44 protein-coding genes and 2 pseudogenes are annotated in these 52,010 nt (G+C 73.8%); 22 read left to right on the top strand and 24 right to left on the bottom strand.

The window, feature by feature from the left end; all coding sequences use genetic code 11:
* Positions 1–608: 608 nt before the first annotated feature.
* The 6 genes from pgl to tkt form a co-directional block, all read right to left on the bottom strand.
* Positions 609–1,388 (bottom strand): 6-phosphogluconolactonase, encoded by a 780-nt coding sequence (pgl, locus tag KME75_RS10955; RefSeq protein ID WP_219414482.1) that lies wholly within the window; start codon positions 1,386–1,388, stop codon positions 609–611.
* A complete protein-coding gene (gene opcA, locus KME75_RS10950) occupies positions 1,388–2,353 on the bottom strand; it encodes a glucose-6-phosphate dehydrogenase assembly protein OpcA (RefSeq protein WP_219414481.1) in 966 nt (321 codons plus the stop codon). The genes pgl and opcA overlap by 1 nt, the downstream gene beginning before the upstream one ends.
* A gap of 28 nt (positions 2,354–2,381) precedes the next feature.
* On the bottom strand, positions 2,382–3,962 hold the full coding sequence (gene zwf, locus KME75_RS10945) for a glucose-6-phosphate dehydrogenase (RefSeq protein WP_219414480.1): 1,581 nt from the start codon (positions 3,960–3,962) through the stop codon (positions 2,382–2,384).
* Positions 3,963–4,047: 85 nt separating this feature from the next.
* Positions 4,048–5,583, bottom strand: coding sequence for a glucose-6-phosphate isomerase (locus KME75_RS10940; RefSeq protein ID WP_219414479.1), 1,536 nt, complete (start codon positions 5,581–5,583; stop codon positions 4,048–4,050).
* A 34-nt stretch (positions 5,584–5,617) separates the two neighbouring features.
* Positions 5,618–6,727 (bottom strand): transaldolase, encoded by a 1,110-nt coding sequence (tal, locus tag KME75_RS10935; protein ID WP_219414478.1) that lies wholly within the window; start codon positions 6,725–6,727, stop codon positions 5,618–5,620.
* 8 nt (positions 6,728–6,735) lie between these two features.
* Positions 6,736–8,826 (bottom strand): transketolase, encoded by a 2,091-nt coding sequence (gene tkt / locus KME75_RS10930; RefSeq protein WP_219414477.1) that lies wholly within the window; start codon positions 8,824–8,826, stop codon positions 6,736–6,738.
* Positions 8,827–9,100: 274 nt separating this feature from the next.
* Between tkt and KME75_RS10925 the strand changes: the two genes are divergently transcribed.
* The gene (locus tag KME75_RS10925; RefSeq protein ID WP_308282690.1) at positions 9,101–10,024 is read left to right on the top strand and encodes a heme o synthase; all 924 of its coding nucleotides are present in this window, start codon (positions 9,101–9,103) and stop codon (positions 10,022–10,024) included.
* 6 nt (positions 10,025–10,030) lie between these two features.
* Here the strand turns inward: KME75_RS10925 and fdhA are convergent, their stop codons facing one another.
* From fdhA to mptB, 7 genes are all read right to left on the bottom strand, one after another.
* Entirely contained in the window at positions 10,031–11,251 is a 1,221-nt protein-coding gene (gene fdhA / locus KME75_RS10920) for a formaldehyde dehydrogenase, glutathione-independent (protein ID WP_219414476.1), read from the bottom strand.
* Positions 11,252–11,631: 380 nt separating this feature from the next.
* Complete coding sequence (locus tag KME75_RS10915; protein WP_308282689.1) at positions 11,632–13,698, bottom strand: S9 family peptidase; 2,067 nt, start codon at positions 13,696–13,698, stop codon at positions 11,632–11,634.
* Positions 13,699–13,721: 23 nt separating this feature from the next.
* Complete coding sequence (locus KME75_RS10910; RefSeq protein WP_219414475.1) at positions 13,722–14,693, bottom strand: quinone oxidoreductase family protein; 972 nt, start codon at positions 14,691–14,693, stop codon at positions 13,722–13,724.
* A 42-nt stretch (positions 14,694–14,735) separates the two neighbouring features.
* The gene (locus tag KME75_RS10905) at positions 14,736–15,698 is read right to left on the bottom strand and encodes a COX15/CtaA family protein (RefSeq protein ID WP_308282688.1); all 963 of its coding nucleotides are present in this window, start codon (positions 15,696–15,698) and stop codon (positions 14,736–14,738) included.
* 288 nt (positions 15,699–15,986) lie between these two features.
* Complete coding sequence (locus KME75_RS10900) at positions 15,987–16,703, bottom strand: ABC transporter permease (RefSeq protein WP_219414487.1); 717 nt, start codon at positions 16,701–16,703, stop codon at positions 15,987–15,989.
* A 56-nt stretch (positions 16,704–16,759) separates the two neighbouring features.
* A complete protein-coding gene (locus KME75_RS10895) occupies positions 16,760–17,689 on the bottom strand; it encodes an ABC transporter ATP-binding protein (RefSeq protein ID WP_219414474.1) in 930 nt (309 codons plus the stop codon).
* An 11-nt stretch (positions 17,690–17,700) separates the two neighbouring features.
* Complete coding sequence (gene mptB, locus KME75_RS10890; protein WP_219414473.1) at positions 17,701–19,299, bottom strand: polyprenol phosphomannose-dependent alpha 1,6 mannosyltransferase MptB; 1,599 nt, start codon at positions 19,297–19,299, stop codon at positions 17,701–17,703.
* A 199-nt stretch (positions 19,300–19,498) separates the two neighbouring features.
* Between mptB and KME75_RS10885 the strand changes: the two genes are divergently transcribed.
* Genes KME75_RS10885 through KME75_RS10850 form a run of 8 tightly spaced genes read left to right on the top strand, consistent with a single transcriptional unit; the run spans position 19,499 to position 26,757 of the window.
* A complete protein-coding gene (locus KME75_RS10885; protein ID WP_372452582.1) occupies positions 19,499–20,257 on the top strand; it encodes a helix-turn-helix transcriptional regulator in 759 nt (252 codons plus the stop codon).
* Positions 20,254–21,681, top strand: a complete 1,428-nt coding sequence (gene sufB, locus KME75_RS10880) for a Fe-S cluster assembly protein SufB (RefSeq protein WP_219414472.1) — start codon at positions 20,254–20,256, stop codon at positions 21,679–21,681. Before KME75_RS10885 ends, sufB begins: the two co-directional genes overlap by 4 nt.
* Entirely contained in the window at positions 21,678–22,859 is a 1,182-nt protein-coding gene (gene sufD / locus KME75_RS10875) for a Fe-S cluster assembly protein SufD (RefSeq protein ID WP_219414471.1), read from the top strand. Before sufB ends, sufD begins: the two co-directional genes overlap by 4 nt.
* A gap of 31 nt (positions 22,860–22,890) precedes the next feature.
* Complete coding sequence (gene sufC, locus KME75_RS10870) at positions 22,891–23,661, top strand: Fe-S cluster assembly ATPase SufC (protein WP_219414470.1); 771 nt, start codon at positions 22,891–22,893, stop codon at positions 23,659–23,661.
* The gene (locus tag KME75_RS10865) at positions 23,661–24,953 is read left to right on the top strand and encodes a cysteine desulfurase (RefSeq protein WP_219414469.1); all 1,293 of its coding nucleotides are present in this window, start codon (positions 23,661–23,663) and stop codon (positions 24,951–24,953) included. The genes sufC and KME75_RS10865 overlap by 1 nt, the downstream gene beginning before the upstream one ends.
* 2 nt (positions 24,954–24,955) lie before the next feature.
* Complete coding sequence (gene sufU, locus KME75_RS10860; protein ID WP_219414468.1) at positions 24,956–25,414, top strand: Fe-S cluster assembly sulfur transfer protein SufU; 459 nt, start codon at positions 24,956–24,958, stop codon at positions 25,412–25,414.
* Positions 25,407–25,799, top strand: a complete 393-nt coding sequence (locus KME75_RS10855; protein WP_219414467.1) for a metal-sulfur cluster assembly factor — start codon at positions 25,407–25,409, stop codon at positions 25,797–25,799. The genes sufU and KME75_RS10855 overlap by 8 nt, the downstream gene beginning before the upstream one ends.
* Positions 25,800–25,833: 34 nt before the next feature.
* Positions 25,834–26,757 (top strand): MmyB family transcriptional regulator, encoded by a 924-nt coding sequence (locus KME75_RS10850; RefSeq protein ID WP_219414466.1) that lies wholly within the window; start codon positions 25,834–25,836, stop codon positions 26,755–26,757.
* A 73-nt stretch (positions 26,758–26,830) separates the two neighbouring features.
* On the opposite strand, the gene KME75_RS10845 is transcribed toward KME75_RS10850, so the two are convergent.
* Positions 26,831–27,796, bottom strand: a complete 966-nt coding sequence (locus KME75_RS10845; RefSeq protein ID WP_219414465.1) for a helix-turn-helix transcriptional regulator — start codon at positions 27,794–27,796, stop codon at positions 26,831–26,833.
* Positions 27,797–27,860: 64 nt separating this feature from the next.
* On the opposite strand from KME75_RS10845, the gene KME75_RS10840 reads away from it, so the two are divergent.
* Positions 27,861–28,367, top strand: a complete 507-nt coding sequence (locus tag KME75_RS10840) for a VOC family protein (protein ID WP_219414464.1) — start codon at positions 27,861–27,863, stop codon at positions 28,365–28,367.
* Here the strand turns inward: KME75_RS10840 and KME75_RS10835 are convergent.
* From KME75_RS10835 to KME75_RS10820, 4 genes and pseudogenes are all read right to left on the bottom strand, one after another.
* A complete protein-coding gene (locus tag KME75_RS10835) occupies positions 28,351–28,914 on the bottom strand; it encodes an arylamine N-acetyltransferase family protein (protein WP_308282691.1) in 564 nt (187 codons plus the stop codon). The genes KME75_RS10840 and KME75_RS10835 overlap by 17 nt on opposite strands.
* A gap of 16 nt (positions 28,915–28,930) precedes the next feature.
* Positions 28,931–29,122: pseudogene (locus KME75_RS46695) on the bottom strand (arylamine N-acetyltransferase); the annotation flags it as partial.
* A gap of 110 nt (positions 29,123–29,232) precedes the next feature.
* A complete protein-coding gene (locus KME75_RS10825; RefSeq protein WP_219414462.1) occupies positions 29,233–29,682 on the bottom strand; it encodes a universal stress protein in 450 nt (149 codons plus the stop codon).
* Positions 29,683–29,749: 67 nt separating this feature from the next.
* On the bottom strand, positions 29,750–31,012 hold the full coding sequence (locus KME75_RS10820; protein WP_219414461.1) for a lycopene cyclase family protein: 1,263 nt from the start codon (positions 31,010–31,012) through the stop codon (positions 29,750–29,752).
* An 11-nt stretch (positions 31,013–31,023) separates the two neighbouring features.
* On the opposite strand from KME75_RS10820, the gene KME75_RS10815 reads away from it, so the two are divergent.
* Positions 31,024–32,547: a deoxyguanosinetriphosphate triphosphohydrolase family protein gene (locus tag KME75_RS10815; protein ID WP_219414460.1), complete on the top strand. Its 1,524-nt coding sequence runs from the start codon at positions 31,024–31,026 to the stop codon at positions 32,545–32,547.
* Positions 32,548–32,600: 53 nt separating this feature from the next.
* Here KME75_RS10815 and KME75_RS10810 read toward each other — a convergent pair whose 3' ends face one another.
* The gene (locus KME75_RS10810) at positions 32,601–33,410 is read right to left on the bottom strand and encodes an SDR family oxidoreductase (RefSeq protein WP_219414459.1); all 810 of its coding nucleotides are present in this window, start codon (positions 33,408–33,410) and stop codon (positions 32,601–32,603) included.
* Between the two features lie 126 nt (positions 33,411–33,536).
* On the opposite strand from KME75_RS10810, the gene KME75_RS10805 reads away from it, so the two are divergent.
* The 4 genes from KME75_RS10805 (at position 33,537) to KME75_RS10790 (ending at position 38,681) form a co-directional block, all read left to right on the top strand.
* Entirely contained in the window at positions 33,537–35,159 is a 1,623-nt protein-coding gene (locus tag KME75_RS10805; protein WP_219414458.1) for an ABC-F family ATP-binding cassette domain-containing protein, read from the top strand.
* Between the two features lie 321 nt (positions 35,160–35,480).
* On the top strand, positions 35,481–35,690 hold the full coding sequence (locus tag KME75_RS10800) for a helix-turn-helix domain-containing protein (RefSeq protein WP_028932228.1): 210 nt from the start codon (positions 35,481–35,483) through the stop codon (positions 35,688–35,690).
* Positions 35,691–35,715: 25 nt separating this feature from the next.
* On the top strand, positions 35,716–36,522 hold the full coding sequence (locus KME75_RS10795) for an enoyl-CoA hydratase/isomerase family protein (protein WP_308282687.1): 807 nt from the start codon (positions 35,716–35,718) through the stop codon (positions 36,520–36,522).
* 212 nt (positions 36,523–36,734) lie between these two features.
* Positions 36,735–38,681: an ABC transporter ATP-binding protein gene (locus KME75_RS10790; protein ID WP_219414457.1), complete on the top strand. Its 1,947-nt coding sequence runs from the start codon at positions 36,735–36,737 to the stop codon at positions 38,679–38,681.
* A gap of 92 nt (positions 38,682–38,773) precedes the next feature.
* Here KME75_RS10790 and KME75_RS10785 read toward each other — a convergent pair whose 3' ends face one another.
* A complete protein-coding gene (locus tag KME75_RS10785) occupies positions 38,774–39,355 on the bottom strand; it encodes a TetR/AcrR family transcriptional regulator (protein WP_219414456.1) in 582 nt (193 codons plus the stop codon).
* Between the two features lie 98 nt (positions 39,356–39,453).
* Between KME75_RS10785 and egtA the strand changes: the two genes are divergently transcribed.
* From egtA to KME75_RS10760, 5 genes are read left to right on the top strand one after another with little or no spacing between them, the layout of a single operon-like run.
* Complete coding sequence (egtA, locus tag KME75_RS10780; RefSeq protein ID WP_246631857.1) at positions 39,454–40,836, top strand: ergothioneine biosynthesis glutamate--cysteine ligase EgtA; 1,383 nt, start codon at positions 39,454–39,456, stop codon at positions 40,834–40,836.
* The gene (gene egtB, locus KME75_RS10775; RefSeq protein WP_219414455.1) at positions 40,833–42,224 is read left to right on the top strand and encodes an ergothioneine biosynthesis protein EgtB; all 1,392 of its coding nucleotides are present in this window, start codon (positions 40,833–40,835) and stop codon (positions 42,222–42,224) included. The genes egtA and egtB overlap by 4 nt, the downstream gene beginning before the upstream one ends.
* Positions 42,225–42,230: 6 nt before the next feature.
* Positions 42,231–42,992, top strand: coding sequence for an ergothioneine biosynthesis protein EgtC (egtC, locus tag KME75_RS10770; RefSeq protein ID WP_219414454.1), 762 nt, complete (start codon positions 42,231–42,233; stop codon positions 42,990–42,992).
* Positions 42,989–43,963 carry an L-histidine N(alpha)-methyltransferase gene (gene egtD / locus KME75_RS10765; protein ID WP_219414453.1) on the top strand — a complete coding sequence of 325 codons (975 nt, stop codon included), beginning with the start codon at positions 42,989–42,991 and terminating at the stop codon, positions 43,961–43,963. The genes egtC and egtD overlap by 4 nt, the downstream gene beginning before the upstream one ends.
* A 10-nt stretch (positions 43,964–43,973) precedes the next feature.
* On the top strand, positions 43,974–44,441 hold the full coding sequence (locus tag KME75_RS10760; RefSeq protein ID WP_308282686.1) for a cupin domain-containing protein: 468 nt from the start codon (positions 43,974–43,976) through the stop codon (positions 44,439–44,441).
* On the opposite strand, the gene KME75_RS10755 is transcribed toward KME75_RS10760, so the two are convergent.
* From KME75_RS10755 to KME75_RS10745, 3 genes are all read right to left on the bottom strand, one after another.
* Positions 44,438–44,815 carry a PH domain-containing protein gene (locus KME75_RS10755; protein ID WP_219414452.1) on the bottom strand — a complete coding sequence of 126 codons (378 nt, stop codon included), beginning with the start codon at positions 44,813–44,815 and terminating at the stop codon, positions 44,438–44,440. The two genes, KME75_RS10760 and KME75_RS10755, sit on opposite strands and share 4 nt — an antisense overlap.
* 64 nt (positions 44,816–44,879) lie before the next feature.
* Positions 44,880–45,590: a sulfite exporter TauE/SafE family protein gene (locus KME75_RS10750; protein ID WP_219414451.1), complete on the bottom strand. Its 711-nt coding sequence runs from the start codon at positions 45,588–45,590 to the stop codon at positions 44,880–44,882.
* Between the two features lie 73 nt (positions 45,591–45,663).
* Complete coding sequence (locus KME75_RS10745) at positions 45,664–48,552, bottom strand: aconitate hydratase (protein ID WP_219414483.1); 2,889 nt, start codon at positions 48,550–48,552, stop codon at positions 45,664–45,666.
* Between the two features lie 327 nt (positions 48,553–48,879).
* On the opposite strand from KME75_RS10745, the gene KME75_RS10735 reads away from it, so the two are divergent.
* The gene (locus tag KME75_RS10735; RefSeq protein WP_504739506.1) at positions 48,880–49,956 is read left to right on the top strand and encodes a ScyD/ScyE family protein; all 1,077 of its coding nucleotides are present in this window, start codon (positions 48,880–48,882) and stop codon (positions 49,954–49,956) included.
* Between the two features lie 48 nt (positions 49,957–50,004).
* On the opposite strand, the gene KME75_RS10730 is transcribed toward KME75_RS10735, so the two are convergent.
* On the bottom strand, positions 50,005–51,210 hold the full coding sequence (locus KME75_RS10730) for a flagellar basal body protein FliL (RefSeq protein WP_219414449.1): 1,206 nt from the start codon (positions 51,208–51,210) through the stop codon (positions 50,005–50,007).
* A 404-nt stretch (positions 51,211–51,614) separates the two neighbouring features.
* Here KME75_RS10730 and KME75_RS10725 point away from each other — a divergent pair.
* A pseudogene (locus KME75_RS10725) lies at positions 51,615–52,010 on the top strand (hypothetical protein); the annotation flags it as partial.

Here is a 52,010-nt window from a genome sequence, read left to right as displayed (position 1 = left end):
CTCCGGCTCGGACACCCCAAGATCACACCGCAGACCAGCCGATCATTCGTGATCGACACGCCACTGCCGCCAAGATCACACTGACCCCGACACGAGGTCACGCTCAAGATCGGGCTGAATGCTTACCTGGCCGCGATTCAGCGTCACACCATCACGCTGCCGCTCGGCATCGGATCGGGATACGTGCTCAACAACTGTTGGTGGCTACACGGCCGCTGCGCATTCGAGGGGCCGCGAGTGATGTACCGCGTGACGGCGGATCCGGTTCGCGGAACCGTTGCTCCAGGCTTCCGCACGAAGCGAGATGTGTCCGGCAGGCGAGTAGCGCTCGGCACGGAAAAGCAATGCGAACCGACCCGGTGAGCACGCCCGGTGAGCCCGCACCAGGCAACGAAGGGGTCTCGAGCATCGAGATGGCCATCCGATTCGTGGCAGCGCAGCCCGGCGGAGCGAGGAAGATTCTTTCCCTACACCATTCGCGACCGAACGGCAGCTGTGGCGGGTGCACGACCACTCCGACCCGATGGCCCTGCACGGTCGGCCGGATTGCCGCGGACGCGCTCGCACGACCCAACGGCAGGCGGACCGAGTAGGCGACGTGGCGGTGTCTAGGCGATCGGCGGCACCAGGTCCCGAGGGAGCTTCGCCGCGGCCGCCCGGTCGAGCAGCCACCGGGTGCGTCGCCTGCCCTGCGCCCCGGCCACCGGAACGGCGACCTCCCCGGCCCCGGACAGTGCCATCGCCACGGCCGCGGCCTTCGCCTCGCCGGTGGTGACGATCCAGACCTCCGCGGCGCGGCGGATCGCCGGCAGCGTGAGCGACACCCGGGTGGGCGGGGGCTTCGGGCAGCCGTGCACGGCCACCACGGAGCGCTCGGTCTCGTAGACGGCGGGGGAGTGCGGGAAGACCGAAGCGGTGTGGCCCTCGCCGCCCATGCCCAGCATCAGCACGTCGAACGCCGGTACCGGCCCGTGGTCCTCGGGGCGGGCCTTGCTCGCCAGCAGTTCCGCGTAGGCCTCGGCGGCCGCCTCGGCGCCCGCCGGGCCGGTGCCGGTGTCGGCACCCATCGGGAACACCTTGGCCGGGTCGATGCGCACGTGGTCGAGCAGCGCGGCGCGGGCCTGCGTCTCGTTGCGCTCGGGGTCACCGGGCGGCAGGAACCGCTCGTCGCCCCAGTAGAACTCGACTTCACCCCAGTCGACGGCGTCGCGGGCGACGGTCTCGCGGATCTGCTCCAGCAGGGCGATCCCGACGCCGCCGCCGGTGAGCACGATCTTCGGGACGGTGCCGGCCGCCTGCAGGTCGACGAGCCGGGTGAGCAACCGCGCCGCGGCCGCGGCCGCGAGGACGTCCGGCCGGGAGTGCACGGCGATGTCGGGAGCCGCCATCAGGCGATCTCCGCCGGCGCCGGCACCTTGATCGGCGTGCGGCCGCGCGCCAGCCGACCCACCCCCTCGATCGCGGCCCCGTAGATCTCGTCGGGGTCGAGCCTGCGCAGCTCCTCGGCGAGGCAGTCCCGCACCTCCCGGCGGGAGAGGGCCACGAGCCGGTCCGGCTGGCCGGGCTGGCGCAACCGGCCCACCTTGCCGTCCGGGCGCACGAGCTCCACCGGGCCCGACGGGCGGTCCAGACGCACCGACACCAGGCCCGGCCCGTGCTCGGCGGGGGAGCGCTTCACCCGCGTGTCGAGCCGGACGGCGAGCCAGCCGGCCAGCAGGTCGGTGGACGGGGAGACCGCCTCGCCCGCGACCACGGCCCCGGTGACGCGCTCGTGCGGCGGGGCGTCGAGCGCGGTGGCGAGCAGCGCCCGCCACGACGTCAGCCGGGTCCAGGTGAGGTCGGTGTCGCCCGCGACGTAGTGCGTCCGCCGCTGCTCGAACGAGCGCAGCGGGTTGCGTGACGACAGCGCGTCGGTGATGCGCCGCTGGGCGAGCCTGCCCACCGCGTCCTGCGACGGCACGACCGGCGCCTCGCCCGGCCACCAGGCGACGACGGGCGCGTCGGGCAGCAGCAGCGGCATCACCATGCCGGCGCCCGCCTGGTCCTCGGCGAGCGCGCCGTACCCGCGGAGCACGATGACCTCGCTCGCGCCCGCGTCGCCGCCGACGCGGATCTGTGCGTCCATCCGCGGCGCGGCCTTGCGCTGCCCGCGGGCCAGCACGATGACCCGGCAGGGGTGCTCACGGCTGGCCGAGTTGGCGGCCTCGATGGCCCCTTCGATGTCGCTGCCGTCGTCGGTGACGATCACGAGCGTCAGCACGCGGCCCAGCGCGAGCACGCCGCCGCGCTCGCGCAGCTCGATGATCTTCTTGTTGACCGCGGAGCTGGTGCTCGACGGAAGGTCAACAATCATGCTCGCCTCGCAGGCTCGACGGGGCCGATCACGGGCGCCTCCAGGTGCGGCCGGTGCGGGCGAGCATGGCGTTGGCCGACTCGGGGCCCCAGCTGCCCGCGGGATAGGGGTCGGGCCCGGACTCCTGCGCCGCCCAGTGCTCCAGCACCGGGTCGAGGATCTGCCAGGACCGCTCGACCTCCTCGTTGACGGGGAACAGCGACGGCTCGCCGAGCAGGACGTCGAGGATCAGCCGCTCGTAGGCCTCCGGTGACGCCTCGGTGAACGAGGTGCCGTAGCCGAAGTCCATCGTGACGTCGCGGACCTCCATCTGGCTGCCCGGCACCTTCGACCCGAACCGCATCGTGACGCCCTCGTCGGGCTGCACCCGGACGACGAAGGCGTTCTGCCCGAGCTCCTCGGTCATCGTCGCGTCGAACGGCAGGTGCGGGGCCCGCTTGAAGATCACGGCGATCTCGGTGACGCGGCGACCGAGCCGCTTGCCGGTGCGCAGGTAGAACGGGACGCCCGCCCACCGGCGGGTGTCGACCTCGCAGGTGATCGCGGCGAACGTCTCGGTGCGGGAGTTCGGGTCGAAGCCCTCCTCCTCCTTGAGCCCGCGCACGCGCTCGCCGCCCTGCCAGCCACCGCTGTACTGCCCGCGCGCGGTGGTCTCGTCCAGCGGGCCGACGAGCTTGGTCGCGTTCAGCACCTTGATCTTCTCGGCCCGCAGCTCGTTCGAGGAGAACGAGACCGGCTCCTCCATGGCGGTGAACGCGAGCAGCTGCAGCAGGTGGTTCTGGATGACGTCGCGCGCCGCGCCGATGCCGTCGTAGTACCCGGCGCGCCCGCCCAGGCCGATGTCCTCGGCCATCGTGATCTGCACGCTGTCGACGTAGTGGCTGTTCCAGATCGGCTCGAACAGCTGGTTGGCGAACCGCATCGCCAGGATGTTCTGCACCGTCTCCTTGCCGAGGTAGTGGTCGATGCGGAACACCGAGTCCTCGGGGAAGACGTCGCTGACGATCGTGTTCAGCTCCTGCGCCGACTTCAGGTCGTGCCCGAACGGCTTCTCGATCACCACCCGGCGCCAGCGCTCGCCGCCCTGGCTGGCCAGGCCGGACCGGGCCAGCTGCTTGAGCACCACCGGGAACGCGCCCGGCGGGATCGACAGGTAGAACGCGTGGTTGCCGTTGGTGCCGCGGAGCCGGTCGAGCTCCTTCACGCAGTGCTCGAGCCGGTCGAACGCGTCGTCGTCGTCGAAGCTGCCGGGGACGAACCGGAACCCCTCGGCCAACCGGTCCCAGACCGTCTGGCGGAACGGGGTGCGGGCGTACTTGCGCACGGCGTCGTACACGACCTGCCCGAAGTCCTGGTCGGCCCAGTCGCGCCGGGCGAACCCCGTGAGCGCGAAGCCCGGGGGCAGAAGGCCGCGGTTGGCCAGGTCGTAGATCGCCGGCATGAGCTTCTTGCGCGACAGGTCGCCGGTGACCCCGAAGATCACCAGGCCGGACGGCCCGGCGATCCGGGGGAGGCGCTTGTCGCGTGGGTCCCGGAGCGGGTTGCTCCACTGACCCGGGTCGGATTGCCCCGAGCCCGATTGTGCAGCCCCGATCGTGCTGGTGCCCATCGATCTCACTCCCAGTCGTCGGTGGTGGTGCCAGAGGTCGGGACGCCCGGGCACCCGCCGTTCCCACACGATCCTTCCAGCACCGCTACAGCTGCTGCACGGCCCGGGCCAGGGTGACCAGCCCGGCCACCCGGTCGGTGAAGTGCAACCGCAGCACCGGACGTCCGCGCTGGGCGAGCGCCGCGGCGTCGGTGCGCGCCTGCGCCTGCTGGTAGGCCTCGAGCGCCGGTGGCAGGTCCGGTGGCAGGTCCGGTTCGGCCGTGCCCGTGAGCTGGCAGACGACGGTGTCCGCGGGCCCGCCCTTGTCGCGCTGCCCGGTGCCCGGCAGGCAGCGCGGCGCCCAGCCGAACGCGACGGCGCGGCCGGTGCGCCGGGCCAGCTCGGCCCGCAGCACGGCCGCCGAGGCGTCCTCGAGGCGGTCGAGGTAGGCGTGCACGCTCAGGCACGCGCCGCCGTCGAGCAGGGCCCGCAGCGCGTCGCCGACCGTGGCCGTCCCGGACGGCAGCCAGGAGCCGGCGTGGACGTCGATGCCGCCGTCGCGGAAGGCGAGCCGCTCGCCGGTGCCGTCATCGGTGCCGGTGCCGGTGTCGATGTCGGTGCCGGTGCCGCCCGCGTCGGGGCGGTCGGTGGGGTCGACGCCCAGCAGGTGCGCCGCCACGGCCGTGGCGTGCTGCCAGAGCACCATCTGCGCGGCGGGGGAGCCCGTGCCGGCGACGGCGGCGCCGGGGACGGCGCCCAGGCCGGCGGCCAGCACCCCGGCCGCGGTCCACTCCGGTGCGTCCGGGCCCTCGACGACCACCGGCAGCGGGCCCCGCCCGTGCTTGCCCAGGCCGGCCGCCACGAGCTGCGCCGCCCACTCGGCCATGCCGGGAGCGTCGTCCCCGGCGAGCGCCACGACCTGGGCCTGCGCGAGCAGCGCGCCCAGCCGCAGCGCGGGGTTGTCCGGGTCGTCGGACGCCAGGTCGTCGGCCGCCGGGATCGCGTCGGCGAGCACGGCGGCGACGTCGGTGCCCGCCAGCCCGGCGGGCACCAGTGCGTACGCGGTGAGTGCCGCCCACGGCCCGTCGACGTCGGGCGGGCCGAGCACCACCGTGGCCCGGCCCGCCGAGCGCAGCAGCGGCCCGTCCGGGGCCGTGACGACGACCGTGTGCTCGGCCGGGTCGAGCCCGTCGGCGCGCAGCGCATCGTGCACGGTGTCGCGCACCAGCTCGACCGCCGCGGTGTCCTCGCCGGCGGGCGCGGACACCACGAGCACCGTGGCGGCCAGGTCACCGGCGACCGCGTCGGCCACCTGGGCCGGGTCGGTGGTGTCGAGCACGATCAGCCGGGAGGCGCCCAGCTGCGGGTCCACCCCGGCCAGGGCCTCGGCGGCGATCCCCACGCCGCCGGCCGCGGCGACGACGACCCGCACCCGCCCCGCGACGCGGTGGCGCTCGCGCAGCCCCTCGATCTCCCCGACCAGCGGCCGGGCCGCACGGGCCGCCGCGACCCAGCCCGGGCGGGCCGCGGTGGGCCAGACCGTGGGGTCACGGTCGGCGATCCGGGACGCGACCGCCTCGCCGATCAGCCGTTCGACGACCTCCGGCCGCGGCGGGTCGGACGACAGCGGTCGCGCACCCATCGAGGTCAGTGCTCCCCGTCTTCCCCGCGGGCCCTCAGCGGGCCTGCTCGAGCTGCCCGGTGACGGTGTCGCCCAGCTCCGACCAGGACTTCTCGAACTTCTCCACGCCCTCGTCCTCCAGGACGAGGAACACGTCGCTGAGGTCGACGCCGACCCGCTCGAGCGCGTCGAACACCTCCTGGGCCTCCTGCGCGGTGCCCGTGACGCGGTCGCCGTGCACCTCGCCGTGGTCGGCGAAGGCCAGCAGCGTCTTCTCCGGCATCGTGTTCACGGTGTCGGCGACGACGAGCTCGGTGACGTAGAGCGTGTCGGAGTAGTCGGGGTTCTTCACCCCGGTGGACGCCCACAGCGGGCGCTGCGGCCTCGCACCCAGCTTCACCAGGTTGTCCCAGCGGGCGCCGGTGAACACCTCCTGGAAGGCGGCGTAGGCGAGCCGGGAGTTCGCGACGCCCGCCTTGCCGAGCAGCGCGCGGGCCTCGTCGGTGCCGATCGCCTCGAGCCGCTTGTCGATCTCGGTGTCGACGCGGGAGACGAAGAAGCTCGCCACCGACTCGATCCGGGAGATCTCCTGGCCGTTGGCCGCGGCCTGCTCGAGCCCGTCGAGGTAGGCGCCCATCACCGCGCGGTAGCGCTCCACCGAGAAGATCAGTGTGACGTTGACGCTGACGCCCTCGGCGAGCGCGCGGGTGATCGCCGGCAGACCGGCCTCGGTGGCCGGGATCTTCACGAACAGGTTCGGCCGGTCGACGGCCTTCCACAGGTCCAGCGCCTCGGCGACGGTGCCCTCCGTGTCGCGGGCGAGGCCGGGGTCGACCTCCAGCGAGACGCGCCCGTCCACGCCGCCGGTGGTCTCCCAGGTGCCGCTGAACACGTCGCAGGCCTGCTGGACGTCGGCCACGGTGATCTCGCGGACCGCTTCCTGGACGGAGGCGCCCCGGGCGGCGAGCTCACGGACCTGCGCGTCGTAGGCGTCGCCCTTCGACAGCGCCCCCGCGAAGATCGTGGGGTTGGTGGTGACGCCGACAACGTGCTTGTCGGTGATGAGCTCCTGCAGGTTGCCGCTGTTCAGGCGCTCGCGGGACAGGTCGTCGAGCCAGATGGAGACGCCGGCGTCGGCGAGGCGCCCGAGTCGTTCGTTGCTCATCGTTCCTCCTAGTGGGAGACGTTGGCCAGGCTGCGCCGGGCGGCCGCGACCACGTTCTCGGTGGTGAAACCGAACTCCCGGAACAGGGTCTGGTAGTCCGCGCTGGCGCCGAAGTGCTCGATGGAGACGTTCTCGCCCGCGTCGCCGGTGAACCGGTGCCACGGCTGCGCGACGCCGGCCTCGACGCTGACCCTGGCTTTCACCGCCGCCGGCAGCACCGACTCGCGGTAGGCCTCGTCCTGCGCGTCGAACCACTCGACGCAAGGCATCGACACCACCCTCGTGGGAACGCCGTCGGCCTCCAGGACCTTCCGGGCCTCGGCCGCGATCTGCAGTTCCGACCCCGTCGCGATGAGGATCAGCTGCGGCTCGCCCGACGAGGCGTCGGCGAGCACGTAGCCGCCGCGCGCGACGCCCTCGGCCGAGGTGCCCTCGAGCACGGGCAGGTTCTGCCGGGTGAGCGCCAGGCCCTTGGGGCCTTCCGGCCGCTCCAGGACCGCCCGCCACGCGTGCGCGGTCTCGTTCGCGTCGCCCGGGCGGACCATGGCGAGGCCCGGGATCGCCCGCAGCGCCGCCAGGTGCTCGATCGGCTGGTGGGTCGGGCCGTCCTCGCCGAGGCCGATCGAGTCGTGCGTCCAGACGTAGACGACGCTCGACTTCATCAGCGCCGCGAGCCGCACGGCGGGCCGCATGTAGTCGCTGAACACGAGGAACGTGCCGCCGTACGGGCGAGTGGGCCCGTGCAGCGCGATGCCGTTGAGGATCGAGCCCATCGCGTGCTCGCGGACACCGAAGTGCAGCGTGCGGCCGTACGGCGTGGCCTTGAACATCTTGGTGGAGGTGGACGCGGGCCCGAACGAGCCCTCGTTCTCCATCGTGGTGTTGTTGCTCTCCGCGAGGTCGGCCGAGCCGCCCCACAGCTCGGGCAGCACCGGCGCCAAGGCGTTCAGTACCTCGCCCGAGGCCTTGCGGGTGGCGATGCCCTTCGCGTCCGGCTCCCAGCTCGGGAGCGCCTTCTCCCAGCCGACCGGCAGATCGCGCCCGAGCACCCGGTCGAACAGCTCCTTGCGCTCCGGCTCCCGGCCCGTCCAGTCCTCGAAGGTGGACTGCCAGGCCTGCTTCGCCTCCCGGCCGCGGTCGACGACCTTGCGGGCGTGCGCCAGCACCTCGTCGTCGACCTGGAACGTCTGCTCCGGGTCGAAGCCGAGGATCTTCTTGACCTCGGCGACCTCCGCGTCGCCCAGTGCCGCGCCGTGCGCCTTGCCGGTGTTCATCTTCTCCGGAGCCGGGAAGCCGATGACGGTGCGCAGCAGGATGAACGACGGCCGGCTCGTCTCCGCACGGGCGGCCTCGAGCGCGCCGAGGATCCCGGTGACGTTCTCCCCACCCTCGACGACCTGCACGTGCCAGCCGTAGGCCTCGTACCGCTTCGCGGTGTCCTCCGACAGCGCGATCGTGGTGTCGTCCTCGATGGAGATCTTGTTGTCGTCGTAGATCACCGTGAGGTTGCCCAGCTGCTGGTGCCCGGCGAGCGAGGACGCCTCCGAGGTGACGCCCTCCTCGATGTCACCGTCGGAGGCGATCACGTAGATCTGGTGGTCGAAGGGGCTCTCACCCGGCGCGGCGTCCGGGTCGAACAGGCCGCGCTCGCGGCGGGCGCCCATCGCCATGCCGACCGCGGAGGCGAGCCCCTGGCCGAGCGGACCGGTGGTGATCTCCACGCCGGGGGTGTGGCGGTGCTCCGGGTGACCCGGGGTCTTGGAGCCCCAGGTGCGCAGCGCCTTGAGGTCGTCGAGCTCCAGCCCGTAGCCGGACAGGAACAGCTGGATGTAGAGCGTGAGGCTGGAGTGCCCCGCCGACAGCACGAACCGGTCGCGGCCGATCCACTCGGCGTCGGCGGGGTCGTGGCGCATCACGCGCTGGAACAGCGTGTACGCCAGCGGCGCCAGGCTCATCGCCGTGCCGGGGTGACCGTTGCCGACCTTCTGCACCGCATCCGCGGCCAGCACCCGGACGGTGTCGACCGCCCGCCGGTCCAGGTCGCTCCAGTCGTCGGGCACGCTGGCCCGGGTGAGGGCCTCGATCTCGTTGTCGGCCACAGAACTTCCCTCGTCATGTCGGGTAGGGGCGGCAGCGGCACGCCTCGACGCGTCCGGCTCTGCGGGCCAGCCTAGCCGGGTACGAGGCGCGCACTGATCTCCGCTCGTGCGTCATGTGGCGGCTACCCGCGGACGCGTTGCCGTATGCCCCGGGCTACCATCGACAAGCCGTAGAAAGAACGCTGTAAGGCGCTCCCCACCACACGCGGATAAGAGGTTGCCGGTGACTGTGCCCCTGTCCAGGAAGCGGACAGCCCAGCACGGGGCGACACCGGTGCCGCCCGCCCCCCGGTCCCGGGGTGCGCTGGACCGGGCCCGTGACACCGTGCGGGCCTACCTGGGGCTCACCAAGACCCGCATCATCGAGCAGCTGCTCGTCGTCACGGTGCCTGCGATATTCCTCGCCGAACGCGGCGTGCCGTCCGTCTGGCTGATCATCGCCACCCTGCTGGGTGGTGCGATGGCCGCGGCGAGTGCCCACGCGCTGAACTGCGTCGTCGACGCCGACATCGACGCGGTCATGAAGCGGACGGCGCGGCGGCCGCTGGCGAAGGGCCAGGTCCCCACCCGGCACGCGCTCGTCTTCGGCCTGGTGCTCGGCGCGGTCAGCTCGGTGTGGCTGGGGCTCACCACGAACTGGCTCGCCGCCGGCCTGGCCGTCGCGGCGATCGCGTTCTACGTGCTCGTCTACACGCTGCTGCTCAAGCGCCGCACCTCGCAGAACATCGTCTGGGGCGGCGCGGCGGGCTGCATGCCCGTGGTGATCGGGTGGGCCGCCGTCACCGGCACCGTGGAGTGGCCCGCGCTGGTGATGTTCGGAGTCATCTTCTTCTGGACGCCCCCGCACTTCTGGGCGCTCGCCATGCGCTACCGCGACGACTACGCCGCGGCAGGCGTGCCGATGCTCCCGGTGGTCGCCACCCCCGTGCAGGTCTCCCGCCGGATCGTCGCCTACTCGTGGGTGATGGCGGCCTGGACGCTGCTGCTGGCGCCCGCCACCTCGTGGATCTACGCCTCGGTGGCGGTGCTGGGCGGGGCGTGGTTCGTGTTCCAGGCCCACCGGCTGCACCGCGGGGTCGTCGCCGGCCGCGAGGCGCGGCCGATGCGCCTGTTCCACCTGTCGAACATGTACCTCTGCGTGCTGTTCGCCGCGATCGCCGTGGACGCGGCGATCGGGCTGCCGGTCCTGCTGCCCTAGCGCGCGCTACGCCGCGCGGGCGACCATTCCGTGCGGGTCCAGCACGTACTTGCGGGCCGCGCCCTCGTCGAACTCCCGGTAGCCGCGCGGGGCGTCGTCCAGCCCGATGACGGTGGCGTTCACCGCGTCGGCGATGTGCGCCTTGTCGTGCAGGATGCTCATCATCAGCCTCCGGTTGTACCTCAGCACCGGGCACTGGCCCGTGGCGAACGAGTGGCTCTTCGCCCAGCCCAGACCCAGGCGCACCTTGAGCGTCCCCTCCCGGGCGTCCTCGTCCGACGCGCCGGGGTCGCCGGTGACGTAGAGGCCGGGGATGCCGAGCCGTCCGCCCGCCCGCGTCACCGCCATCACGGAGTTGAGGACGGCGGCGGGCGCCTCGCCGCCGGCCGAGCCGTGCCCGGTGGCCTCGAAGCCCACCGCGTCGACGGCGCAGTCGACCTCGTTCGTGCCGAGGATCTGCGCGATCTGGTCCTCCAGGGTGGCGTCCTGGGAGATGTCGACGGTCTCGCAGCCGAACGAGCGGGCCTGGGCGAGGCGGTCGGCGTTGAGGTCGCCGACGATGACGACGGCGGCCCCGAGCAGGTGCGCGGAGTAGGCCGCGGCCAGCCCGACCGGCCCGGCGCCCGCCACGTACACCGTGGAGCCGGTCGTCACGCCGGCGGTGTAGGCGCCGTGGTAGCCGGTGGGGAAGATGTCCGACAGCATCGTCAGGTCGAGGATCTTCTCCAGCGCCTGCTCGCGGTCGGGGAACTTCAACAGGTTGAAGTCGGCGAACGGCACCATCACGTACTCGGCCTGGCCGCCCTCCCAGCCGCCCATGTCCACGTACCCGTAGGCGGACCCCGCGCGGCCGGGGTTGACGTTGAGGCAGATGCCGGTGTGGCCCTCGCGGCAGTTGCGGCACCGGCCGCAGGCGATGTTGAACGGCACCGAGCAGATGTCGCCGACGTCGACGAACTGCACGTCGCTGCCCTTCTCCACCACCTCACCGGTGATCTCGTGGCCGAGCGTCTGCCCGGGCGGGGCGGTGGTGCGCCCGCGCACCATGTGCTGGTCCGAGCCGCAGATGTTGGTGGAGACGCACCGCAGGATCACGCCGTGCTCGGCCTTGCGGCTCATCCCCATCGCGTCGGCGACCTCGGCGGGTACCTCGAGCTTCGGGGCGTCATGGTCCTCGACCGCGACGACACCCGGCTCCTTGTAGACGACGATCTTGTTGCCACTCATGCGCTCCTCCTCATGTGTCCCGTGCCACGGGCCTACACCCGGGAGGGAGGGGACGCAACCGGGGTGACGGGCGGGACGGGACTCGGGCGCGCGGGACGATCGCCGCGAGCGCGCCCTTCTCGACGGCCGCGGTGCGCGGACGCGCATCTCGCGGGGATCATGACAAGCCGGCCGCCCCGCCGTCGCCGGGAATCGCCGCGAGTGTGCGGTCCTTGCAGATTCCCGTGCACGGATGTGGATCTCGCGGCGATCATGGCGACGGTGGTCGCCGCGAGAGCGTCGTCATCGCACTGCCGGGTGCGCAGGTGCGCATCTCGCGGCGATCAGCGGCGGGAGCCGGCCGGGCGCGTGGACGCCCCGGGCCGGCCCCCGGCGTCACCTCAGCGCAGCAGGTCGGGCGTCTCCCACTCCTTGCCGAGCAGGTGCTGGTCGAGGAACGCCGTGACCGTCTCGTACCAGACCGCCGCGTTCTGCGGCTTGAGCACCCAGTGGTTCTCGTCCGGGAAGTACAGGAACCGGTGGGGCAGGTTGGCCGGGTCCCCGGTGTGCCGCGACACGAGGTCCCACCACAGCCGCAGGCCCTCGCCGACCGGCACGCGGTAGTCCTTGTCGCCGTGGATCACCAGCATCGGCGTGTCGATCGCGTCGGCGAACCGGTGCGGGCTGTTCTCCGCGGCCATCGCCAGGGTCATCTCGCGACTCCAGTAGTAGGACGCGTCGGTGGTGGGGCCGAACTGGTCCAGGGCCCAGAGGCTCGCGTGGGTGACGATCGCGCGGAAGCGGTCGGTGTGCCCGGCGATCCAGTTGGCCATGTAGCCGCCGAACGACCCGCCCATCGCCGCCGTCCGCTCGGCGTCGACGTCCGGACGCTCGAGCGCCACGTCGGTGATCGCCATGACGTCGGCGTACGGGGCGCCGCCCCACTGCCCCCAGCCGCGGGCGATGAAGTCGAGCCCGTACCCGGTGGACAGCGCCGGGTCCGGCAGCAGCACCGCGTACCCGCGCGCGGCCATCAGCCACGGGTTCCAGCGCCACTGCCAGGCGTTCCAGCTGCTGAGCGGGCCGCCGTGCACCCACAGCAGCAGCGGGGCGGGGGAGGACTCGGCGGCGCCGGGCGGCAGCACCAGCCAGGCGCGCAGCGGGCTGCCGTCGGCGGCGGTGGCGTGCACTTCCGTGAGGCTCCCGGGCAGGGCGGGCCGCTCGGCGGGACCCAGGAGCAGGACGGGCCGCTGGTCCGGCGTCGTCGCGTCGAGCCGGACCGGCGCGGGCGGCGCGTCGACGGCGCTGCGCAACGCGTAGATCGTGGACCCGTCGGGGGAGACCCGCGGGTCGCCGTAGGCGCCGTCGTCGCCCGTGAGCCGGGCGACCGAGCCGGTCTCCAGCTCGATGCGGAAGACCGGCGAGCGGCCGCCCTCGTCGGCGGTGACGATCAGGGCGGCGCCATCGGGGGTCCACCGGGCCGCGGCGCCCCAGCGGTCCCAGCCCGGGGCGACCTCGCGGGCTGGGACCGTTGGGCCGCCCGCGAGCGGCAGCACGACCAGGCGGACGTCGGGCGGGGAGGAGGGCGTGGAACGCCCGTCCCGGGCACACACCACCTGCGTGCCGTCCGGGCTGACGACCGGCGCGCCGAAGTCGTGGTCGGGGTCGTCGGCGAGCACCCGCCGCTCCCCGGTGGCCACGTCGACCGCCACGAGCGCGGTGCGGGTGGCCCCGGCCGGCTCCGGTACGCGCCACTCGGTGACGACGGTGGCGCCGTCCGGTGTGACGTCGTAGGAGGCCTCGAGCAGCGCACCCGCCGGCACCGGGGTGAGGTCGCGCCACTCCACGGGCCCGTCCTCGCGGACGCTCCCCGCGACCAGCCGCGGTTCGTCCGGGCCGAGGTCGTGGTCCCAGTACCGGACGGGATATCCGGCGTGCAGGATCGCGCTGACCTTCTTCTCGCGCCGCTGCTTGCGCCGCGCCTCGTCGTCGTCGGCCGACTCGGCGGCGGGCAGCGTCATCGACGTGGCCACCACGGTCCCCGCCTCGCGCGCCACGACGGGCCCGCCGATGCCGCCGGGCCGGGCCCCGACCACGTGGGCCTCCCCGCCCGCGGGGAGCCGCCACAACGCGGCGGGGGCCTCCTCCGGCTGGTCCTTCGCGTCCGGGTCCGGGCGCGCCGAGGTGAACAGCAGTTCCCCGTCGGGGGTGAACACCGGGGAGGACTCGCCGGTGGCGCCGCGGGTGAGCCGCCGGGCCGGGCGCTCCCCGGCCGGGTCGATCTCCCACAGCGCCGTGCGGAACCCGTTGCGCTCGGGGTTCAGCGCCGCCACCGTGGTGACGAGGCGGGTGCCGTCGGGGGAGAGCGCCAGCCCGGACAGGCGGGGTAGCGCCACGTAGGCCTGCAGGTCGTGGAACGTGCGCTGGGCCGAGTCGTTCGGGGGCGGGTCGATCGGGGTCTCCGTCACGCCTGCGTGTCTAGCACGTGCCCTCAGGGGAGCAGCACGAGCTTTCCGGTGGTGCGCCTGGCCTGCAGGTCCTCGTGCGCGGCGCGGGCGTCCGCAAGGGGGTACCGGTGCCCGATCCGGACGTCCAGGGTGCCGCCGGCGACGGCACCGAGCACCGCGGCCGCCGTCGCGGTGAGCTCCTCGCGGGTGGCGATGTAGTCGAACAGCTTCGGGCGGGTGAGGTACACCGAGCCGGCGGCGTTGAGCCGCTGCGGGTCGACCGGCGGCACCGGCCCGCTCGCGGCGCCGAACAGGACGAGCATCCCGCGGGGGCGCAGGCTCGCGAGGCTGGCGTCGAACGTCGTGCGCCCCACGCTGTCGTAGGCCACGGCGACGCCCGCCCCGCCGGTGCGGGCCCTGACCTCGGCGGCCAGGTCGTCCACCTCGGTGTAGCGGATGACGTCGGCCGCCCCGGCCGCGCGCGCCAGCTCCTCCTTCTCGGCGGTGGACACCGTCGCGACGACGCGGCCGCCGCACGCGGTCGCGAGCTGGGTGAGCAGCAGCCCGACCCCGCCCGCCGCGGCGTGCACGAGGACGTGCTCGCCGGGCTGCACGCGGTAGGCGTCGTGCACGAGGAAATGGGCGGTCATGCCCTGCAGCAGCGCACCGACGGCGACCTCGTCGGACACGCCGTCCGGCACCGCCACGGCCTTCGCGGCGGGCACGGCGACGAGCTCGGCGTAGCTGCCCAGCACCTCGGCCCACCCGACACGGTCGCCGACAGCGAACCCGTCGACGCGGTCGCCGACCGCGCGCACCCGCCCGACGCCCTCCATGCCGGGGACGTAGGGCAGCGGCATGGGATAGATGCCCTCGCGCTGATAGGTGTCGATGTAGTTGACGCCCGCCGCGGCGACCTCGACGAGGAGCTCACCGGGCCCGGGTTCGGGATCCGGCACCTCCGCTGGGGTCAGGACGTCGGGACCGCCTGCAGTGCTGATCTGGATGGCGCGCACGCCCCGATCCTCTCCCGTGCCCCGGCACCGGGACGTGGCGGGTCAGCTGCTGCGCACGAGTGCGGGCGGGTCCGCCACCGGAGCGGGGGTGACGTGCGGACGCTCCACGGTGCCCGCCCACACCGCGCCCGCCGCGACCGTCACCAGCGCCGCGCCGAGGACGTGCAGCGACACGAGCACCTCCGGCACCCCGAGGGCGTACTGCACGCCGCCGAGGGCGCCCTGGGCGAGCACGACGGCGACGAGCACGGCGAACCGGCGCCACATCCGCCGTGGCACGCCGACGGCCTTGAGCGTGAACCCGAGGCCGATGAGCAGGCCGAGGTAGCCGAACAGCAGGTCGGCGTGCAGCTGGGCGAGCGCGGGCACGCTGGCGTCCAGGCGCGGGGTATCGGCGTCACCGGCGTGCGGACCGGCCGCCGTCACGAACGTGCCCGCGACGAGCAGGGCACCGAGGACGACCGCGCTGGTGGCGATCAGGCCGCGCACCGCGCCGCCGACCACCTGCCGGGGCGGGCCGTCCCCGTCGCCCGCGGCCTCGACCAGCTGCACCGCGAGCCAGACGAGCACCATCGAGACCAGGAAGTGCAGCGAGACGCTCCACCACACCAGCCCGGTGAGCACGGTCACGCCGCCGATCACGGCCTGCGCGACCACGCCGAGCGGCTGGACCAGCGCGAGCCGGGTGAGCCGCGCGCGTCGCGGCCGGGTGTTCAGCGCAGCCAGCAGGCAGGCCCCGGTGACGAGCACCACCGCGAACGTCAGCAGCCGGTTGCCGAACTCGATCCACTGCGTGAGCGGCTCGACCTCCGGGTGCGCGGTGGGGACCAGGCTCCCGGGGAAGCACTCCGGCCACGTCGGGCAGCCCAGGCCCGAGCCCGTGACCCGGACGACCGACCCGGTGACCGCGATCCCCGCCTGGGCGACGACGGCGGCGATGGCGAGTGCGCGCATCAGCGTCGCCGATGTCGGGGGGAGCCGGTCGAGGAAGGCGGGTCGGGCCACGCCGTCGATGGTAGGCGCGCCGCAGGCGGCACCCGTCCGCCGCCCTCCGATGTCAACGAACCATTGACGCGCTCGGATCGGCAATCATTCGCGGACCGGAGACGGCCGAAGGGAGGCGGAGGAGGGAAGGACGCCATCCGTGCGCCCCGTGTGCGCCCATGCGCCCCGTCGACGAGGCGCACGGGCCGACACGAGGCGCACGGGCCGACACGAGCCGCACGGGCCGAGACGAGGCGCACGGGCCGAGACGGGGGGCACGGCCGACGGGCGTGCCGGCGTGGGGTGGTTCTAGCGGAGCTTGACCGTGCGGAGGGCCAGTCCGCCGGCCACGGCCGTCCAGCCCAGCAGGACGAGCACGTGGGACAGCACCGGGGCCTGTCCCGCCGCCAGCGCGGTGCGCAGGCCCTCAGCCAGTGCACCCGACGGCAGGTAGGCGCCGACGGCGGCGAGCGGGCCGGGGAGGGCGTCGAGGGGAATGACGATCCCGCCGGCGAGCAGCAGCACGAACCACACCAGGTTGGCGACGGCGAGGGTGACCTCGGCGCGCAGCGACCCGCCGAGCAGGATCCCCAGCGCGCCGAACGCGGCGCACCCCAGCAGCACCAGCAGCAGCGCCCACCCGATGCCCGACGGCTCCGGCCGCCAGCCGAGCCCGGCCGCGAGCGCCGACAGCACCGCGACCTGCAGCGCGACGATCCCCAGGACGGCCACGAGCCGGCCGGCGACGAGCAGCCAGCGGGGGAGTGCGGTGGCGGCGAGCCGCCGGATCACCCCGTAGCGGCGGTCGAAGCCCAGGGCGATCGCCTGCCCGGTGAACGCGGTGGACATCACCGCGAGCGCCAGCACTCCCGGGGTCACGGCGGCGACCCGTGGCTCCGGCAGCGGGACGACGGCGAGCGCCGTCAGGCCCACCAGCAGCACGATCGGGATGAGCAGGGTGAGCAGTACCTGCTCGCCGTTGCGCAGCGCGAGCCGCAGCTCGGTGGCCGACTGGGCGGCGAGCATCCGCAGCGGCGCGCCCGCGCCGGGCTGCGGGGTGAAGGTCCCCGCGGGGAAGCGGTTCACGATCGCAGCTCCCGTCCGGTCAGCTCGAGGAACACGTCCTCGAGGCTGCGCCGCGTCACCTGCACGTCGTCGGCGAGCGCCCCCTGGCCCGCGCACCAGTTCGTGATCGTCGACAGGACCGAGGGATCGATCCGGCCGCGCACGACGTAGCGACCCGCCACCGACTCCGCCGCGCCGTACCCGGCGGGCAGGGCGGCGGTGAGGTCGTCGAGGTCCATGCCGGGCCGCGCCCGGAACCGCAGCTCCTGCTGCTGCGCGGTGGCGGTGAGTGCGGCGGGGGAGCCGTGGGCCACCACCGTGCCGTGGTCGACGATCACCACGTCGTCGGCGAGCGACTCGGCCTCCTCCATGAGGTGCGTGGTGAGCAGCACGGCCACCCCGTCGCGGCGCAGCGCGTCGATCAGCTCCCACACGAGGTGGCGGCCCTGCGGGTCCATGCCCGCGGTGGGCTCGTCGAGGAACACCAGCTCGGGCCTGCCGACCACGGCGCACGCCAGCGCCAGCCGCTGCTGCTGCCCGCCGGAGAGCCGCTTGTACGGGGTGCGCGCGCACGACTCGAGCCCGAGGACCGACAGCAGCCACCCGACGTCCAGCGGGCGCGCCGAGCACGCGGCGACCAGCCGCAGCATCTCCGCGGCGCGCACGCCGGGATAGGCGCCGCCACCCTGGGGCATGACACCGATCCGGGCGCGCAGGGCGTCGGGCGCGCCTGCCGGGTCGACGCCGAGGACGCGCACGTCACCGGCGTCGGCGGCGAGGAACCCTTCGCAGATCTCGACGGTCGTCGTCTTGCCGGCCCCGTTGGGGCCGAGCAGGGCGAGCACCGACCCTGCGGCCAGCTCGAGATCGAGACCGTCGACCGCGGTGGTGCGGCCGTAGCGCTTCACCAGCCCCCGGACCGCGACGGCGGGCGGCGGAGTACTCACGACGGGCAAGTCTACTGAGCGACCTTGTCCGGCTCCGGACCCGGCACCCGCACCGGCAGGGCGTCGATGTCGGCGCCGATCTGCCCGGCGAGCCTGCGGTACTGGAGCACCAGCACCAGCACGAAGATCAGGATGCCGGCGACGATGGCCATGGGGAGCTGGTACGCGCGGAAGCTGAAGTCGGCGCCCGTAGGCGGCACCACCAGCGCGAGCACGGCCGACGCCGCGAGTGCCGCACGCCGGTAGCGCGGCAGGCCCTTCGTGGCGGCCAGCGGGATCGCGGCCCACAGCAGGTACCAGGGGTGGACGATCGGGCCGAGCAGCACGACGGCGCCGAGGCCCGCGCCCATGCCGGTGATCGGGTCGAGCCTGCCGCGGACGGTGGCGAGCAACAACATCCCGACCAGGACGGCGGACGCCAGCAGCCCGAGGCCCCGCGTGATCTCCAGCACCGAGTCGGTGTGGTCGCCCAGGCCGCCGAGGATGCCGACCTGCCCGCCGACCAGGCCGAGGTCGGTGGAGACCGACATCCAGCTGCGGATCAACCCCGGAGTGTCCAGGGTGGTCGCCCACCCGACCCCGGTGCCGGTGGCGAGCGCGAGCACCACGTAACTCGCGGCGGTGACGAGGCCGAGTACCCCGGCGGCGGCGGCGACGTGGCCGAACCGGCCGCCGCGCCTGCGGGCCCACTCCATCCCGAGGAAGCCCAGCGCGAGCAGCGCGGGTAGCTTGATCGCCGACCCCGCGACGATCAGCAGGGCCCCGCCGAGGAATCGGGCGTCGAGCAGGCGCGAGCCGGTACGCAGGCCGACCTCCATGCCCGCGAGCATCAGCCCGACCATCAGGGCCTCGTTGTGGATGCCGCTGACGAGGTGGAACAGCACGAGGGGGTTGGCCACTCCCAGCCACAGCGCGAGGCCGGTGTCGAGCCCGCAGCGGTGGGCCAGCCGGGGCAGCGCCCACACGATGAGCCCGACGCCCGCCAGCGCCAGCGCGCGGTGGGCGAAGATCCCGAGGACGACGTCGTTGCCGCTGATCGCCGTGATGACGCGGCCCATCCCAAGGAACAGCGGGCCGTAGGGGGCCGGGGTGTCGCGCCAGATCGTCGGGATGCTGCGGGTGAGCGGGTCATCGACGCCGAGCGCCTCGGCCGGGCCGAGGACGTACGGGTCGAACCCGCGGGCGAGGATCGCGCTCTGGGCCAGGTAGCTGTAGACGTCCCGGGAGAACATCGGCGGTGCGGCGGCCAGCGGGATCGCCCACAGCACCGCCGTGCGGGCCAGCTGCGCGCGGTTCGGGGCGGGGGCGACCGCGCCGTTCTCCCGCAGCATCTTGCCCACCCACAGCCACGACAGCACCAGCAGTCCGATGCCGGTGTAGGTGATGGCGATCGCGATGGTGACGTTGCGGCTGGGCAGGCCGATCAGCCGGAGCCCGAACAGCGGGTTCGGGACGGGCAGGGCGCCCGAGCCGAGCGCCCCGATGCCCATCAGCAGCGCCCCGGTCAGGCCCAGCCTGCGGGCGACGCGGCTGGGGTCGCGGGGCGGCACATCGTGCGGCGCCTCGCCGGGGAGCGGAGCGCGCGCGGCGTCGAGCTCCCGGGCGACCATGCCCCGCAGCGTAGCGAGCCCCCCGCTCGCGTGACGCCCGCCGCACGCCCCCACCGGCTGGAGCAAGGTGGCCTTGCTGCCGTGCTGTCGCAGTAAAGCCACCTTGCTGCAACCGGCGCCGGCCCGCGCCGGAGTGAGCGTCCTCACCTCCGGGCGGGGCGCGTTTGAGGTCCCGGGGGATATAGGCAACACTGGTGTTGTGAAAACCGCCGGGCACCCCATCCCGGTCGACGCGCCCGATCGCACGACAGAGGGCCCGCCGACCGGCGACGGCCGCACCCGTGAGGCGGTCGCCCGCCTGCTCATGGAGCAGGGCCCGATCACCGCGGCGGCGGTGGCGGCGGCGTTGGAGCTGTCGGCCCCGGCCGTGCGGCGCCATCTCGACGCGCTGCTCGCCGACGGGGAGGCCGAGGTCCGCGACGCGCCGCGCCGCGGACCGCGCGGGCGGGGGCGGCCCGCCCGCCGGTACCTGCTCAGCGACGCCGGGCGGGCCCGCTTCGGGCACGGCTACGACGAGCTCGCCGTGGCCGCACTGCACTACGTGGCCGAGCACGGCGGCGAGCTGGCGCTGCGCGGGTTCGCGCGCAGCCGCGTCGAGAAGCTGCTCGGTGCCGGCGCGGAGCAGGTGGCCGCCGCGGGTACCCCGCACGAGCGTGCGGAGGCGTTGGCCGGAGTGCTGAGCTCGCGCGGTTACGCTGCCCAGGCCCGCGCGGCCGGGACGGGCGTGCAGCTGTGCCAGCACCACTGCCCGGTGGCGCACGTCGCCGCCGAGTTCCCGGCGCTGTGCGAGGCCGAGACCGAGGCGTTCGCCGAGCTCCTGGGCACCCACGTGCAGCGGCTCGCCACCATCGCGCGCGGCGACGCCGCGTGCACCACGCACGTTCCGCTGGACGTTCCCGACGCCCGACGGAAGCACGACCCCACCACCACGATCCCGACAGGGAGGCAGTCCGAATGACGACCGCTCCTGAGGCACTCACCCAGGAGGAGACGCTCGCGACGCTCGGCCGCTACGACTTCGGCTGGGCCGATTCCGACGTCGCCGGCGCCTCCGCCCGGCGCGGCCTGTCGGCCGACGTCGTCGCCGACATCTCCCGCCTGAAGAACGAGCCCCAGTGGATGCTCGACTTCCGGCTCAAGGCGCTCGACCTGTTCGAGCGCAAGCCGATGCCGCGCTGGGGTGCCGACCTGTCCGGCATCGACTTCGACAACATCAAGTACTTCGTGCGGTCCACGGAGAAGCAGGCCACCTCCTGGGAGGAACTGCCCGAGGACATCAAGAACACCTACGACAAGCTGGGCATCCCGGAGGCCGAGAAGGCCCGCCTGGTCGCCGGTGTGGCCGCGCAGTACGAGTCCGAGGTCGTCTACCACCAGATCCGTGAGGACCTGGAGGAGCAGGGCGTCATCTTCCTCGACACCGACACCGGCCTGCGCGAGCACCCGGAGCTGTTCAAGGAGTACTTCGGCTCGGTCATCCCGAGCGGTGACAACAAGTTCTCCGCGCTGAACTCGGCGGTGTGGTCGGGTGGCTCGTTCATCTACGTGCCGCCGGGCGTGCACGTCGACATCCCGCTGCAGGCCTATTTCCGGATCAACACCGAGAACATGGGTCAGTTCGAGCGCACGCTGATCATCGTCGACGAGGGTGCCTACGTGCACTACGTCGAGGGCTGCACCGCACCGATCTACAAGACCGACTCGCTGCACTCCGCGGTCGTCGAGATCGTCGTGAAGAAGGGCGGCCGCTGCCGCTACACGACCATCCAGAACTGGTCGAACAACGTCTACAACCTGGTGACCAAGCGGGCCAAGGCCGAAGAGGGCGCCACCATGGAGTGGGTCGACGGCAACCTGGGCTCCAAGGTCACGATGAAGTACCCGGCCGTGTGGCTGATGGGCGAGCACGCCAAGGGCGAGGTCCTGTCCATCGCGTTCGCCGGTGAGGGCCAGCACCAGGACGCCGGGGCGAAGATGGTGCACCTCGCGCCGCACACGTCCTCGACGATCATCTCGAAGTCGGTGGCGCGCGGCGGTGGGCGCACGTCCTACCGCGGCCTGATCCAGGTCAACCCGCGGGCGCACCACAGCCGTTCCACGGTGAAGTGCGACGCGCTGCTGGTCGACACGATCAGCCGCAGCGACACCTACCCGTACAACGACATCCGTACCGACGACGTCTCGATGGGCCACGAGGCCACGGTCTCGAAGGTCAGCGACGACCAGCTGTTCTACCTGATGAGCCGCGGGCTCACCGAGGACGAGGCCATGGCGATGGTCGTGCGCGGGTTCGTCGAGCCCATCGCGCGCGAGCTGCCCATGGAGTACGCGCTGGAGCTGAACCGGCTGATCGAGCTGCAGATGGAGGGTTCGGTCGGATGACCGAAGTTGCAGGACTCGCCCCCGAGCTCAAGGGGGCCAAGAAGGGGCAGGGCGAGACGCCGATCGCGTCGGCGAGCGAGCGCTTCACCTCCTACGACGTCGACGCCTTCGAGGTGCCCGGCGGCCGTGAGGAGAACTGGCGCTTCACGCCGATGCGGCGGCTGCGCGGGCTGCACGACGGCGCCACCTTCGACGGACGGGCCACGGTCGAGGTCCCGGCCACCGACGGCGTCACGGTCGAGACCGTGGGCCGCGACGACGCCCGGATCGGCGAGGGCGGCATCCCGGCCGACCGGGTCGCCGCGGCCGCGTGGTCGGCGTTCGGAGAGGCCACGGTCGTCACGCTCGACGGCACCCCGGCCCCGGTCACGATCACCGTGACCGGCCCCGGCCAGGGCGCCACCGCGGCGGGCCACCTGCAGGTGCGCACCACCCCGCACACCGAGGCCACCGTCGTCGTCGAGCACCGCGGGTCGGGCGCGCTGGCCGACAACCTGGAGGTCGTGCTGGCCGACGGGTCCCGGCTCACGCTCGTCGTCACCGAGGAGTGGGCCGACGACGCCGTGTACGTGGGCGCTCAGCACCTCTCGGTCGGCCGCGACGCCACGCTGCGCGCCACCTCGGTCGCCCTGGGCGGCGACCTGGTGCGTGTGAGCCCCACCGTCACCTACCGCGGCCCCGGCGGCGACGCCGAGCTGCTCGGGCTCGGGTTCACCGACGCCGGGCAGCACCTGGAGCAGCGGCTGCTGGTCGACCACGCGGTGCCCAACTGCCGCTCGAACGTGCTCTACAAGAACGCCCTGCAGGGCGTGAAGGGCACGCCCGACGCGCGCGCGGTCTGGGTGGGCGACGTCGTGATCCGGGCGGCGGCGGAGAACACCGAGACGTTCGAGTTCAACCGCAACCTGGTGCTCACCGAGCACGCCCGCGCCGACTCGGTGCCCAACCTCGAGATCGAGACCGGCGAGATCGCCGGTGCCGGCCACGCGAGCGCCACGGGCCGGTTCGACGACGAGCAGCTGTTCTACCTGCAGAGCCGCGGCATCCCCGAGGACGTCGCACGGCGCCTGGTCGTCCGTGGCTTCTTCGGCGAGATCCTGACCAAGATCACCCTGCCCGAGCTGCGCGAGCGCCTGGAAGCGGCCGTCGAGGTCGAGCTGGCAGTCACCGGCGTCTGACGTACTCACACCACCACGGAGCACTCACACAATGTCCACCTTGGAGATCAAGGACCTGCACGTCTCGGTGGCGGCCGAGGACGGCGCCAAGGAGATCCTGAAGGGCGTCGACCTCACCGTCCGCGCCGGCGAGACCCACGCGATCATGGGGCCGAACGGCTCCGGCAAGTCCACGCTCGCCTACGCGGTCGCCGGTCACCCGAAGTACGAGATCACCTCCGGCAGCGTCACGCTCGACGGCCAGGACGTCCTGGAGATGAGCGTCGACGAGCGCGCCCGGGCCGGCCTGTTCCTCGCCATGCAGTACCCGGTCGAGGTCCCCGGTGTGTCGATGGCCAACTTCCTGCGCTCCGCGGCCACCGCGGTGCGCGGCGAGGCGCCGAAGCTGCGCACCTGGGTCAAGGAGGTCAAGGGCGCGATGAGCGACCTCGACATCGACCCGGACTTCGCCGAGCGCTCGGTCAACGAGGGCTTCTCGGGCGGGGAGAAGAAGCGCCACGAGGTGCTGCAGCTCGCGCTTCTCAAGCCGAAGTTCGCGGTGCTCGACGAGACCGACTCCGGCCTCGACGTCGACGCCCTGCGCGTCGTCTCCGAGGGCGTCAACCGCTACCGCGAGGGCGGCGAGACCGGCGTGCTGCTGATCACGCACTACACGCGGATCCTCAAGCACATCACGCCGGACGTCGTGCACGTGTTCGCCGGCGGGCGGATCGTGGAGTCCGGCGGGCCGGAGCTGGCCGACGAGCTCGAGGCCAACGGCTACGTCCGGTTCACCGGCGGTAGGGCCGAGGCCGCGGTCTGATGACTGCACTGGAGACTGTGGGCGCCGAGGGCCTGGACGTCGCGAAGCTGCGGGCGGACTTCCCGATCCTGTCGCGCACGGTCCGCGGCGGGCGGCCCCTGGTCTACCTGGACTCGGGGGCCACCTCGCAGCGGCCGCGGCAGGTCCTCGACGCCGAGCGGGCGTTCCTGGAGCAGCACAACGCGGCCGTGCACCGCGGCGCGCACCAGCTCGCGGAGGAGGCCACCGACGCCTACGAGTCGGCGCGGGCGCGGGTCGCCGCGTTCGTCGGCGCCGACCCGGGCGAGGTGGTCTACACCAAGAACGCCACGGAGGCGATCAACCTCGTCGCGTACGCGATGGGCAACTCGTCGGTCCGCGCCGGGCTCGGCCCGGAGTCGGAGCGGTTCGCGCTCGGACCGGGCGACGAGATCGTGGTCACGGAGCTGGAGCACCACGCCAACCTCGTGCCGTGGCAGGAGCTGTGCCGCCGCACCGGGGCCACGTTGCGCTGGTACACCGTCGGCGACGACGGCAGGCTCGACCTCGACTCGGTCGAGCTGTCCGAGCGCACCAAGCTCGTGGCGTTCGCCCACCAGTCCAACGTGCTCGGCACGGTGCTGCCGGTCGCGGAGCTGGTGCGGCGCGCCCGTGCCGTCGGGGCGCTCACGCTGCTCGACGCCTGCCAGTCGGTGCCGCACATGCCGGTGCACCTGACGAAGATGGGCGTCGACTTCGCCGCGTTCTCCGGGCACAAGATGTTCGGCCCGTCCGGCGTCGGGGTGCTCTACGGGCGTTCGGAGCTGCTCGCCGCGATGCCGCCGTTCCTCACCGGCGGTTCGATGATCGAGCTGGTCCGGATGGAGGGGTCCACCTACGCCCCGCCGCCGCAGCGGTTCGAGGCGGGCGTGCCGATGACGTCGCAGGCCGTCGGCCTCGGCGCGGCCGTCGACTACCTGGGCGTGCTGGGCATGGAGAACATCCGCGCCCACGAGGCAGCGCTCACCGCGCTCGCGCTCGACCGCCTGGCCGAGGTGCCCGGCGTGCGGATCATCGGTCCGCGCGACCGGATCGACCGCGGCGGCACGGTCGCGTTCGTGGTGGACGGCGTGCACGCCCACGACGTCGGGCAGGTGCTCGACGACCGGGGCGTCGCGGTGCGGGTGGGGCACCACTGTGCCTGGCCGCTGCACCGGCGCTTCAAGGTCTCCGCCACCGTGCGTGCCACCTTCGCCGTGTACAACACGCCGGAGGAGGTCGCCGCGTTGATCGACGGGGTGCACGCGGCCCGTGAGTTCTTCGGGGTGAGCTAGGCGTGCAGCTGGAGCAGATGTACCAGGAGATCATCCTGGATCACTACCGGTCGCCGCACGGCGCCGGGCTCCGCGAGCCGTTCGACGCGGAGTCGTTCCAGATCAACCCCACCTGCGGCGACGAGATCACGCTGCGGGTGCGGCTCGACGGCGACACCGTGCAGGACGTCTCGTACGAGACGCTGGGGTGCTCGATCAGCCAGGCGTCGGCGTCGGTGCTCACCGACCTCGTCGTCGGGAGGTCGGTCGAGGACTCGATGCGGGTGCTCGCGGCGTTCCAGGAGATGGCGCAGGGACGCGGGCAGGTCGAGCCGGACGAGGACGTGCTCGGCGACGGGGTCGCGTTCGCGGGCGTGGCCCGTTACCCCGCGCGCGTGAAGTGCGCCCTGCTCGGCTGGATGGCGTTCAAGGACGCCGTGGTTCGCGTGAAAGACACGGCGAAGGAGGCAGCACATGAGTGACACCGAGACCGGAACCGAGGACGTCGTCCGCGGTGCGGCCGGCATGCCCGAGCCGCCCGCCCAGCGCAGCGAGGAGCCCTCGATCGAGGACCTCGAGGAGGCCATGCGCGACGTGGTCGACCCGGAGCTGGGCATCAACGTCGTCGACCTGGGGCTGGTCTACGGCATCCAGGCCGAGGGCGGCGTCGCCACGATCGACATGACGCTCACGTCCGCGGCCTGCCCGCTCACCGACGTGATCGAGGAGCAGGCCCGCGGCGCGCTGATCGGTCCCGGCCTGGTGAACGACATCAAGATCAACTGGGTCTGGATGCCGCCGTGGGGTCCGGACAAGATCACCGAGGACGGGCGCGAGCAGCTGCGGGCACTGGGCTTCCGCGTCTGACCGGTCGACCGTCGTTCGTGCCACAGTGGACGTCATGGACGCCGATGCGCAGGGTGAGCAGGCGGCGCAGCTGCTTCGAGCTGCCGGAGCACGCTTCGCCCTGCTGCACGGCAGTCGGGTGAGCGGGACCGCTCGTCCCGACTCGGATCTGGACGTCGCCGCGTGGTGGCCCGCCGATGCGCCTCCCGCGTTCGACGTGCTCCTTCCCGCCGGCGTCGACCTGGTGGTCCTCAACACGGCGCCGCTCGAGCTGGCGGGCCGGATCGAGCAGGGCCAGGGCGGGCAGGCGTCGGCGAGCGTGCTGGAGGCGATCGCGCGGGTCCTGCACCTCGACGACGGCGAGCGGGCCCACCTGCACCGGCTGGCCGGCTCGACACCGCCGTCGTCGGTGAGCGATCGTCCGGAGCGGCTCCGGCCGGGGCTGCGGGCGCTCGTGCACGCCCTCGGCGTGCCGGCCGCCGTGCTCGGCCGGACCACCGACGTGCTCACGTGGAACGGCCCGGCCCACGCGGTGTTCGCCGGCCACCTCCCGGTCGCGGCGCCGGACGTGGACGCGACCCGTCCGAACTGGGCGCGGCTGCTGTTCCTCGATCCCCGCTACCGCGACCTGTTCGCCGACTGGCCGGGCACGGTGCGCGACATCGTCGGCCGGCTGCGCGTCACCGCGGCCGAGCACCCGCGCGACGGCGGCCTGGCGGCCTTGGTGCGCGACCTGCGGGAGGCCAGCCCGGTCTTCGGCCGGCTGTGGGCGGCGCACCCGGTCCAGGAGGTCTCCCGCGGCGCCGTCCGGCTGTGCCATCCCGAGCTGGGTGAGCTGGAGCTGTACGACGAGGTGCTGCGCTCGCCTGCCGACGCCGACCAGCTCGTCGTCACGTTCCACGCCGCACCGGGTTCGCGCAGCGAGATGGCCCTGCGCCGCCTGGCCGCCGCCACCGCGGCGTCGCCCGCGCGCGCCTGAACCGACCGCACACACCGCGTGGCGTCCGCACACAGCGCCGGCGGTGTGTGCGGAGCCCGTTCGGTGTGTGCGGTCATCCTGGCGCACCGGCGCCCCGGCGGATCCGGGCGGCCATCGCGTGCAGGTGGTCCCGCAGTTCCGGGGGCTCGTGCACCTCGAACTCGCAGCCCAGCTGGATGAGGCGGAACGCGAGCCAGTCGAGGGTGTCGGTGTGGCTGCGCAGTCGGCAGGAGTGTTCGTCGAGGGGCTCGAGGTCGCCGGGTCCGTCGCCGACCCGGCCGCGCATCTGCTCGATCGGGGCGTGCAGGGTCGCGACGGCGGAGTAGGTGGGGACGAGCGAGTACATCTTCTCCGTGACGTAGCGGGCGGCGTCCGGGGCGGGGAGGGTGCGCGGCAGCGCCCGCGCGCCGGTCGGCTGCGGTGCGTCGATCCGGTCGACGCGGAAGATGCGCCAGTCGTCGCGGTCGAGGTCGTACGCCACGAGGTACCAGCGGCGGCCCGCGGTGACGACCCGGTGCGGCTCGACGTGCCGGCGGCTCTCGGAGCCGTCGGCGGCGCGGTAGCGCAGGCGCACGCGTTCCCGGTTCGCGATCGCGGCGGCGAGTGCGGTGAGGTGCTCGGGGTCGACGGCGCCGGCGTACGCGTCGGGGGCGGCCACGGTGGCCGTGCCGAGCGTCGCCACCCGGCGGCGCAGGCGGGACGGGAGGACCTGCTCGAGCTTGGTGAGCGCGCGGACCGCGGCCTCGTCGATGCCGGTGACGGCCTGCCCGGCGGCCGTGCGCAGCCCGACGGCGATGGCGACGGCCTCCTCGTCGTCGAGCAGCAGCGGGGGCATCGCGGCGCCCGCGACGAGCCGGTACCCGCCGAGCGCGCCCATCGAGGCCTCGACGGGGTAGCCGAGGTCGCGCAGCCGGTCGACGTCGCGGCGGATCGTGCGGAGGCTGACGCCCAGCCGCGTGGCGAGCTCGCTGCCCGGCCACTCGCGCGGGGTCTGTAGGAGCGACAGCAGGGTCAGCAGCCGGGCAGGGGTGTCGGTCACAGCTGCGAAGGATGCCAGGCATGTGTGCCGGGAACTGACCTACATCGACTGCAGCGTTGCCGCCATGACCTTCGAACACACCCTCCGTCCCGTCCCCGAGGGCTACACCACCGTCACCCCGTGGATGATCTCCCGGGACACGGCGGGTGTACTGGACTTCCTGCACCGGGCCTTCGGTGCCGAGGAGCTCGCCCGGGTGCAGAACCCGGACGGCTCCATCGGGCATGCCGAGGCCCGCATCGGCGACGCCGTCGTGATGCTCTTCGACGGGCGGCCGGAGTGGCCCGCCACGCCGTGCTTCCTGCGGCTCTACCTGCCCGACGGTGACGCGGCGTTCCGGCGGGCCCTCGACGCGGGTGCGACGGTCGTCACCGAGATGACCGAGATGTTCTGGGGCGACCGCGTCGGGCGGGTCCGGGACCCGTTCGGCAACCTGTACTGGATCCAGACCCGCGTCGCGGAGCCCGACGCGGAGGAGGTCCAGCGGCGGATGGCGGCGCCGGAGTTCGTCGCCGCGATGGAGTACGTGCAGAGCCCCGAGATCGTGGCGCCGGTCAGAACAGCCGGCTGAGCGCGGGCTCGAGATCGGGCAGCCCCGTCAGGTCCAGGAGGAAGTGCTCCTCCAGGGCCGCGCGGACGGCGGCGGGCGAGTCGAGCGTTCGCCGCTCGCTCGGCCCGCCCAGGTGGTGCACCGCGAGGCTCGTCCCGTTCAGGGCGAAGCGGCGGTCGGCGGCCGGCCGCGCCGCGATCAACCCGGTGACGAAGTGCGACTGCGGGTGGTGCGACAGGTACCAGTTGCTGATCGCGTAGTCGCTCGCGTGCTGCTCGGCGAGGTCGAACCGGTACACCGGCCGCCAGTCGCCCGCCACCAGGGCCTGGAGCACGAGGTCCGGCCCGGCGGGCAGCAGCCGGAACGGCTCGTGCGGGGTGGGTTGCTCGACGTGCGGTTCGAGGGCGAGCACGCCGGTGAGCGTCATCCCGCCGAACCCGACGTCCACGAGGTGCGGCCCTTCGGGCAGATCGACGCGCAGCAGCATGTGGCTGCGCGGCGCCATCGGTGCGCCGTCCGGGCTGCCCCACACCACGCGGGCGGCGAGCCCGGTGGTGCGGTAGCCGATCGGCGTCGAGCGCGGCGCGGAGCAGGTGGTTCTGCTCGAAGCAGTAGCCGCCGCGAGCGCCGCGCACCATCTTCGCCTCGAGGCCGGGCATGTCGAGACGGGGCTCGCGGCCGAGGAACGGGTCGAGGTTCTCGAACGCGATCGACTGCGCGTGGCTCGCGACGATCCGGCGCAGCGTCGGCAGGTCGGGCGCGGTCGGGTCGGGCACGCCGATGCGGCCGAGGTAGAAGTCGAGGTCGAGAGCGGGTGCCGGTGTCGGCGTCGGTGTTCAGGGCAGCGCTCACGACGATCAGGATCCGACCTCGACCCTGGTTCAGGTCAAGTGGTGTGGACGATCAGCACGTCCACGCCCGCTCGGCGTGCGACGTCGGACGGGACGGAGCCGAGCAGCCGCCCGCTGAGGGTGTTCAGCCCGCGGTTGCCGACGACGAGCAGGTCGGCGTCCGCGTCGGCCACGGCCTTGCGCAGTACGTCGACCGGGGGCCCGTCGGCGGCCACAGTGCGGACCCGGCTCGCCCCGGCGGCGAGCGCACGGTCCTCGGCCGAGCGCAACGTCTCCTCGGCGGGCGTCCAGCCGCGGACCAGGTGGGCCTCGTCCTTGAGGACGTCCTCGGCCTCGATGTTGTCCTCGCGGCCGGCCGGGGTGTAGGCGCAGACGATGACGAGCTCGGCGTCGCTGTCGCGGGCGACGGCCGCGGCCTTGTCGACCGCGGCGAACGAGGTGGCGGAGCCGTCGGTGCCGACGACGACCGTGCGGTAGGCGGGCATGGGGAGCCTCCGGCTTCGGGGAACGTGGCAGGAGGTTACCGCTGGTAGCACCGGCGCGCGCGAGTGGTCACGGCACGGCGGGCGCGGGGGGCAGCAGCGCGGGCCCGACCAGCCGCATCCGCAGCGCCGGGTCGGCGCGCGCGAACAGCGCGCCCATCGTGGCGGCGGTGGCGCGCAGGTCGGCGCGCGCGGTGAGGTAGGCCCACCGGTGGGGCTCCGGCAGGCCGAAGAACACCTCGAAGAACGCGGGGACCTCCTGCGGCGGCATCCGCAGGAGCGCCTCGAGCCCGATCCGGCGGAACCGGTGCACGGCACGGGCGCCGCGCGGCCACACCACCCGCCGCGCCGCGGCGAGCGCCGCCTGCGCGCCGCCGACCGGCAGGTGCGTGGCGATCGCGGCGGCGACCGGCGGGGCGAGCGCGAGCGCCGTCGCCACGCTGAACCCGCTGGCCGGGTGCACGAGGGGAGCGGCGGCGCCGAACCCGAGCACCCCCGGTGTGCGGTGCCGGGGCGAGTCGAGCGGGAAGTGCACCCGCTCGACCGGCGCGTCATCGGGTGGCGTGATGCCGTGGGCGGCCAGGCGGGCGAGCAGCCGGTCCCGCAGCGCGGGCATCGCGAGCCCGGGCCTGCGGGCGAGCGAGGTCTCCTCGAGCAGCACGGTGCCGTCGCCGCGCGGCACCGCGTACAGGAAGGTGGGCGGGCCGGGGACGTTGTGGTCCGGGCGCCAGTCCATGAACAGCGCCTCGCCCGGGGCGATGAGCGGGGCGGCCGCTGCCTCGCCGACCACCACCCCGTACGCGGTCTGCTCGGCCGGCGTGGCCGGTCGGGAGATTGCAGCAAAGCCACTTTGCCGCGACGTGGTTGCAGCAAAGTGGCTTTGCTGCAACTCGCGGCGCAGGGGCTGGTGGCGCCCGCCCGCGTCCACCACGACCCTGGCGCGCAGGCGGGTCCCGTCGGCGAGCGCGACCGTGCCGGTCCCCGCCGTGCCGATCGCGCGGCCGGTGCGGACCGTCGCGCCCGCCAGCCCGGCGTCCAGGTGGCGGCGCAGGGCCGGGACGTCCAGCACCGCGTACTCCCAGCCCAGGTCGTGTTCGCCGAGCGCGACGGCCCGGCCGCGGGCGCGCGCGGCGACCGCCGGCGCCGGGAGGTCCGCGGGGAGTTCGGCGAGCCAGGCTCCGTAGGTGGCCCGCCACGGGGCGTCCGGCGCGGGGTCGACCAGCGTGGTCCGCAGCCCGCGCGCGACACACGCCGCGGCGAGCGCCCGCCCGGCGGGCCCGCCGCCGACGACCAGCACGTCCTCCACCCGCCCGTTGTACCGCGGTCGGGACATACGCTGCCGCCGTGGGTGATCAGAGTGGGCGGGCGGCGCGGCGGGCGGTCGCGGGGGAGACCGGGGCCGGCCTCGCGGCGAGCCCCTTCCGGGTCGACCGGGACCGCGTCGTGGCGTCTCCGTTCTTCGCGCGCCTGGCCGGGGTGACACAGGTGGTGAGCCCCACCGGCTCCGGGCTGCTGGTGCACAACCGGCTCACGCACAGCCTGCAGGTGGCCCAGGTGGCGCGCGCGATCGCGGAACGGCTGACGGGCGACCCGGAGACGGCCGCGGCCCTCGAGGCGCTCGGCGGCTGCGACCCCGACGTCGTCGAGGCGGCCGCTCTCGCCCACGACCTGGGGCACCCGCCGTTCGGGCACCTGGGCGAGCAGGTGCTCGACCGGCTCGGCCGGGAGCGGCTCGGGTTGCCGGACGGGTTCGAGGGCAACGCGCAGAGCTTCCGGATCATCACCACCACCGACCTGCACGGCCCGGCGGGCACCGGCCTCGACCTGACCGCGGCGGTGCGGGCGGCGGTCCTGAAGTACCCGTGGGCCCGCACCGCCCACCCGGACCCGCACCCGAGCGCCGCAGCACTCCCGCCGCGCGGTGGCGGGCCGCTGCCCTCGGCCCCGGCCGCGGGATCGGCCAAGTTCTCCTGTTACGTCACGGAGCTCGACGACCTGCGGGCGAGCCGCGAGGTGTTCGCCGGCCCGATCGGCCCGTGGCAGCAGACCGTCGAGGCCGCGGTGATGGACACCGCCGACGACATCGCCTACGCGATCCACGACCTGGAGGACTTCCACCGCGTCGGCGTCCTCCAGCAGGCGGGCGTCGCCACCGAGCTGGGCGGCTGGCTGCGCGACCGGCCCGCGCTCGCGGCGGCCGCACCGTCGGGCCTCGGCCCGCTGCGCCCGGGCTCCGACCTGGAGCGGCTGCGCCGCCGGTTGCACGACAAGGACGGCTGGGCCGTCGACGACGACGCGTTCGCCGAGTCCGTCGCGCTCGTCCGCGAGGAGCTGGTGGACGGGCTGCTCGCCGTCCCGTTCGACGGGTCGATGGCCGCCGAGCGGGCGGTGGCGGAGTTCTCCGCCCGGTGGACCGCCCGCCTCGTCGCCGGGGTGCGCGTGCTGCCCGACCCGCCGGTGCGGGCCGCGCCCGTCACGCTCGCGACCGTGCCCTGGCACGAGGTGGCGGTGCTGAAGTTCGTCCACCACCGGTTCGTGCTGCAGCGCGCCGACCTCGCCTCGCACCAGCGCGGGCAGGCCACCGTGCTGGCCGGGCTGGTCGGGGCGCTGGACGACTGGCTCACCGACGACGTCGAGCCCGTACGGCTGCCCCCGCGGCTGCACGACCTCGTCGCGCTTGCGCACTCCGAGTACACCGCGCTCGCCGCCGACGGCATGCTCGGCCGGGACGCCGACGTGGCGGCGCTGGCCCGCGGCCGCGCGGTGATGGACTACGTCGCCTCGCTGACCGACGGGCAGGCCGCCGCGCTGCTCGACGTGCTCACGGGCCGGTCCGGCCGCCTTTGGACCGACGCCGTCGTGCTGTAGCCCTCGTGAGTGGATACGAGTGCTGGAGCACTCGTATCCACTCACGGCCGCCGTCAGGCGGAGCCGATCTTGCCCGTCGCGAGGATGCCGCCGTCCACCCGCACCGTCTCGCCGGTGATCCAGGACGCCGCGTCGGAGACGAGGAAGCCGACCAGCAACGCCACGTCCTGCGGCTCGCCGAGACGCTTCATCGGGTACGCGTCGCTCACCTTGTCCTCGCCCTCGGCGTAGAGCGCGGTGGCGAACTTCGTCTTGACGACGGCGGGCGCGACGGCGTTGACCCGGATCTTCGGGCCGAGCTGCCACGCCAGCTCCTCGGTGAGCCGGATCAGCGCGGCCTTGGAGGCGCCGTAGGCGGGGATGACACCCGAGCTGCGCAGCCCGGCGACCGATGCGACGTTGACCACCGCGCCGCTGTGCTCGGCCATCCACGCCCGGTACGCCAGCTGCACGAACGCGAGCGCGGCGACGACGTTGGTGTCGAAGGTCTTGCGGACGGCATCGAGGTCGGCGTCCATGAGGAACCCGTAGCTGGGGTTGATGCCGGTGTTGTTGATCAGGATGTCGAGGCTCCCGTGTGCCTCGACGGTGCGTGTGACCGCCTCCTCGCGGGACTCGGCCGAGCCGGCGTTGCCCGCCACCGCGAGTACGCGGTCGGCCGCCCCGGCCGCGGCGTCGGCCACGAGCTTGTCCGCCGCGGCCGCGAGCTCGTCGGGCTTGCGGGCGGTGATCGTCACGGCGGCGCCGCGCGAGTGCAGCTCCGTGGCGATTGCGAACCCGATGCCGCGGCTCGCCCCCGTCACGAGTGCGGCGCGGCCCTGCAGATCCCCCTGCCCGGCGTGCTCACCAGTGAGTTCCGTCATGCGGCGACCCTACGTCGGCAATGCGGTGGCGGCGGCCGGTAGCCTGGGGGACGTGATCCGGATCGGGTAGTGGGCGCCTCCGCCCTTGTGCCATCGCCCCCGACCGGACGTACTGGGAGTCTTCTCGTGATCACCGCCACCGACCTGGAACTGCGGGCCGGGTCCCGGATCCTGCTGTCCGACGCCACCCTGCGCGTGCAGCCCGGCGACCGCATCGGTCTGGTCGGGCGCAACGGCGCCGGCAAGACCACGTCCATGCGCGTGCTCGCGGGCGAGGGCGAGCCCTACGGGGGCGGCGTCACCGCCACCGGCCCCGTCGGCTACCTGCCCCAGGACCCCCGCGAGGGCGACCTGTCGGTGATGGCCAAGGACCGCGTGCTGTCCGCGCGCGGCCTCGACACGCTGCTGCGCAAGATGGAGAAGGCGCAGACGGCGATGGCCGAACTCGTCGACGGCGCGGAGAACGCGAAGGCGGTGCGCGAGTACGGGCGGCTCGAGGAGCGGTTCGCCGCGCTCGGCGGTTATGCGGCCGAGAGCGAGGCCGCGCGGATCTGCACCCACCTCGGGCTGCCCGAACGCGTCCTCACCCAGCCGATCGCCACGCTGTCCGGCGGGCAGCGCCGCCGCGTCGAGCTGGCCCGCATCCTGTTCGCCGCCTCGGACGGCGGGTCGCAGAGCGCCACCACGCTGCTGCTCGACGAGCCCACCAACCACCTCGACGCCGACTCGATCACCTGGCTGCGCTCGTTCCTGTCCGCGCACGAGGGCGGCCTCGTCGTGATCAGCCACGACACCGACCTGCTCGCGGCCGTGGTCAACAAGGTGTGGTTCCTCGACGCCACCCGCGGCGAGGTCGACGTCTACAACATGGACTGGCGCCGCTACCAGGAGGCGCGCGCCACCGACGAGAAGCGCCGCCGCCGCGAGCGCGCCAACGCCGAGAAGAAGGCCGCCGCCCTGCACACGCAGGCCGCGAAGATGGGCGCCAAGGCCACGAAGGCGGTCGCGGCGAAGAACATGGCCCGGCGCGCCGACCAGCTGCTCGCGGGGCTGGAGCCGGAGCGGCAGGCCGACCGCGTGGCGAGGATCCGCTTCCCGGACCCGGCGCCGTGCGGACGCACCCCGCTCACCGCCGAAGGGCTGTCGAAGGCGTTCGGGTCGCTGGAGGTGTTCACCGGCGTCGACCTGGCCGTCGACCGCGGCACCAAGGTCGTGGTGCTCGGCCTCAACGGCGCGGGCAAGACCACGCTGCTGCGGCTGCTGGCCGGCACCGAGTCCCCCGACGCGGGCAAGGTGGTGCCCGGGCACGGGCTGCGCACCGGGTACTTCGCGCAGGAGCACGACACGCTCGACATGGAGGCCAGCGTCTGGGAGAACGTCCGGCACGCCTCGCCGGACACCCCGGAGCAGCAGCTGCGCACGCTGCTGGGGGCGTTCATGTTCTCCGGGGAGCAGCTCGACCAGCCCGCCGGCACGCTGTCGGGCGGCGAGCGCACCCGGCTCGCACTCGCCGGCCTGGTGTCGAGCGCGGCCAACGTGCTGCTGCTCGACGAGCCCACCAACAACCTCGACCCGGCCAGCCGGGAACAGGTGCTCGACGCGCTGCGCCGGTTCGCCGGGGCGGTCGTGCTCGTCACGCACGACCCGGGCGCCGTCGAGGCGCTCGACCCGGACAAGGTGATCGTCCTGCCCGACGGCACCGAGGACCACTGGTCGGCGGACTATCTGGAACTCGTCCAGCTGGCCTGATCGGACGATCCTCGCGACCCGGACACCACCCGATCGGACACCCCGCGCGGCCGCATCGGGTCGGCGTGATCGATTCCGCTGCTACCGCCCGCGCTGCGATCGACATCCCGGGTGACCGGGCCGTGGCGAGGGGGTGACGACGCGGTGATCGTGCGCTGTCAACGATCACCCGTCCGCGTGATCCATTCGGACGTACCGTTCACCGATCACCGAGTGGATCTCCTGGCTGGCGGGTATCACCCTGAACGATCATTGCCGCACCGGGGGGAGCGGAACGATCCGCCGCGGGGGGTCCGCGGACGGGTAGAGGAGGTCAAGGACGTGGCCGACCTGAAAAAGGGTGCCCGCATCACCGGCACCCAGCGCGACAAGCTCGCCACCGACCTGAAGAAGAAGTACGAGAAGGGCGCCAGCATCCGGGCGCTCGCCGAGCAGACGGGACGGTCCTACGGGTTCGTCCACCGTGTGCTCAGCGAGACGGGGGTGACCCTGCGCGGCCGCGGCGGCGCCACCCGTACCAAGAAGAAGTAACCCGGCGCGGGGGTAGCCTGCGGCCGTGACGACGACGGCGGCGGTGGACCCCGATCTCCTGCGGCGCGGTGGTCTCGCGCTCGACGTCGACGGTCCGCGGGCGACGATCTCGCTCGCGCGTCCGGAGGCCCTGAACGCGCAGACGCCCGCCACCTGGGAGGCCCTGCGCGCCATCGGCGATGCACTGCCCGCCGACGTGCGGGCCGTGGTCGTCCGGGGCGAGGGCCGGGCGTTCTCCGCCGGCCTGGACAAGCGGTTCTTCACCGCCGACGAGGTCGACGGCCTACCCGGGATCGCCGGAATCGCCCGGCTGCCCGACGACGAGGCGGACGCGATGATCGCGGCCTTCCAGGCCGGGTTCTCGTGGCTGCGCCATCCCGCGCGCATCACCGTCGCGGCGGTGCAGGGCCATGCCATCGGCGCCGGTTTCCAGCTCGCGCTCGCCTGCGACCTGCGGGTCGTGGGCGACGACGTGCTGTTCTGCATGGCCGAGCCCACGCTGGGCATCGTCCCCGACCTCGGCGGCACGCATCCGCTGGTGCACGCCGTGGGTTACGCACGGGCGGTGGACATCTGCCTGACCGGTCGCCGGGTGGGCGCGCAGGAGGCCGTGTCCTGCGGGCTCGCGCAGCGCGCCGTGCCGGCCGGCGAGCTGGACGCCGCCGTCGGCGAGCTCGTGGCGGCGCTGCTGGCCGTGCCGGCGAAGGCGGCCGCGGAGACCCTCGGACTGCTCAGCGCGGTCGACGACGGGCTCGACGCGGCGGGCGCGCTCGCGGCCGAGCGCGCCGCGCAGCTGCGCAGGCTCCGCTCGCTCGCCGCCGGCGAGGGGTAGGGCGCGGAGACGTCCGAGCGTCCGGAAAGCCACGTTCCTGCCGTCCACCGTCAGGAACGTGGCTTTCCTGTCATGTGCAGGTGGACCCGCGCGTGACCACCACACGGTCGCAGCTCTCTGCCGATCGCCCGTCCTAGCCGAGGGGAGTAAAGGGGGCACCACGCGCGTTGGGTGAAGTGGTTGCAACGGTGTAAGCGGAAGGGGTCGCGCGCATGGAGAGCGCCGGGCGGATGATGCGGGGGGTCGCCCGCGGCGCGGACGCACCGAAGTCGGTGAAGAAGGGCACGGTCGGCCGGATCTGGGCGTTCGCGCGGCCCTACCGGCGATGGTTGGTCGCGTTCCTGCTGCTCACGGTCGTCTCGGCGACCGTCGGGGTGCTCACGCCGGTGCTCGCCGGCCGGGTGGTCAACGCGATCGTGGCGGGCGGGGAGGTCTCCGCGGCGGCGGCCACCGTGGTCGGGCTGGCCGCGGGCATCGCGGCGCTCGCGATCCTGGAGGCCGTGGTCGGGCTCGCGTCGCGATGGTTCTCCTCGCGCATCGGCGAGGGGCTGATCGTGGACCTGCGCCGCGCCGTGTTCGAGCACGTCCAGCGGATGCCGGTCGCCTTCTTCACCCGCACCCGCACGGGGGCGCTGGTCAGCAGGCTCAACAACGACGTCATCGGCGCCCAGTCGGCGATCACCTCGACGCTGGCCGCCGTCCTGAGCAACGTCATCCAGCTGGTCCTCGCGCTCGCCGTGATGATCACCCTGGCCTGGCAGGTCACGCTGCTGGCGCTCCTCCTGCTGCCGATCTTCGTGCTACCCGCGCGGCGGATGGGCAGGCGCATCGGCGACCTGCGCCGGGAGGCCGCCGACCTCAACGCGTCGATGAGCAACCAGATGACCGAGCGGTTCTCCGCGCCCGGCGCCACGCTGGTGAAGCTCTTCGGCAGGCCCGACGAGGAGGCTGCCGACTTCGGCGAGCGTGCCGAGCGGGTGCGCGACATCGGCGTGCGCACGGCGATGGTCTCACGCGTGTTCGTCACCGCGCTGTCGCTGGTCTCCGCGCTGGCCCAGGCCCTGGTGTACGGCCTCGGCGGCTACCTCGCGGTGACCGGCCGGATCGAGGCCGGCACCGTCGTCACGCTCGCCCTGCTGCTCACCCGCCTGTACACGCCGATGACGGCACTCGCCAACGCCCGCGTCGACGTCATGACCGCGCTCGTGTCGTTCGAGCGGGTCTTCGAGGTCCTCGACCTGCAGCCGATGATCACTGAGAGGCCGGACGCGGTGGACCTGCCCGACGGCCCGGTGCCGGTGCGGCTGCGCGACGTCCGGTTCGGCTACCCCGGCGCCGAGCAGGTGTCGCTGGCCTCGCTGGAGGAGGTGGCGGTGCTCGACACCCGCGGCGGCGAGGAGGTGCTGCACGGCGTCGACCTGGAAGTGCCCGGCGGGCGGATGGTCGCGCTCGTCGGGTCGTCCGGCGCCGGCAAGTCCACGCTCGCCTCGCTGGTCCCCCGGCTCTACGACGTGGCCGGCGGCGCGGTGGAGCTGTCCGGCGTCGACGTGCGGGACCTGCGGCTCGCCGCCGTCCGCGGGGCCGTCGGCGTGGTGACGCAGGACGGGCACCTGTTCCACGACACGATCCGGGCGAACCTCCGGTACGCCGCGCCCGAGGCCACCGACGAGGAGATCCGCGCCGCGCTGCGCCGCGCCCGGCTCGGCGAGCTGCTCGACGCGCTGCCCGACGGCCTCGACACCGTCGTGGGGGAGCGCGGCTACCGGCTCTCCGGCGGCGAGCGGCAGCGGCTCACCATCGCGCGCCTGCTGCTGGCCCGGCCCCGTGTCGTGATCCTCGACGAGGCCACCGCGCACCTGGACTCCGAGTCCGAGGCCGCCGTGCAGGCCGCGCTGGCCGAGGCCCTCGCCGGGCGGACGGCCATCGTGATCGCCCACCGGCTGTCCACGATCCGCGCGGCCGACCAGATCGCGGTCGTCGAGCACGGGCGGATCGTCGAGCGGGGCACGCACGAGGAGCTGCTCGCCCGCGACGGCCGCTACGCGGAGCTGCACCGCACGCAGTTCGCCGGCGAGGAGGCGGCCGAGGCCGTCGACGGCGCCGGGTGCGGGATCGACGGCTGCACCGCAGGCTACCGCGAGGCGCACCTGGTGGGCTGACGGGCGCCGGACTGCGCGCCCCCGCCTGCCGGCAAGGTGGCCTTACTGCCGTCCAGTGGCAGTATCGTCACCTTGCTGGCGTCCGGGGCGGGTCAGCGGCGGCGGACCGTGCCCTCCACGAGGTCCAGCACGGCCGAGAGGTTCGTCGCGGAGTCCTCGGCCCCCATCCCCGTCGCCAGCTGCGAGACGAGCCCCTCGAGCACCAGCTCCAGGTAGCGGGCGAGCACCGGGATCGGCACGTCGTCGCGCAGGACACCGGCCCTGGCCTGCCGTTCCAGCCGCTCCTGCGTGGCGGCGGTGAGGGCCTCGGCGTGGGCGCGCCAGCGCTCGCGGAACCCCGGGTCGGTGCGGCCACGGCGGGCGATCTCGAGGAAGGTGCCCGTCCAGCCGGCGTCGAGCGTCTCGGGCGAGGCGAGGAGCTCGCGCATGACCTGCACCAGGCCCTGGTCGGCGACGACCTCGGCCATCCGCTCGGCGTCCTGCTCGGCGAGCGCGAGAAACAGCGCGTCCTTGTCCCGGAAATGGTGGAAGATCGCCCCCCGGGACAGCCCGGTGCTCTGCTCCAGCCTGCGGACCGTGGCGCCCTCGTAGCCGTAGCGGGCGAAGCAGCCGCGCGCCCCGTCCAGGATCTGCCGGCGCCGCGCGGCGAGCTGGTCCGTGCTGACGCGGGGCATCCGCCGAGGATACCGAGAACCCGGACGTACGTACGGCTTGGGAAGAGGCCGTGGAATGAGCCCTGATTTTGTCGGACCCCGCGGGTAGGTTCGCGACCATGATGGAGGAAGCAGGCGTCGCGATGGCAGAGGGGTCGGCCGGTGTCGCCACGGGCGCGCCGGATCCCGGCCCGTCCGTGCTGCGCGACTGTGCGGATGCGGAGGCGTACGTCGCCTCGGTGTGTTTCAAGCACGGGCCCCCGCGGCTGATCGGGGTGGAGCTGGAATGGCTGCTCCGGTCCCCTTCGCCCGGCGCGCCGCCCGACGTGGGCGCACTGGTGGCCGCGTTGGGCCCGCACACACCGGTGTCCCTGCGCCCGTCCTCGCCCGCCCTTCCCCTCCCCGCCGGTTCCACGGTCACCGTCGAACCCGGGGGGCAGATCGAACTGGCCAGCCCGCCCCTTCCCGACCTGGCAGGGCTCCTGCAGACCGTCCGCGCCGACGCCGACGCGCTGCACCATCTCCTCATCTCCCACGGCCAGCGGCCGCAGCCACGCGCCGCCGACCCGCTGCGCCCGCCCACCCGCGTCCTCGACCTCCCGCGCTACCGCGCCATGGAGCAGGCCTTCGACCGGCTCGGCCCCCACGGGCGCAGCGGGATGTGCTCCACGGCGGCCGTCCAGGTGTGCCTCGACGCGGGGGAGGCGCAAACCTCCGCCGGTCGGTGGGCCGCGGTGCACGCCCTCGGCCCGGTGCTGCTCGCGGCGTTCGCCAACTCCCCCCAGCTGCACGGCAGGCGCACGGGGTGGAAGTCCTCGCGCTGGGCCTGTTGGCAGCACGCCGATCCGGTCCGCACCGCGCCGCCGCCGCTGTCCGATGTCGAGAGCGCCGATCCGGCTGCCGCGTGGGCCCGCCGGGTGCTGGCCACCCCGCTGTTGTGCCTGCGCCGCCCGGAGGGGCCGTGGCAGGTGCCCGAGCTCGTCACGTTCGCCGACTGGGTCCGCGGCGCGCTGCCGGTGCCGCCCACCACCGCCGACCTCGACTACCACATGACCACGCTGTTCCCGCCGGTCCGGCCGCGCGGGCACCTGGAGATCCGCTACGTCGACGCCCAGCCGGGGCGCCGGTGGGCCCTGCCCGTCGCGGTGCTCGCCGCCCTGCTGTCCGACGCGCACGTCACCGACGCCGCCCGTGCCGCGTGCGAGCCCGCGCAGGGTCGCTGGGCCTCCGGCGCCCGGCACGGCCTGGCCGACCGGGTGCTGGCGCGCGCGGCCGCCACCGTGTTCGAGCTCGCCTGCGCGCAGCTCCCGGCGCTCGGCGCCCCGCAGTGGGTGCAGGGCGACCTCGAAGCGATGACCGAGCGGCAGGTGCTGCGCGGGCGCTGCCCTGCCGACGACGACCCTGCCGACGACCCGGCCGAAGACCCGGCCGACGACCCGGCCGACGACCCGGCCGACGACCCGCACGACGATCCGGAGAGCCCGGGGGGAGCCAGCACATGACGGTCACCGAGCACACCCAGCATCCCGATCACAGCCGGCAGTCCGATCACACCGGGCAGCCCGATCACTTCGCTGCGGGTGGGGAGGCGCTGCGCAACCGGGTCGCCGAGCTGCTCACTGCCACCCGCGCCCGCAGCACGGCGCTCACCGACGCCGTCGACGACGGCGGCCTCGTGGCCCAGCACTCGCCGCTGATGTCCCCGCTCGTCTGGGACCTCGCGCACGTGGGCAGCCAGGAGGAGCTGTGGCTGGTGCGCGACGTGGGGGGCCGGGAGCCGCTGCGCCCGGAGATCGACGGGCTCTACGACGCGTTCCAGCACAGCCGGTCGAGCCGGGTGGAGCTGCCGCTGCTGGGGCCCGCCGAGGCGCGGGCCTACGTGGCGGAGGTCCGCGACAAGGCGCTCGACGCGCTGGGGCGCGTCCCGTTCACCGGGAGCAGGCTCGTCGAGAACGCGTTCGCGTTCGGGATGGTCGTGCAGCACGAGCAGCAGCACGACGAGACGATGCTCGCCACCCACCAGCTGCGGGCGGGCGCCCCCGTGCTGCACGCCCCTGCGCCGCCGCCGGGCAGGCCGCCCGCTGCCCGTGAGGTGCTCGTGCCCGCCGGTCCGTTCACGATGGGCACGTCCACGGAGCCGTGGGCGCTGGACAACGAGCGCCCGGCCCACGCCGTCCACGTGCCCGCGTTCCACATCGACACCGCTGCGGTCACCGCCGGGGAGTACGCGGAGTTCGTCGACGCCGGCGGCTACGACGACCCGCGGTGGTGGAGCGCGGCGGGCTGGAAGCACCGAGTCGCCGCGGGCCTCACCGCCCCGCAGTTCTGGGAGCGCGACGCAGGCGGCACCTGGTACCGGCGCCGGTTCGGCGTGGTCGAGGCGGTGCCGGTCGACGAGCCCGTGGTCCACGTGTGCTTCCACGAGGCCGAGGCGTACGCCCGGTGGGCGGGCAAGCGGCTGCCCACCGAGGCCGAGTGGGAGAAGGCGGCCCGGTACGACCCGGCCAGCGGCCGGTCCCGGCGCTACCCCTGGGGCGACGAGGACCCCACGCCCGAGTACGCCAACCTCGGCCAGCGCCACCTGCAGCCCGCCGCGGCGGGCGCCTACCCGCGCGGGGCGTCTCCGCTGGGGGTGCAGCAGCTCATCGGCGACGTGTGGGAGTGGACGAGCTCGGGCTGGCACCCGTACCCCGGGTACGAGATGTTCCCCTACGCGCAGTACTCGGAGGTCTTCTTCGGCGGCGACTACAAGGTCCTCCGCGGCGGCTCGTTCGGCACCGACACCGCCTCGATCCGCGGCACCTTCCGCAACTGGGACCACCCGATCCGCCGTCAGATCTTCGCCGGCTTCCGGTGCGCCCGCGACGCGGCGCCCGTCGAGGGGGCGTAGCCGCGCGTGTGCCGCCACCTGGCCTACCTGGGGCCGCCCACCACGCTGTCGGCGTTGGTGCTGGAGCCGTCGCACGGCCTGCTCCACCAGTCCTACGCGCCTGCCGACATGCGCGGCGGGGGCACGATCAACGCCGACGGGTTCGGCGCGGGCTGGTACGCGCCCGGCGGGCCCGATGCGGTCCGCTACCGCAGCGCCGTGCCGATCTGGTCCGACACGGCCTTCGCGGCGCTGGCGGGGTCCACCCGCTCCGGCGCGGTGCTGGCCGCGGTCCGGTCGGCCACGGTCGGCATGCCGGTCACCACCACGGCGGCGGCGCCGTTCGGGGAGGGCCGGTGGCTGTTCAGCCACAACGGTCTCGTGCCGGGCTGGCCGGAGTCGGTGGCGGGGCCGGCCGCGGAGCTGCCCGTCACCGACCTGCTCACCCTCGACGCCCCCACCGACGCGGCGCTGCTCTGGGCGCTGGTCCGCCACCGGCTGCGCGCGGGCGCCGACCCGGCGGCGGCGCTCGCCGAGGTCGTCACCACGGTGGCGGCCGGCGCGCCCGGGGCGCGGCTCAACCTCCTGCTCACCGACGGCGCCACGATCTGGGCCACGGCCTGGAGCCACGCCCTGTCCGTGCGCGTCGACGCGGCCACCGCACTCGTCGTCTCCGAACCGACCGATGCGGGCCCCGGCTGGACCTCGGTGCCCGACCGGCACCTCGTCGTGGCCCGGCCCGGCCACTGCAGCACCCGACACCTCACTCCGATCCCGGGAGCAACATGAGAACGGCTCAGATCGACATCCACCTCACCGATGCCGATGCCGACGCCGCCCTGCGCGCCGACGTGTTGGCCGGTCTCACCGCGAGCCCGAAGCACCTGCCCCCGAAGTGGTTCTACGACGCGCGCGGGAGCGAGCTGTTCGAACAGATCACCGAGCTGCCCGAGTACTACCCCACGCGCACCGAGCGGGCCCTGCTCGAGCGCAGTGTCGACGAGATCGCCGCGCGCTCCGGGGCCGACATGATCGTCGAGCTCGGTTCGGGGTCGTCGGCCAAGACCCGCCTGCTGCTCGACGCCTTCACCCGCGCCGGCAGCCTGCGAAGCTACGTGCCCCAGGACGTCAGCGAGCCCGCGCTACAGCTGGCGATGGACGCGCTCGGCGCGGAGTACCCCACGCTCGACCTGCACGGTGTCGTCGGCGACTTCACCCGGCACCTCGACCGGCTGCCGGGCAGCGGGCGGCGGATGGTCGCCTTCCTCGGCGGCACGATCGGCAACCTGCTGCCCGCGGAGCGCGCCGCGTTCCTCACCGAGCTGCGCGCCGTGCTCGCGCCCGGCGAGCAGCTGCTGTTGGGCACCGGGCTGGTCACCGACCCCGCGGTGCTCGTGCCCGCCTACGACGACGCCGCCGGCGTCACCGCCGAGTTCAATCGCAACGTCCTGCGGGTGCTCAACCGGGAACTGGGCGCCGACTTCGACGTCGACGCGTTCGCGCACCGGGCCCTCTGGGACGCTGAGAACGCGTGGATCGAGATGCGCCTCGTCGCCTCGCGCCCGATGACGGTCACGGTCGCCGAGCTGGGCCTGGCGGTCGGCTTCGCGGCGGGGGAGGAGATGTGCACGGAGACCTCGGCGAAGTTCCACCTCGACGGGGTGCGGGCCGAGCTGGCCGCCGCCGGGTTCGGCGTCGCGCAGGTGTGGACCGACCCGCAGGAGCGGTTCGCGCTCACCCTCGCCACCGCCGAGGGCTAGCGTGATCCGGGTGAGCAGCAGCGACTGGCGCACCGACGGCGTCCGGGTCATCCCGGCCGACGCGCTCGACACCAACACCCCGCAGACGCCCGGGATGCACCGCGCGGCCGCGATCACGCACGCGCGCGCGGGCGCGGAGAAGCTGTGGGCCGGCACCGTCACCATCCACCCGGGCGCCCGCACCGGCGCCCATCACCACGGCGAGCTGGAGAGCGTGATCTACGTGGTGCGCGGCCGGGCGAGGATGCGCTGGGGGGACCGGCTGGAGTACACCGCGGAGGCGGGCCCCGGCGGGTTCATCTTCGTGCCGCCGTTCGTGCCGCACCAGGAGATCAACGCGCTCGACGACGAGCCGCTGGAGTGCGTGCTCACCCGCAGCGGCCAGGAGCCGATCGTGGTGAACCTCGACATCTCCGGCGTGGCCGATCCCGAGCACGTGCCGTGGATCGACCCGGGCCACCCGGGGGAGTGCTCCTAGCGGGCGACGTAGTGGCTCAGCAGGGCCTGCACCTCGTAGACGTCCACGCCCTTGCCGAACTGCTTGCTCACCGGGGTGGGGCTGCCGGAGATCCAGATCTTCAGCTCGGCGTCGAGGTCGAAGGTGCCGGCGGTCTCCACGCTGAAGTGGGTGATGCTGCGGTAGGGCACGGTGTGGTACTCGACCTTTCGGCCGGTCATGCCCTGCTTGTCTACCAGGATCAGCCGCCGGTCGGTGAACAGGAACGCGTCCCGCACGAGCTGGTAGGCGGCGTGCACCTGCTCGTCCTGCCCGAGCAGGCGCCCGTACTCCCGGGCCGCCGCGGCGGGGTCGATCCGGGAGGCGTTGCCGATGATCCCGTCCAGTAGGCCCACGTGTCCGCTCCCCGATCGTCGACGGCTGGTGTCATGGCCAGCCTATCGACGGGGTGGCCCGCCGTTAGCCGACCACCACCTGCACCAGCAGTGCCACGGCGCCCGTGGCGGCGAGTGCGATCACGGCGGGGCGGGTCCATCCCCGGTCCAGGAGCCGGCGCGCCGGGCTCGACACGGCGAACCCGGCGATCATGAACGGCACCATCAGGGCGGCGGTGCCCATCGCGTCGCCGTCGACCTCGCCGGCGAGCGCCAGGCCGGCCAGCGACACCGCCGCGCCCGCCACGAAGTAGGCCGCGAGCGTCGCGCGCACCCGCGGCCCGCCCTCGTTCTGGTAGAGCAGCGCAACGGGCGGGCCGCCGATCGCCGACGCCGCGCCGCCCGCCCCGGAGACGACACCCGCCACGAGCAGCGCGGGCACCGTGGGGCGAGGCCGCCAGCGCAGCAGCGACAACCCTGCGCACACCAGCACGGTGACGGCGACGACCGCGGCGAACCACCGAGGCGGCAGCGCGACCACCGCGAGCACCCCGAGCGCGGTGCCCGGCAGGCGCCCGAGCAGCGCCCACCCGACGCCCGTCCAGTCGGTGTCGCCGCGCTCCCGGTACAGCGCGAGCAGCGCGTGCCCGGTGGTGAGCAGCAGCAGCGGCACGGGCACCAGCGCGGGGTCGACCATCGCGAGGAACGGCGCCGAGATCAGCGAGATCCCGAACCCGACCGTGCCCTGCACCAGCGCCCCGAGCGCCACCACGAGCCCGGCCAGAACGATCGCCATACCGACACCTTCGGTGCTCGTGAGTGAGAAACCGCGCCATAGCGACGTTTCTCACTCACGAGCGCGTCGTAGCTCAGCCGCGCAGCATCCCGCGCAGGACGTACTGCATGATCCCGCCGTTGCGGTAGTAGTCCGCCTCGCCGGGGGTGTCGATCCGGACCGTGGCGTCGAACTCGACGGTCTCGCCGCCCTCCTTCGTGGCGGTGACGTGCACCGTGCGCGGCGTGGAGCCGTCGTTCAGCGCGGTGACCCCGCTGATGTCGAAGGTCTCCGTGCCGTCGAGGCCCAGTGACGACGCGGTCTCGCCCCGCGGGAACTGCAGCGGCAGCACGCCCATTCCGATGAGGTTGGAGCGGTGGATGCGCTCGTAGGACTCCACGATCACGGCCCGGACGCCGAGCAGCGCGGTGCCCTTGGCCGCCCAGTCCCGCGACGAGCCCGACCCGTACTCCTTGCCGCCGAGCACCACGAGCGGCGTGCCCTGCGCGGCATAGTTCTGCGCGGCGTCGTAGATGAACGCCTGTGGGGCGCCCTCCTGCGTGAAGTCGCGGGTGTAGCCGCCGCTCACGCCGTCGAGCAGCTGGTTGCGCAGCCGGATGTTGGCGAACGTGCCGCGGATCATCACCTCGTGGTTGCCGCGGCGGGAGCCGTAGGAGTTGAAGTCCTTCTTCTCCACGCCGTGCTCGCGCAGGTACTGCCCGGCGGGCGTCTCCTCCTTGATCGCGCCGGCGGGGGAGATGTGGTCGGTGGTGACCGAGTCGCCCAGCAGCGCGAGCACGCGGGCGCCGGAGATGTCGGCGACGGGCTCCGGCTCGGGCGCCATCCCCTCGAAGTACGGGGGCTTGCGCACGTAGGTGGACTCCGGGTCCCACGCGAACGTGTCGCCCTCGGGCGTGGGCAGCGAGCGCCACCGCTCGTCGCCGCGGAAGACGTCGGCGTAGTCCTTTGTGAACATCTCCTGGCTGATCGCGTTGTCGATCGTCGCCTGCACGTCCTGCGGCGAGGGCCAGATGTCCCGCAGGTACACGTCGTTGCCCTGGGGGTCCTGCCCGAGCGGCTGGGCCTCGAAGTCGAAGTCCATCGTGCCGGCGAGCGCATAGGCGATCACCAGCGGCGGGGACGCAAGGTAGTTCATCTTGACGTCGGGGTTGATCCGGCCCTCGAAGTTGCGGTTGCCCGACAGGACCGAGACCACCGACAGGTCGGCCTCGTTGACCGCGGCCGAGATCTCCTCGGGCAGCGGGCCGGAGTTGCCGATGCAGGTGGTGCAGCCGTAGCCGACCAGGTGGTAGCCCAGCTTCTCCAGGTACGGCCAGAGGCCGGCCTTCTCGTAGTAGCCGGTGACGACCTGCGAACCCGGGGCCATCGACGTCTTCACCCACGGCTTCACCGCGAGACCCTTGTCCACGGCGTTCTTGGCGAGCAGCGCCGCGCCGAGCATGACCGAGGGGTTCGAGGTGTTGGTGCAGGAGGTGATCGAGGCGATGACCACGGCCCCGTGGTCGATCTCGACCTGCTGCCCGTCGGCCAGCGTCACCGGCGTGGGCTTGCTGGCCCGCCCGTGCGCCCCGGCCGCGGCGGAGATCGCCTCCCGCGGCGCACCGCCGTCGCCGTTGCCGCCGCCGTAGGCGGGCGGGTCGCTGGCGGGGAAGGACTCCGAGCTCGCCTCGTCGACCGAGGACACCACGCCGTAGGGCTGCTCCTGCGCGGGGACGCCGGGCTTGCGGTCCTCGCCGCCGGTCTCGTCGTCGCTGACGTAGTCGTCCAGCGCCGAACGGAACGCCTCCTTCGCTTCCGACAGCGCAATGCGGTCCTGCGGCCGCTTCGGGCCGGCGATCGACGGGACGACCGTGGACAGGTCGAGCTCGAGGGTCTCGGAGTAGACGGCCTCGCGCGACGGGTCGTGCCAGAGGCCCTGCTCCTTGGCGTAGGCCTCGACGAGCTCGAGCTGCTCGGCCGGGCGTCCCGTGAGCTTCAGGTAGCGGACGGTCTCGTCGTCGATCGGGAAGATCGCCGCGGTGGAGCCGAACTCCGGGCTCATGTTGCCGATCGTGGCCCGGTTGGCCAGCGGCACCGCGCCGACGCCCTCGCCGTAGAACTCGACGAACTTGCCGACCACGCCGTGCCGGCGCAGCATCTCGGTGATCGTGAGCACGACGTCGGTGGCGGTGGCGCCCGGCGGGATCTCACCGGTGAGCTTGAAGCCGACGACGCGGGGGATGAGCATCGAGACGGGCTGGCCGAGCATGGCCGCCTCGGCCTCGATGCCGCCGACGCCCCAGCCGAGCACACCCAGGCCGTTGACCATGGTCGTGTGCGAGTCGGTGCCGACGAGGGTGTCGGGGTAGGCCTGACGGACATGGCCTCCGGTGCCGGCGGGCACGTCACGCGTCATCACCACGCGCGCGAGGTGCTCGATGTTGACCTGGTGCACGATGCCGGTGCCCGGCGGCACGACCTTGAACTCGCTGAACGCGCCCTGGCCCCAGCGCAGGAACTGGTAGCGCTCCTTGTTGCGGCCGTACTCGAAGTCGACGTTGCGCTCGAAGGCGTCGGGGCGGCCGAAGACGTCGATGATCACCGAGTGGTCGATGACGAGCTCGGCGGGGGCGAGCGGGTTGACCTTCTCCGGGTCGCCGCCGAGCTCGGTGACGGCCTCGCGCATGGTGGCGAGGTCGACGACGCAGGGCACGCCGGTGAAGTCCTGCATGATCACCCGGGCGGGGGTGAACTGGATCTCGGTGTCGGGCTCGGCGTTCGGGTCCCAGTTCGCGAGCGCGCGGATGTGGTCGGCGGTGACGTTCGCGCCGTCCTCGGTGCGCAGCAGGTTCTCCAGCAGCACCTTGAGGCTGAACGGCAGGCGCTCGGCCCCCTCGATGGCCGACAGCCGGAAGAGCTCGTGCTCGGCCCCGCCGGCCTGGATGGTCCCTCTCGCTCCGAAGCTGTCGGTGCTGGCCACGATGTTGTCCTCCTGGCGGTGGTGGGCGCTCGGATTCGGTTCCGGAGTCTCGCGCACCGGCGCGTGTCCAGCGCAGCGACCCCTTTCGCGTTTAACAGTACGCTTGTCCGGTATAGGGGTCGAGCGGTGGGTGCCACATGTGCCGCCGTCCGGCCCAATCTCGGGCGTACCCGCTAACGCGCGTGTCTTCCACGCGAAGTCACCCCGGTCCGTGCCGACACGAGGGAGGGCATCGTGGCCGTACACCGTCTCGTTCAGGGTCGTGTCCTGCGCACCGCCGTCGCCGGGGCCGCCGCCGCTGTACTGGGGGTGGGGCTCGCCCCGGCCGCCATGGCCGGGACCGGCGGGCCCGAGGTCGTCGCCGACGGCCTCGACAACCCGCGGCACCTGCAGTTCGCCGACGACGGCACGCTCTACGTCGCCGAGGCGGGCCGCGGGGGCGACGCGGCGTGCATCGAGGGCCCGGAGGGCGGCGAGGTGTGCTTCGGCCCGACCGGCGCGGTCACCGCGATCGACGGCGACGGGCAGCGCCGCGTGCTGACCGGCCTCCCGTCCGCCGCGGGGGAGGGTGGCGCCCAGGCGCTCGGCCCGGCCGACGTCGCGCCGTGGGGCGAGCACCTGCTGGTGGCGATGGGCCTCGGCGCCCCGGCCGATGTGCGGTCCCAGCTCCCGGAGGAGTTCCAGGACGCCGGGTGGCTGCTGCGGGCCGACCCCGAGGAGGGCACCGACCGAGCGGTTCGCCGACATCGCCGGGTTCGAGGGCGAGAACGACCCGGACGGGGCCGGCCCGGACAGCAACCCCAACGCCGTGGTCGCCAGCCGCAAGGGCGCCGCGGTCGTCGACGCGGGCGGCAACTCCCTGCTGTCGGTCACGCGCTCCGGCGACGTGGCGCTGATCGCGACCTTCCCGACCCGGGAGGAGCCCGCCCCCGACATCCCGGGTGGGCCGCCCGCCGGCACCCCGATCCCCAGCCAGTCCGTGCCGACGTCCGTCGCGGTGGCGAAGGGGGGCGCGTTCCTCGTCGGCGAGTTGCGCGGCTTCCCGTTCCCGGTGGGCGGCGCCGACCTGTACCGCGTCGCCGGCGGCGAGCCGACGGTCGTTGCCGAGGGCTTCACGAACGTCATCGACGTGGAGGTCGGGCCGCACGGCACCTGGTACGTGCTGGAGCTCGCTTCGGACGGGCTGCTCGCGGCGGGCGAGAGCGGCCTGCCGATGGGCCGGCTGCTGCGGGTGACCCCGGACGGCGGCGACCCCGTCGTGGTCGCCGACGACCTGCCGGCGCCCGGTGGGGTCGCGATCCGCAAGGGCCGGGCGTACGTCACGGTCAACTCGGTGCTGCCGGGCGAGGGGCAGGTGCTCGCCGTGCCGCTGACCTGAGGGGCTCCCCCGAGAAGCCGCTGAGCTGACGGCGAGTGCGGGGCGGTGCCGTGGCACCGCCCCGCACGTTCGGCCGGTCAGCGCATCGAGCGGAACAGCTCCGCGATGTCCTCCGGCTCCAGCGCCCGCAGGACCTCCGCGTAGAGCGCGATCGCGGTCCGTCCGGGGCTCACGTAGTGCGCCCCGTCGGCCCCCACCGTCACGATCCGGACGTCGAGCACGGCCTGGAGGATCCGCGGCGCCAGGCGGTCGAGCGTCGGGTCGCCCGCGCCGGCCAGCGCCTGGCCGAACAGCTCGGGCCCGCACACCTGTTCCGCGGAGCCGTCCGACCCGCTGATGTCGAGGCAGTCGCCGCTGCGGGTGACCGTGACCCGGTCGCCGGCCGGAGTCTCCACCACCACGCGGGTGACCTGCAGCGCGGTGTCGCCGCGCACGTCGGTCTCGGTGGTCTCGAGCTCGGTGATCCGTGCGCCGCTCGGCTCGGCCGGCGCCTCGGCCACGATCACGTCGCCGAGGTCGTGCACCACCTGCAGCTCGCCCGACGGTGCGAGCTCCACGAGCCTGGGGACGTCCCCGTCGAGCATGGCCTGCACCGTCTCGCGGAGCGCGTCCCCCGGGGTGGCGGCACCGCGGGCGGGAACCGACGTGGCCGGCCAGGACAGCCCTTCCGATCGCAGGGCGTAGTCGGCCGCGGTGTAGAAGAGGCTGACGTACCAGGAGCCCTCGACCCGCACGCTCGCGAGCCGGATCGGCTCGCCCTGCTCGGCCACGACGTCGGCCAGGTCGATCGTGGTCGGGGTGGCCGCCGGCAGCCCGTCGGGGAAGGCGAGCCGGCGGAACGAGTCGGTGAACGGCAGCGCGGCCGGGTCCTGGTCGAACGTGATGGTGCCCGCGACCAGCTTGGTGATCACGACGTCGGGGCGCACCTGCTCGGCGGCGGCCTCGTCGAACCGCAGGTCGGAGACGGTGGCGCCGCTGAAAGCGGCGTCCAGGTCGGCGTCGGGGCGGAACACCTCCAGCCGGACGAGCTCGTCGGTGACGACCTCGCCCAGGTCGGTGAGCAGCTCGGCCTCCGCCGGGTGCAGCCTGCCGAACGCGTCGAACCAGCGCTGCTGCGACAGGTCGGCGGCGAGCAGCTCCACGGACTCCCTGGCCGTGTCGGCGCCCCCGCGGCCGCCGAGCAGCACGACCGCGGCGACCGAGCCGGCCACCAGGGCGAGCACGGCCGCGACGGCGGCGACGATCGGCCCGCGGCGTCGCTTCGGCGACGCGGGCGGGGGCATCGACGGCGGCAGGTGCGGCGGGGGACCCGCAGGACCGAACCCCGCCGCCGGCCCGTGCGGGCCCTGCCACGCCGGTGGCGGCGGGTACTGCTGCCGACTCGGGAACGGACCGCCCTGTCCGGGAGGTGGGCCCACGGGGCCCCGTCCACCGGGCGGCCCGCCTCCCGGTCGGAAGTTCGTCACGGCTCGTCCTCCTCGGGTGGCCGCCACACGCGGGCGGGCTACGGGGAGTCTCGCCCGCCGGGGACCCCGCGTTGCACCGTGGAACTACCGACATCGCGCCGCGGAGCGGGCCGCGTGTACCACCATGAGGTGGTCTTGCGCCACGGTCGCGTGTGCCGGCCGACGCGACGCCCGTCCTGATGGCACAGTCCCCCTGGCCCTGGGAAAGATCATGTATCGGGATGGGGGTGGGTCTCGTGCGGGCGTTCCGCCGTCACTCCGAACGCGCGTGCGTGCTCCTCGTGCTGGTCGCGCTGGCGGCCGGCACGTTCTCGGCGGGTGCACCCGCACTCACCGGCGTCGCGCTCGCGCAGCCCGCACCGCCACCAAACCCGAGTGACGACGAGCTGGAGCGCAGCCGGGACGCCGTCAGCGCCCGGGCCGAGGAGGTCGCGCGCCTCACCGCGCAGCTCGCCGAGCTCGACGACCGCACCGACGACCTGCAGGCCGCTCTCGCCGCCCAGCGGGAGACCGCCGAGGCGGCGCTCGTGGACCTGGAGGCGGCGGAGGCGGTGGCAGCGGCGGCTGCCGAGCGGGCCGAGGACGCCCGCATCGCCACCGAGGCCGCCACCGTCGCG

The organism is Pseudonocardia nigra (assembly GCF_019396355.1).
GTDB lineage: Bacteria > Actinomycetota > Actinomycetes > Mycobacteriales > Pseudonocardiaceae > Pseudonocardia > Pseudonocardia nigra.
The sequence above is the reverse complement of the archived record's forward strand: the minus strand, read 5'-3'. Positions and strand labels throughout refer to the sequence as shown.

What these genes read in the sequence shown, in the direction of transcription:
- KME75_RS10840 (WP_219414464.1), top strand. Translation starts at nt 27,861, where the DNA reads ATGACCTTCGAACACACCCTCCGTCCCGTCCCCGAGGGCTACACCACC.
- pgl (WP_219414482.1), bottom strand. Translation starts at nt 1,388, where the DNA reads ATGGCGGCTCCCGACATCGCCGTGCACTCCCGGCCGGACGTCCTCGCG.
- KME75_RS10940 (WP_219414479.1), bottom strand. Translation starts at nt 5,583, where the DNA reads ATGGGTGCGCGACCGCTGTCGTCCGACCCGCCGCGGCCGGAGGTCGTC.
- KME75_RS10865 (WP_219414469.1), top strand. Translation starts at nt 23,661, where the DNA reads ATGACTGCACTGGAGACTGTGGGCGCCGAGGGCCTGGACGTCGCGAAG.
- KME75_RS10855 (WP_219414467.1), top strand. Translation starts at nt 25,407, where the DNA reads ATGAGTGACACCGAGACCGGAACCGAGGACGTCGTCCGCGGTGCGGCC.
- egtB (WP_219414455.1), top strand. Translation starts at nt 40,833, where the DNA reads ATGACGGTCACCGAGCACACCCAGCATCCCGATCACAGCCGGCAGTCC.
- egtA (WP_246631857.1), top strand. Translation starts at nt 39,454, where the DNA reads ATGATGGAGGAAGCAGGCGTCGCGATGGCAGAGGGGTCGGCCGGTGTC.
- sufD (WP_219414471.1), top strand. Translation starts at nt 21,678, where the DNA reads ATGACCGAAGTTGCAGGACTCGCCCCCGAGCTCAAGGGGGCCAAGAAG.
- KME75_RS10825 (WP_219414462.1), bottom strand. Translation starts at nt 29,682, where the DNA reads ATGCCCGCCTACCGCACGGTCGTCGTCGGCACCGACGGCTCCGCCACC.
- KME75_RS10850 (WP_219414466.1), top strand. Translation starts at nt 25,834, where the DNA reads ATGGACGCCGATGCGCAGGGTGAGCAGGCGGCGCAGCTGCTTCGAGCT.
- egtD (WP_219414453.1), top strand. Translation starts at nt 42,989, where the DNA reads ATGAGAACGGCTCAGATCGACATCCACCTCACCGATGCCGATGCCGAC.
- KME75_RS10820 (WP_219414461.1), bottom strand. Translation starts at nt 31,012, where the DNA reads ATGTCCCGACCGCGGTACAACGGGCGGGTGGAGGACGTGCTGGTCGTC.
- sufC (WP_219414470.1), top strand. Translation starts at nt 22,891, where the DNA reads ATGTCCACCTTGGAGATCAAGGACCTGCACGTCTCGGTGGCGGCCGAG.
- tal (WP_219414478.1), bottom strand. Translation starts at nt 6,727, where the DNA reads ATGAGCAACGAACGACTCGGGCGCCTCGCCGACGCCGGCGTCTCCATC.
- sufB (WP_219414472.1), top strand. Translation starts at nt 20,254, where the DNA reads ATGACGACCGCTCCTGAGGCACTCACCCAGGAGGAGACGCTCGCGACG.
- KME75_RS10810 (WP_219414459.1), bottom strand. Translation starts at nt 33,410, where the DNA reads ATGACGGAACTCACTGGTGAGCACGCCGGGCAGGGGGATCTGCAGGGC.
- mptB (WP_219414473.1), bottom strand. Translation starts at nt 19,299, where the DNA reads ATGGTCGCCCGGGAGCTCGACGCCGCGCGCGCTCCGCTCCCCGGCGAG.
- KME75_RS10750 (WP_219414451.1), bottom strand. Translation starts at nt 45,590, where the DNA reads ATGGCGATCGTTCTGGCCGGGCTCGTGGTGGCGCTCGGGGCGCTGGTG.
- fdhA (WP_219414476.1), bottom strand. Translation starts at nt 11,251, where the DNA reads ATGAGTGGCAACAAGATCGTCGTCTACAAGGAGCCGGGTGTCGTCGCG.
- zwf (WP_219414480.1), bottom strand. Translation starts at nt 3,962, where the DNA reads ATGGGCACCAGCACGATCGGGGCTGCACAATCGGGCTCGGGGCAATCC.
- KME75_RS10785 (WP_219414456.1), bottom strand. Translation starts at nt 39,355, where the DNA reads ATGCCCCGCGTCAGCACGGACCAGCTCGCCGCGCGGCGCCGGCAGATC.
- KME75_RS10790 (WP_219414457.1), top strand. Translation starts at nt 36,735, where the DNA reads ATGGAGAGCGCCGGGCGGATGATGCGGGGGGTCGCCCGCGGCGCGGAC.
- KME75_RS10730 (WP_219414449.1), bottom strand. Translation starts at nt 51,210, where the DNA reads ATGCCCCCGCCCGCGTCGCCGAAGCGACGCCGCGGGCCGATCGTCGCC.
- KME75_RS10735 (WP_504739506.1), top strand. Translation starts at nt 48,880, where the DNA reads ATGGCCGGGACCGGCGGGCCCGAGGTCGTCGCCGACGGCCTCGACAAC.
- KME75_RS10900 (WP_219414487.1), bottom strand. Translation starts at nt 16,703, where the DNA reads ATGCTCGCCGCCCAGTCGGCCACCGAGCTGCGGCTCGCGCTGCGCAAC.
- opcA (WP_219414481.1), bottom strand. Translation starts at nt 2,353, where the DNA reads ATGATTGTTGACCTTCCGTCGAGCACCAGCTCCGCGGTCAACAAGAAG.